57 protein-coding genes and 1 other RNA gene (2 of these 58 only partly in view) are annotated in these 56,166 nt (G+C 62.9%); 24 read left to right on the top strand and 34 right to left on the bottom strand.

The features are described from left to right. The 5 genes from L5849_RS07070 to L5849_RS07090 form a co-directional block, all read left to right on the top strand. A protein-coding gene (locus tag L5849_RS07070; RefSeq protein ID WP_236924980.1) for an acylase crosses the window boundary here: on the top strand, window positions 1-766 show its final stretch. It extends 1,433 nt beyond the left edge of the window; 766 of the gene's 2,199 nt are visible here — the last part of the coding sequence; its start codon lies off the left edge, out of view; the stop codon is at window positions 764-766. A gap of 26 nt (window positions 767-792) precedes the next feature. Beyond that, window positions 793-3,663, top strand: coding sequence for a pitrilysin family protein (locus tag L5849_RS07075; protein WP_236924981.1), 2,871 nt, complete (start codon window positions 793-795; stop codon window positions 3,661-3,663). Window positions 3,664-3,730: 67 nt separating this feature from the next. Further along, window positions 3,731-4,039, top strand: a complete 309-nt coding sequence (locus tag L5849_RS07080) for a hypothetical protein (protein ID WP_115416130.1) — start codon at window positions 3,731-3,733, stop codon at window positions 4,037-4,039. A 189-nt stretch (window positions 4,040-4,228) separates the two neighbouring features. After that, window positions 4,229-5,014 carry a hypothetical protein gene (locus L5849_RS07085; protein ID WP_236924982.1) on the top strand — a complete coding sequence of 262 codons (786 nt, stop codon included), beginning with the start codon at window positions 4,229-4,231 and terminating at the stop codon, window positions 5,012-5,014. Beyond that, complete coding sequence (locus L5849_RS07090) at window positions 5,005-5,685, top strand: hypothetical protein (RefSeq protein ID WP_236924983.1); 681 nt, start codon at window positions 5,005-5,007, stop codon at window positions 5,683-5,685. The genes L5849_RS07085 and L5849_RS07090 overlap by 10 nt, the downstream gene beginning before the upstream one ends. 64 nt (window positions 5,686-5,749) lie before the next feature. Here the strand turns inward: L5849_RS07090 and L5849_RS07095 are convergent, their stop codons facing one another. The 8 genes from L5849_RS07095 to rpsU all read right to left on the bottom strand — a co-directional run bounded on the left by L5849_RS07095 (window position 5,750) and on the right by rpsU (window position 14,250). Continuing rightward, a complete protein-coding gene (locus L5849_RS07095) occupies window positions 5,750-7,912 on the bottom strand; it encodes a S46 family peptidase (RefSeq protein WP_236924984.1) in 2,163 nt (720 codons plus the stop codon). Between the two features lie 150 nt (window positions 7,913-8,062). Continuing rightward, window positions 8,063-9,559 (bottom strand): Asp-tRNA(Asn)/Glu-tRNA(Gln) amidotransferase subunit GatB, encoded by a 1,497-nt coding sequence (gene gatB, locus L5849_RS07100; RefSeq protein ID WP_236924985.1) that lies wholly within the window; start codon window positions 9,557-9,559, stop codon window positions 8,063-8,065. Next, window positions 9,552-9,752: a hypothetical protein gene (locus L5849_RS07105; RefSeq protein WP_115416126.1), complete on the bottom strand. Its 201-nt coding sequence runs from the start codon at window positions 9,750-9,752 to the stop codon at window positions 9,552-9,554. The genes gatB and L5849_RS07105 overlap by 8 nt, the downstream gene beginning before the upstream one ends. Then, a complete protein-coding gene (gatA, locus tag L5849_RS07110; protein ID WP_236924986.1) occupies window positions 9,752-11,233 on the bottom strand; it encodes an Asp-tRNA(Asn)/Glu-tRNA(Gln) amidotransferase subunit GatA in 1,482 nt (493 codons plus the stop codon). The genes L5849_RS07105 and gatA overlap by 1 nt, the downstream gene beginning before the upstream one ends. Window positions 11,234-11,338: 105 nt before the next feature. Next, the gene (gene gatC / locus L5849_RS07115; RefSeq protein WP_115416124.1) at window positions 11,339-11,641 is read right to left on the bottom strand and encodes an Asp-tRNA(Asn)/Glu-tRNA(Gln) amidotransferase subunit GatC; all 303 of its coding nucleotides are present in this window, start codon (window positions 11,639-11,641) and stop codon (window positions 11,339-11,341) included. A 57-nt stretch (window positions 11,642-11,698) separates the two neighbouring features. Continuing rightward, window positions 11,699-13,384, bottom strand: a complete 1,686-nt coding sequence (locus L5849_RS07120) for a DUF4153 domain-containing protein (RefSeq protein ID WP_236924987.1) — start codon at window positions 13,382-13,384, stop codon at window positions 11,699-11,701. A 20-nt stretch (window positions 13,385-13,404) separates the two neighbouring features. After that, complete coding sequence (locus L5849_RS07125) at window positions 13,405-13,962, bottom strand: FKBP-type peptidyl-prolyl cis-trans isomerase (RefSeq protein WP_236924988.1); 558 nt, start codon at window positions 13,960-13,962, stop codon at window positions 13,405-13,407. Between the two features lie 81 nt (window positions 13,963-14,043). Continuing rightward, window positions 14,044-14,250, bottom strand: a complete 207-nt coding sequence (gene rpsU / locus L5849_RS07130) for a 30S ribosomal protein S21 (RefSeq protein ID WP_067677802.1) — start codon at window positions 14,248-14,250, stop codon at window positions 14,044-14,046. A 218-nt stretch (window positions 14,251-14,468) separates the two neighbouring features. Here rpsU and crcB point away from each other — a divergent pair, with 218 nt between their 5' ends. From crcB to L5849_RS07160, 6 genes are read left to right on the top strand one after another with little or no spacing between them, the layout of a single operon-like run. After that, window positions 14,469-14,879: a fluoride efflux transporter CrcB gene (crcB, locus tag L5849_RS07135; RefSeq protein ID WP_115416121.1), complete on the top strand. Its 411-nt coding sequence runs from the start codon at window positions 14,469-14,471 to the stop codon at window positions 14,877-14,879. Then, window positions 14,876-16,000, top strand: a complete 1,125-nt coding sequence (locus L5849_RS07140) for an RluA family pseudouridine synthase (protein WP_236924989.1) — start codon at window positions 14,876-14,878, stop codon at window positions 15,998-16,000. The genes crcB and L5849_RS07140 overlap by 4 nt, the downstream gene beginning before the upstream one ends. Then, on the top strand, window positions 16,000-16,605 hold the full coding sequence (locus tag L5849_RS07145) for an FMN-binding negative transcriptional regulator (protein ID WP_236924990.1): 606 nt from the start codon (window positions 16,000-16,002) through the stop codon (window positions 16,603-16,605). The genes L5849_RS07140 and L5849_RS07145 overlap by 1 nt, the downstream gene beginning before the upstream one ends. Next, window positions 16,602-17,261, top strand: coding sequence for an HAD-IA family hydrolase (locus L5849_RS07150; protein WP_236924991.1), 660 nt, complete (start codon window positions 16,602-16,604; stop codon window positions 17,259-17,261). The genes L5849_RS07145 and L5849_RS07150 overlap by 4 nt, the downstream gene beginning before the upstream one ends. Before the next feature lie 37 nt (window positions 17,262-17,298). Next, entirely contained in the window at window positions 17,299-17,472 is a 174-nt protein-coding gene (locus tag L5849_RS07155; RefSeq protein ID WP_236924992.1) for a hypothetical protein, read from the top strand. Next, complete coding sequence (locus L5849_RS07160) at window positions 17,469-18,164, top strand: ATP12 family protein (RefSeq protein ID WP_236924993.1); 696 nt, start codon at window positions 17,469-17,471, stop codon at window positions 18,162-18,164. The genes L5849_RS07155 and L5849_RS07160 overlap by 4 nt, the downstream gene beginning before the upstream one ends. A gap of 6 nt (window positions 18,165-18,170) precedes the next feature. Here the strand turns inward: L5849_RS07160 and L5849_RS07165 are convergent, their stop codons facing one another. The 6 genes from L5849_RS07165 to L5849_RS07190 all read right to left on the bottom strand — a co-directional run bounded on the left by L5849_RS07165 (window position 18,171) and on the right by L5849_RS07190 (window position 22,291). Beyond that, window positions 18,171-18,428 carry a hypothetical protein gene (locus L5849_RS07165; protein ID WP_236924994.1) on the bottom strand — a complete coding sequence of 86 codons (258 nt, stop codon included), beginning with the start codon at window positions 18,426-18,428 and terminating at the stop codon, window positions 18,171-18,173. A gap of 41 nt (window positions 18,429-18,469) precedes the next feature. Then, entirely contained in the window at window positions 18,470-18,658 is a 189-nt protein-coding gene (locus L5849_RS07170; RefSeq protein ID WP_236924995.1) for a hypothetical protein, read from the bottom strand. Window positions 18,659-18,719: 61 nt separating this feature from the next. Further along, window positions 18,720-19,304 carry an ABC-type transport auxiliary lipoprotein family protein gene (locus L5849_RS07175; RefSeq protein ID WP_236924996.1) on the bottom strand — a complete coding sequence of 195 codons (585 nt, stop codon included), beginning with the start codon at window positions 19,302-19,304 and terminating at the stop codon, window positions 18,720-18,722. A gap of 11 nt (window positions 19,305-19,315) precedes the next feature. After that, the gene (locus L5849_RS07180) at window positions 19,316-20,266 is read right to left on the bottom strand and encodes an MlaD family protein (RefSeq protein ID WP_115416114.1); all 951 of its coding nucleotides are present in this window, start codon (window positions 20,264-20,266) and stop codon (window positions 19,316-19,318) included. Window positions 20,267-20,270: 4 nt separating this feature from the next. Then, the gene (locus L5849_RS07185) at window positions 20,271-21,179 is read right to left on the bottom strand and encodes an ABC transporter ATP-binding protein (RefSeq protein WP_115416113.1); all 909 of its coding nucleotides are present in this window, start codon (window positions 21,177-21,179) and stop codon (window positions 20,271-20,273) included. Continuing rightward, window positions 21,179-22,291 (bottom strand): MlaE family lipid ABC transporter permease subunit, encoded by a 1,113-nt coding sequence (locus L5849_RS07190; RefSeq protein ID WP_236924997.1) that lies wholly within the window; start codon window positions 22,289-22,291, stop codon window positions 21,179-21,181. The genes L5849_RS07185 and L5849_RS07190 overlap by 1 nt, the downstream gene beginning before the upstream one ends. Window positions 22,292-22,507: 216 nt before the next feature. On the opposite strand from L5849_RS07190, the gene L5849_RS07195 reads away from it, so the two are divergent. After that, window positions 22,508-25,339, top strand: a complete 2,832-nt coding sequence (locus tag L5849_RS07195) for a valine--tRNA ligase (RefSeq protein ID WP_236924998.1) — start codon at window positions 22,508-22,510, stop codon at window positions 25,337-25,339. 322 nt (window positions 25,340-25,661) lie between these two features. Beyond that, window positions 25,662-26,393, top strand: a complete 732-nt coding sequence (locus tag L5849_RS07200; RefSeq protein WP_236925082.1) for a 7-carboxy-7-deazaguanine synthase QueE — start codon at window positions 25,662-25,664, stop codon at window positions 26,391-26,393. 250 nt (window positions 26,394-26,643) lie between these two features. On the opposite strand, the gene L5849_RS07205 is transcribed toward L5849_RS07200, so the two are convergent. The 5 genes from L5849_RS07205 to L5849_RS07225 form a co-directional block, all read right to left on the bottom strand. Further along, window positions 26,644-28,260: an ATP-binding protein gene (locus L5849_RS07205; protein WP_236925083.1), complete on the bottom strand. Its 1,617-nt coding sequence runs from the start codon at window positions 28,258-28,260 to the stop codon at window positions 26,644-26,646. 461 nt (window positions 28,261-28,721) lie between these two features. After that, window positions 28,722-29,435 (bottom strand): TIGR02186 family protein, encoded by a 714-nt coding sequence (locus tag L5849_RS07210; RefSeq protein WP_236925084.1) that lies wholly within the window; start codon window positions 29,433-29,435, stop codon window positions 28,722-28,724. Window positions 29,436-29,470: 35 nt separating this feature from the next. Then, window positions 29,471-30,376 (bottom strand): sulfite exporter TauE/SafE family protein, encoded by a 906-nt coding sequence (locus L5849_RS07215; protein WP_115416108.1) that lies wholly within the window; start codon window positions 30,374-30,376, stop codon window positions 29,471-29,473. 46 nt (window positions 30,377-30,422) lie between these two features. Then, entirely contained in the window at window positions 30,423-31,559 is a 1,137-nt protein-coding gene (locus L5849_RS07220) for a hypothetical protein (RefSeq protein ID WP_236924999.1), read from the bottom strand. Further along, window positions 31,556-32,959 carry a glycosyl transferase family protein gene (locus L5849_RS07225; protein WP_236925000.1) on the bottom strand — a complete coding sequence of 468 codons (1,404 nt, stop codon included), beginning with the start codon at window positions 32,957-32,959 and terminating at the stop codon, window positions 31,556-31,558. The genes L5849_RS07220 and L5849_RS07225 overlap by 4 nt, the downstream gene beginning before the upstream one ends. 83 nt (window positions 32,960-33,042) lie before the next feature. On the opposite strand from L5849_RS07225, the gene nhaA reads away from it, so the two are divergent. After that, the gene (gene nhaA / locus L5849_RS07230; protein ID WP_115416105.1) at window positions 33,043-34,260 is read left to right on the top strand and encodes a Na+/H+ antiporter NhaA; all 1,218 of its coding nucleotides are present in this window, start codon (window positions 33,043-33,045) and stop codon (window positions 34,258-34,260) included. Here nhaA and L5849_RS07235 read toward each other — a convergent pair whose 3' ends face one another. After that, on the bottom strand, window positions 34,261-34,698 hold the full coding sequence (locus tag L5849_RS07235; protein ID WP_236925001.1) for a VOC family protein: 438 nt from the start codon (window positions 34,696-34,698) through the stop codon (window positions 34,261-34,263). 146 nt (window positions 34,699-34,844) lie between these two features. Here L5849_RS07235 and L5849_RS07240 point away from each other — a divergent pair, with 146 nt between their 5' ends. Further along, complete coding sequence (locus L5849_RS07240) at window positions 34,845-35,540, top strand: SIMPL domain-containing protein (protein ID WP_236925085.1); 696 nt, start codon at window positions 34,845-34,847, stop codon at window positions 35,538-35,540. Window positions 35,541-35,605: 65 nt separating this feature from the next. On the opposite strand, the gene L5849_RS07245 is transcribed toward L5849_RS07240, so the two are convergent. After that, window positions 35,606-36,358: a TorF family putative porin gene (locus L5849_RS07245; protein WP_236925002.1), complete on the bottom strand. Its 753-nt coding sequence runs from the start codon at window positions 36,356-36,358 to the stop codon at window positions 35,606-35,608. 267 nt (window positions 36,359-36,625) lie between these two features. On the opposite strand from L5849_RS07245, the gene L5849_RS07250 reads away from it, so the two are divergent. Then, window positions 36,626-37,426, top strand: a complete 801-nt coding sequence (locus tag L5849_RS07250; protein WP_236925003.1) for a metallophosphoesterase family protein — start codon at window positions 36,626-36,628, stop codon at window positions 37,424-37,426. A gap of 55 nt (window positions 37,427-37,481) precedes the next feature. On the opposite strand, the gene rnpB is transcribed toward L5849_RS07250, so the two are convergent. Further along, window positions 37,482-37,882: RNase P RNA component class A (gene rnpB / locus L5849_RS07255), an RNA gene on the bottom strand. Window positions 37,883-38,105: 223 nt separating this feature from the next. Here rnpB and L5849_RS07260 point away from each other — a divergent pair. After that, entirely contained in the window at window positions 38,106-38,537 is a 432-nt protein-coding gene (locus L5849_RS07260) for a hypothetical protein (RefSeq protein WP_236925004.1), read from the top strand. Here L5849_RS07260 and L5849_RS07265 read toward each other — a convergent pair. From L5849_RS07265 to L5849_RS07300, 8 genes are all read right to left on the bottom strand, one after another. After that, the gene (locus L5849_RS07265; RefSeq protein ID WP_236925005.1) at window positions 38,534-39,100 is read right to left on the bottom strand and encodes a hypothetical protein; all 567 of its coding nucleotides are present in this window, start codon (window positions 39,098-39,100) and stop codon (window positions 38,534-38,536) included. The genes L5849_RS07260 and L5849_RS07265 overlap by 4 nt on opposite strands. Beyond that, window positions 39,100-39,672 carry a RadC family protein gene (locus L5849_RS07270; protein ID WP_236925006.1) on the bottom strand — a complete coding sequence of 191 codons (573 nt, stop codon included), beginning with the start codon at window positions 39,670-39,672 and terminating at the stop codon, window positions 39,100-39,102. The genes L5849_RS07265 and L5849_RS07270 overlap by 1 nt, the downstream gene beginning before the upstream one ends. 5 nt (window positions 39,673-39,677) lie before the next feature. Next, complete coding sequence (locus L5849_RS07275; protein ID WP_236925007.1) at window positions 39,678-40,115, bottom strand: hypothetical protein; 438 nt, start codon at window positions 40,113-40,115, stop codon at window positions 39,678-39,680. A gap of 38 nt (window positions 40,116-40,153) precedes the next feature. Further along, on the bottom strand, window positions 40,154-40,489 hold the full coding sequence (locus L5849_RS07280; protein WP_236925008.1) for a hypothetical protein: 336 nt from the start codon (window positions 40,487-40,489) through the stop codon (window positions 40,154-40,156). 43 nt (window positions 40,490-40,532) lie between these two features. Next, entirely contained in the window at window positions 40,533-41,045 is a 513-nt protein-coding gene (locus L5849_RS07285) for a sigma factor-like helix-turn-helix DNA-binding protein (protein WP_236925009.1), read from the bottom strand. Window positions 41,046-41,225: 180 nt separating this feature from the next. Further along, window positions 41,226-41,927 carry an N-acetylmuramoyl-L-alanine amidase gene (locus tag L5849_RS07290; protein WP_236925086.1) on the bottom strand — a complete coding sequence of 234 codons (702 nt, stop codon included), beginning with the start codon at window positions 41,925-41,927 and terminating at the stop codon, window positions 41,226-41,228. A 17-nt stretch (window positions 41,928-41,944) separates the two neighbouring features. Beyond that, window positions 41,945-42,604, bottom strand: coding sequence for a histidine phosphotransferase family protein (locus L5849_RS07295; RefSeq protein ID WP_236925010.1), 660 nt, complete (start codon window positions 42,602-42,604; stop codon window positions 41,945-41,947). A gap of 34 nt (window positions 42,605-42,638) precedes the next feature. Then, entirely contained in the window at window positions 42,639-43,034 is a 396-nt protein-coding gene (locus L5849_RS07300; protein ID WP_236925011.1) for a M67 family metallopeptidase, read from the bottom strand. Between the two features lie 16 nt (window positions 43,035-43,050). On the opposite strand from L5849_RS07300, the gene L5849_RS07305 reads away from it, so the two are divergent. Both L5849_RS07305 and rpoH read left to right on the top strand, forming a co-directional pair. Continuing rightward, on the top strand, window positions 43,051-43,995 hold the full coding sequence (locus L5849_RS07305; protein ID WP_236925012.1) for an RluA family pseudouridine synthase: 945 nt from the start codon (window positions 43,051-43,053) through the stop codon (window positions 43,993-43,995). 122 nt (window positions 43,996-44,117) lie between these two features. Then, window positions 44,118-45,023: an RNA polymerase sigma factor RpoH gene (rpoH, locus tag L5849_RS07310; RefSeq protein ID WP_174223727.1), complete on the top strand. Its 906-nt coding sequence runs from the start codon at window positions 44,118-44,120 to the stop codon at window positions 45,021-45,023. Between the two features lie 78 nt (window positions 45,024-45,101). Here the strand turns inward: rpoH and L5849_RS07315 are convergent, their stop codons facing one another. Continuing rightward, window positions 45,102-46,436: a M20 family metallopeptidase gene (locus L5849_RS07315; protein ID WP_236925013.1), complete on the bottom strand. Its 1,335-nt coding sequence runs from the start codon at window positions 46,434-46,436 to the stop codon at window positions 45,102-45,104. A gap of 109 nt (window positions 46,437-46,545) precedes the next feature. Here L5849_RS07315 and mtgA point away from each other — a divergent pair, with 109 nt between their 5' ends. Beyond that, the gene (gene mtgA, locus L5849_RS07320) at window positions 46,546-47,214 is read left to right on the top strand and encodes a monofunctional biosynthetic peptidoglycan transglycosylase (RefSeq protein WP_236925014.1); all 669 of its coding nucleotides are present in this window, start codon (window positions 46,546-46,548) and stop codon (window positions 47,212-47,214) included. Between the two features lie 5 nt (window positions 47,215-47,219). After that, window positions 47,220-48,140, top strand: coding sequence for a cation diffusion facilitator family transporter (locus L5849_RS07325; RefSeq protein WP_236925015.1), 921 nt, complete (start codon window positions 47,220-47,222; stop codon window positions 48,138-48,140). A 70-nt stretch (window positions 48,141-48,210) separates the two neighbouring features. On the opposite strand, the gene L5849_RS07330 is transcribed toward L5849_RS07325, so the two are convergent. The 3 genes from L5849_RS07330 to L5849_RS07340 form a co-directional block, all read right to left on the bottom strand. Beyond that, the gene (locus tag L5849_RS07330) at window positions 48,211-48,900 is read right to left on the bottom strand and encodes an aspartate/glutamate racemase family protein (RefSeq protein WP_236925016.1); all 690 of its coding nucleotides are present in this window, start codon (window positions 48,898-48,900) and stop codon (window positions 48,211-48,213) included. Window positions 48,901-48,986: 86 nt separating this feature from the next. Next, complete coding sequence (clpX, locus tag L5849_RS07335) at window positions 48,987-50,258, bottom strand: ATP-dependent Clp protease ATP-binding subunit ClpX (protein ID WP_115416090.1); 1,272 nt, start codon at window positions 50,256-50,258, stop codon at window positions 48,987-48,989. Window positions 50,259-50,447: 189 nt separating this feature from the next. Next, on the bottom strand, window positions 50,448-51,143 hold the full coding sequence (locus L5849_RS07340) for an ATP-dependent Clp protease proteolytic subunit (RefSeq protein WP_115416089.1): 696 nt from the start codon (window positions 51,141-51,143) through the stop codon (window positions 50,448-50,450). Window positions 51,144-51,457: 314 nt separating this feature from the next. Between L5849_RS07340 and L5849_RS07345 the strand changes: the two genes are divergently transcribed. The 3 genes in view from L5849_RS07345 to L5849_RS07355 are tightly spaced (at most 44 nt apart) and all read left to right on the top strand, a layout consistent with a single transcriptional unit that may run on beyond the window. Then, window positions 51,458-53,506, top strand: a complete 2,049-nt coding sequence (locus tag L5849_RS07345; protein ID WP_236925017.1) for a TonB-dependent receptor plug domain-containing protein — start codon at window positions 51,458-51,460, stop codon at window positions 53,504-53,506. A gap of 44 nt (window positions 53,507-53,550) precedes the next feature. After that, on the top strand, window positions 53,551-55,119 hold the full coding sequence (locus L5849_RS07350) for an amidase (protein ID WP_236925018.1): 1,569 nt from the start codon (window positions 53,551-53,553) through the stop codon (window positions 55,117-55,119). 6 nt (window positions 55,120-55,125) lie between these two features. Continuing rightward, on the top strand, window positions 55,126-56,166 hold the 5' portion of the coding sequence (locus L5849_RS07355; protein WP_236925019.1) for a sodium:proton antiporter. The gene runs 327 nt beyond the window's last position; the window shows 1,041 of its 1,368 coding nt (coding positions 1-1,041); its start codon is at window positions 55,126-55,128; the stop codon falls past the right edge of the window.

Genomic DNA, 56,166 nt, shown 5'->3' on the forward strand with positions numbered 1-56,166 from the left:
GGACACCGTCCCGCCCGAACTGGGGGTGGAGCTCAAACAGACCAACCGCTCGCGCCGGGCGTGGAAGCTGATGAGCGAGGATGGGCCGATAACGCTCGATCGGTTGAAGCAGATCAAATACGATACCGCCTACGAGCGCGAAGGATATGTCGCCGACCTGTGGGATGCGCTCGAACGGCTCGAACTCGATCCCGACAGCGAGCTCGGCCGTGCCCGCGCATTGCTGGTCGACTGGGACTTCACCGCCGACAATGTCGGCCCGGGCGATGCGTTGGCACTGCTGATGATCAAGGAATTCATGTCCGCCGAATATCAGAACAAGCCCTTGCCCGACGTTCGCGAGCAGCTCGAATGGTCGGTCGATCATCTCAACACATATTTCGGCCGGATCGATCCGCCCATGGGGGACTTGCTGCGCCTGCGGCAGGGGGATGTCGACCTGCCCCTGGATGGCGGTTCGGACACATTGCGCGCGTCGACCACCTGGGAGGTGGAGGAAGACGGTCGGCTATCGGTCAAACACGGGGACAGCTTCATTCAGTTCGTCGAATGGGCTCCGGGGAAACGCGTGCGGTCGCAATCGATCCAGCCCTTTGGCGCAGCCACCACGCGCCCGACATCGCCGCATTATGTCGATCAGGCTACGCTGTTCATCCAGCATCGCTTGAAGCCGGTCAATTTCTGGCGCGAAGATGCGATAGCGAATGCAGCGAGCCGGAAGACCGTGACGAACCGGCCCGGAAGCCGTAGCGTCAAACCCCATTGAAAAACCGAATCGAATATCGAGGTATCATGCGCAGACAGCATTTTCTGACCGCCAGCATTTTCGCCCTAGCCCTGGGCATGGGCACCACAACTCCTGGTCTGGGCATCGCCCCTGCCGCCCATGCGCAAACAACTGCCGCTGACGCGGAACCGGCCGCGCTGACCGAGCTGGTCGACGAAGTCGACATTCCCTACGAGAAATTCACGCTCGATAACGGGCTCGACGTCATCGTCCATACCGACCGCAAGGCGCCCGTCGTCGCGGTCGCCGTGTGGTACAATGTCGGTTCGAAGGACGAGCCCGAAGGCAAATCGGGTTTTGCGCATCTGTTCGAACATCTGATGTTCAACGGGTCGGAAAACGCGCCCAACGACTATTTCCAGTATCTCCAGGAAATGGGTGCCACCGATTATAACGGCACGACGAATTTCGACCGGACGAACTATTTCCAGACCGTGCCGACACCCGCGCTCGAACGCGCGCTGTGGCTCGAAAGCGACCGTATGGGCTATCTGCTCGGCGCGGTCACGCAAGCCAAGCTCGATAATCAGCGCGGCGTGGTTCAGAACGAGAAGCGTCAGGGCGATAACCAGCCCGGCGGCCTGATCTTCTATGAAATCGTCGAAACGCTTTTCCCCGCCCCGCACCCTTATGACCATACGCCGATCGGTTCGATGGCGGATCTCGACAGCGCCAGCATGGAAGACGTGCGGGACTGGTTCCGCGACAAGTACGGCCCGAACAACGCCACGGTGGTGCTCGCGGGTGATGTATCGGCAGCCGAAGCACGCCCGCTGGTCGAAAAATATTTCGGCCCCATCGCGCGCGGCCCGGTGAACAATCCCGCCCAGGCCAATGTTCCCGAGCTTGCCGAGGATGTCCGCACCGTTATGCGCGATCAGGTCGCAGCGACCAGCATCAACAAATACTGGACCGCGCCCGGCATTTCGGACCGCGAGTTGACGGCGCTCACCGTCGGGGCACAGATCCTCGGCGGCCTGTCGTCGAGCCGTCTCGACAATGCGCTGGTGCGCGACGAGAAGATCGCCGTGGGCGTTTCGGGCGGCAATTATGCCTTCCAGCGCGTCGGCATTCTCACCGTTTCCGCCACCGCCGCTCCCGATGCCGATCCGGCGCTGGTGGAACGGCGCCTCAACGAACTGGTCGATCAGTTCATCGCCGAAGGCCCGACCGAAGACGAAGTCCGCCGGGCAGCGACCAGTTCGGTGGCGGACACCATCCGCGGGCTCGAACAGGTCGGTGGCCGCGGCGGCAAAGCGGTTACGCTCGCTTCGGGCGAGGTGCTGGCCGACGACCCCGATTTCTACGCCCGTCAGTTCGAGATTCTGGCGACGCTCACTCCTGCCGAAGTGCAGGCCGCGATGCAGCGTTGGATGACGCGGCCGGCCATGACCTTGGTCCTCGAGCCGGGCGAGCGCGATGCGGACTATGAAGAAGCCGCCAGCGTTGCCGCAAGCGACGGGGGTTCCGCAAGCGAAGCCGCCGACGACGAGATAACCGTCACGCAGGTAAGGCCGGCCCCGCCGATCGCTTCTATCGCCGAACTCGACTTTCCCGATGTCGAGCACCGGACGCTCGCCAACGGCATGACGCTCCATTACGCGATGCGCGATGCCGTTCCGGCGACTTACGTCACCCTGTCCTTTGACGCCGGCAGCGCCGCCGATCCGCTGGACAAGCGCGGCTTGGAAAGCCTTACGCTGGGCCTGTTCGAAGAAGGCACGACCAGCCTGAGTTCACGCGAGATTGCCGAAACGGGCGAGCGCTTGGGAGCGGATGTTTCGTTAGGCGGAGGGGCCGATCGGTCCAGCTTCACGCTTTCCGCCCTGTCGGCCAACCTAGTGCCCTCGCTCGAGCTCTTGTCCGATATCGTGCGCAACCCGGCATTCGATTCCGCAGAGGTCGAGCGTGTGCGCGCCCAGCAGATCACCGGTGTCGAGCAGGAACTGCGCACACCCGCATCGATTGCGGCGCGTACGGCGGCTCCGCTGATTTATGGCGAGAACAGCCCTTATGCGGGGCCGGGCAATGGAACGGTGGCCTCGCTCCGCTCGATCACGCGGGACGACATCACCGGGTTCAAGAACCGCTGGATCCGGCCCGACAATGGCGAGGTGTTCGTGGTTTCCGATCGGCCGATCGACGAAATCGTGACCGCGCTCGATGCCGTGTTCGGCGATTGGCAGGCGCCGACGGTTGCCAAGGGTGAAAAAGCCTTCGCAACCCAACCGAAAGAAGCCGAAGCCAGCCGTATCGTCCTGGTCGACCGGCCCAATTCGCCGCAGAGCTACATCTATGGCGGTCAGATGACCCCGGCCGATGCGCGTGACGAAACCTATGTCGATTTCCTCAATGCCAACAATGCACTTGGCGGGAACTTCCTCGCCCGGCTCAATATGAACCTGCGCGAGGCGAAGGGGTGGAGCTATGGTGTCCGGGGCGCTCCGCTGACCAACGAGAAGGCCGTTGCCTACACCGTGCGCGCGCCGGTTCAAGCAGACCGTACCGGCGATGCACTGGCCGAACTCATTCGCGAAACGAGCGAGTTTCTGGGCACCAACGGTGTCAGCGACGAGGAACTGACCCGGATAGTGACCGCGGAGATCGGCGAATTGCCCGGCCAGTTCGAAACGTCCGGCGCGATCCTGCGGGCTATGCAGACCAATGCGCTCTACGGTCGTCCGGACGATCATTACGAACGTTTGGCGGACCGCTATCGTGCGCAGACGACCGAAAGCCTCGATGCCGCAGCTCGCGCGGCGATCGATCCCGATCGGTTCGTATGGGTCGTGGTGGGCGATGCGGAAATCGTCGCCCCGCAACTCGAACAGCTTGGGCTGCCGGTCGAACGCGTGGAAATGGGCGCGAGCGAGTAATTGACAATCGTGTAAGTAATCCCGATTGAAAGCCCACTCGCATTCTCAACCGAAGAAAGGAATATCCATGTCCGTAGCAGGTACTTATGACACCGTGGTCAAGAGCCCGATGGGTGACCAGAAGGGCACGCTGACCGTCGTGCCCGGCGATGATGGCAACAGCTTCACCGGCTCGATGGCCGGCGGCATGGGTTCGATGGACATCACCGATGGCACCATCGAAGGCGGCGACACGCTCAAGTGGAAGATGGACATGACCGTGCCGATGCCGATGACGCTCAACTGCACCGCCACTGTGAATGGCGATCAGATGACCGGCACCGTCAATGCCGGCGCGTTCGGCGACATGCCGCTGACCGGCCAGCGCCAGGGCTAAGCGGCTGTTACAGTCACGCGAAAGGGCGTCGGGAGCGGATCCCGGCGCCCTTTTTCGTGCCCGCCTGCGGCGAACCCTAACGCCCTTGCCAAGGCATCGCCTTCATGATTTCTTGAGCTTATAAACAGAATCGCACGGTCGCATTGGAACTCGCTGGCAGGGTTATTGCCAGCCGAGGAGGAGTACGACATGCGCAAATCACTGACGAAGCTCGTTGCCACCGCCGCCACAGCCGCGCTGGTTGCTACGCCCGTAATGGCCGAAAAGGCGAGCCAGCTGGTCGATATCAACGGATCCTACGGCCGAGACGGGGAACGCCAGCTCCGCGACCGCGGCTTCTCCCACGTCTCCACGCACAAGAACGACATGGGCTATGTCTACAGCTATTGGTGGGACGAAGCCGATGACGATTGCGTCAATGTCGAGGTTTACGATGGCCGCGTGATGACCATCAACGATGCTTCCGACCAGGATTGCGGGCATCACAAAGGCAACGCAGGAACGGCGGTGGCTGCGGTGGCCGGTGCTGCCATTCTCGGGGCACTGCTCAGTCACAAGTCGCACCACCACGACGATAACCGCCATCATGACAGCGTCGAAGACGAACAGCATTACGAGCGCGGCTATAACGACGGGCTCCACAATGCCCCGTATCACAATTATGACCGCTCGAACGCCTATTCGAATGGGTATTCAGCGGGCGTGCAGCAGCGCAGCGCGAATCTTTCGCACCACCACGGCCATGGCGGTTATCGCCCTGCGGCACGGTTCAAGGATTTGCGCAATGCCCGTGCAGCCGGCGGAATGAGCGAACTTGAGCGGCGCGGGTTCCGCCAAGTGGACAATTTCACCAGCGGAAATACGCGCTACTCGATCCAGTACGACCGGGCGGGCCGTCAATGCGTGCAGGTTACTATCGCCGATGGCCGGTTCTACGATCTCCGCGATATCGGTCGGCATCCGCAGTGTCGCTGATCGTGAGGCACGGCAGGCTGATTGTGGCGGGCGCTTCGGCGCTCGCCCTTGCCGCCTGTGGCGGCGCGGTTGATGGCAGCGAGGAGCTTGCGGTCATACCGGAAAGCCTGGCCCCCTTCGGCGATGGCTATCCCGGTCAAGGCGATCCCTGCCGCAATCTTGGCGAAAGCGCGGCCACTTCGAATTATCTCGACGACAGTGCCGTCCTCGTCGGTTGCCCAAGCGACGCTTCGGCCGAAGCACTCGGCGGCTCCATCGTCGGCAATGTCGATGGCGTACGCCTCGTCAGCGTACCCATGGGCGATGCCAATGCAGGGATGGTCCCCACGGTTGCCACTGGAGATGGGGATGCGATGGTCGCTGGCACCGATTACAACGCCACGACAGTCTTGCCGTGCGGGTTCGACAATGCCCCGCCGGACCAGAGCTGCGAAGCCGGCGTCAAGCGTAACTGGGGCGACGATGGCACGCATCTCGTGGAGGTCACCAAGCCCGATGGGAGCAAACGCGCGATCTTCTTCAACGGCACCACTCCATCCGGAGCGGACAGTGCGGAGGCGGACGGATCCGCCGGATGGGACTTTTCTTCATTGCGCGCCGATGACCGGATCACGATCTCCTTCGGACCCGAGACCTACGTCGTCGCCGATGCACTCATCGAGGGCGGCTAGGCACGAAGAAGGGCCGCCGAACTGATCCGACGGCCCTTATGCTGTAATGGAATGGGTGCTGGGTTTACCGCACCACGTCCATTTCCGCGATCAGGCCGTGTGCCCCGTCGACCTTGTCCATCACCCACAGCATGTAGCGCGTGTCGACATGGATCGTGCGCGTGGTGCGCGGATCGAAATCCCAATCCGAATTGACGCTTTCGAACGTGCCGTCGAACAGCAGGCCGACCAGTTCGGCGCGGCCATTCAATGTGGCCGAGCCGCTATTGCCGCCGGTGCTGTCGAGGTCCGACAGGAAGTTCACCGGCACCGAGCCGATGCTGTCGAGCGCGTAGCCGCCATAGTCCTTCTCGCGAATTTCCTTGAGCTGTGTCTCGGGCGCATTGAACGGGTCCACGCCGGTATCCTTTGCCAGAATGCCCTCCAGCGTGGTGAACGGCAGATAGGCCATGCCGTCCTTGGGCGAGCCGCCGAGGACCGTGCCGTAGGTCACGCGCAGCGTGCTGTTGGCGTCGGGATAGGTCGCCAGGCCCTGCTCGCGCTGCCACTGGGTAATCGCGCCCATGTATGCCGGACGCAGCGCCAGTGCGCGGCCCGAGCGCTCTTCGCTCTCGTCTTCCAGCTTGCGCTCGTAGGTGTAGAGCGCGATCGCCAGCTTCATGAATGGATCGTCGCTCGCCTCGAGCTCAGCAGCAGTGGCATCCATCAGCGCGAGCCGCGTGTCGCTCTCGTCGAGCGATGTGCCCGTGTAATAGCCATCGACGATGGCATCGATCTGTTTGGCATCGTCCACGCCGGTCAGGCCCAGCGCCTGGTCGAACGCTGCCACACGCTCCGCCTCGGGCTGTGCGAGATAGCCATTGAGGAACAGCAGCCATTCGGCCTTGTCGACCGATGCGTCATAGCGGCGGTCGAGCGCCTGCAGACCCTGGCGGAAGAACGCCATGTCGCGATCCTGATAGCCGCTTTCGCGCTGCGCGTTGGGCTTTTCCTTTTCCTTGGCAAGACGGTAGAGCCGCTGCGCCGCGCTCAGCAATTGCGGGCGGGTGGCGTTGTTGTACCAGAAATTGGTCCGTGCGGCAGTGGCGCTCTCTTCCGACAGGGCATCGAGCGCGGCGATCGCCGCGGCATAGGGCTGGCGCGACGCATCGGCGGCGATCCAGGCGTTGAGCGCATCCTCGCGCGCGCGGCGGCGATCGACCAGGCCGACACGGCGGGCGCCATCGATCTGGCCGCGCAGGTTTTTCTCGAAATTGTTGAGCCCGGCGAGGCGGGATTCGTATTTCACGCGCGCGTCCGACCCTTCGGGCGCAGCTGCTTCGATCGTGTCGATCCAGTCGTTCAGCAGCGTGACGAAGGTCGGATAGCTCCACTCGAAGGTGTTCTTCACCTCGCCCAGACGGGTATAGCGATTGGTCGAACCGGGATAGCCCGCAGCCATCACGAAATCGCCATCGTCGAGCCCGGCCGCGCTCACCTTGAGGTGGTGCTCGGGCGCGTAGGGGACGTTGTCCTCGGAGTATTCGGCCGAGGAACCGTCGGGCGCGACATAGGCGCGGTAGAAGGCGAAGTCGCCCGTGTGGCGCGGCCACATCCAGTTATCGATATCGCCGCCATATTTCCCGACCGCATCGGCGGGCGCATAGACCAGCCGCACATCCTTGACCTCGAGCCGCTTGATAAGCGTGTATTCCTTGCCGCCATAGAAGCTGGCGACGAGGCAGCGGAAGCCTGCGGCCTGCTCGCATTCGGCGGTGATGTCCTTCACCCGCTGGTCGACCGTATCGTAGCGTTCGGTGGGCGACATGGCGTCGATCCCGTCGCGCACGCGCGCGGTGACATCGCTGATTTCGGTCGTCACATAAACGCGCGAGCCGGGTGCGGCGGGCAATTCCTCGCCCTTGGTTTCGGCAAGGAAACCGTTTTCGAGATAATTGTTCTCGGCAGTGGAATTGAACTGCACCGATCCGCGCGCGCAGTGGTGGTTGGTGACCACCAGGCCTTCATCCGACACGAAGCTGCCCGAGCAACCCTGGAGTTGCACGATCGCCCCCATGGGGAAACCGGTGAGGTCCGACAGCGCCTCGGGCGATACCTCGAGCCCGGTCTTGCGCAGGTCCTCGGCGATTTCGGGAAGCTGGCCGGGGGTGAACATCCCCTCCTTGGCGGCGAGCGGTGCGGATGCGGCGCAGGCCATGAGCGCTGCGACAACGGCGGTTTTCTTCATTGGAATTTAGACCCCTTCCATCTGCGCGAAACGCGCAAGAATGTCCGTGAAGCTACCTCGCGCACGGGGCCGGGGCAAGCGCCCGCTCGGCCAGCGACATGACGACTCGATCAGGGACGCTGAGATGGCCCGTACCGGGCGACAATGGCGTCAGCCCAGCTTGTCCTTCAGGATCTGATTGACCACCGCCGGATTCGCCTTGCCCTGCATCGCTTTCATCGTCTGGCCGACGAAGAAGCCGAACAGCTTGTCCTTGCCGCCCTTATACTGCTCGACCTTGTCCTCGTTATTGGCGAGAATCTCGTCGATGGCGGCTTCGATGGCGCCGGTATCGCTGACCTGCTTGAGGCCCTCGGTCTCGGCGATTTCCTCGGGATCGCGACCGGTCTTGAGCACGATCTCGAAAATTTCCTTGGCCTGCCCGCCGGAAATTTCGCCCTTGGCCTGCATGTCGAGGATGCTCGCCTGCGCCTCTGCCGTGGCATGGGCGGGATTGGCTTCCTCGCCGAGCGACTTGATCACACCCGGCGCGACCGAGAGCGCCCAATTGGCAACCTGCGTCGCGACATCCCGTTCGGGTTTGCCGATGCCGTTCGCGGTGGCCGCCAGCAGCGTTTCGAAGCGGGCGAAAGTCTCGACCTCGGCGGTCAGCTCGCGCGCATTGTAGGGCGTGAGACCCAGCTCGGTCTCGTAGCGCGCGCGCTTGGCATCGGGCAGTTCGGGGAGGCTGGCGCGGCACTCTTCGAGGAAGTCGTCCTCCAGCTCCAGCGGCAGCAGATCGGGATCGGGGAAATAGCGATAGTCGTGCGCGTCTTCCTTCGAACGCATGGTCCGCGTGGTTCCAGTGTTCGGGTCGAACAGGCGCGTTTCCTGATCGACCGTGCCGCCATTTTCCAGCACATCGACCTGGCGGTTGGCCTCGTATTCGATGACCTGCATCACGAAGCGCACCGAATTGACATTCTTGGTCTCGGTCCGCGTGCCGAATTCCTCGCCCGGCTTGCGCACCGAAACGTTCACATCGGCGCGCATCGAACCTTCTTCCATATTCCCGTCGCACGATCCGACATAGCGCAGGATGCTGCGCAGCTTGCGGACATAGGCGCCGGCCTCTGCGGGTGAGCGCATGTCGGGTCGGGAAACGATCTCCATCAGCGCCACGCCGCTGCGATTGAGGTCGACATAGGACATGGTCGGATGCTGATCGTGCATCAGCTTGCCCGCATCCTGTTCTACGTGGATGCGCTCGATGCCGATCACCTTGTCTTGCGGGATACCGGCCTTTTCGTCGGCCTCGATATGCAGCGCGCCTTCGCCTACCAGCGGATGGTAGAGCTGCGAAATCTGGTAGCCCTGCGGCAAGTCGGCATAGAAGTAGTTCTTGCGGTCGAAGCGCGACCATTTGTTGATCTGCGCCTCGATCGCCATGCCTGTGCGAACCGCCTGGCGGATACACTCGCGATTGGGAACGGGCAGCATGCCCGGCATTGCCGCATCGACGAGGGAGACCTGCGTGTTCGGCTCCGCCCCGAAGGCGGTGGAAGCGCCGCTGAACAGCTTGGCGTTGGAAGTGACCTGCGCATGGACTTCGAGGCCGATCACGACCTCCCATTCGCCCGTTGCGCCCTGGATGCGGTACTTAGTCATCGATCTTCTCGCTCTGCGTGACGGTCACGCTCATGTCTTTGGTCTCGGGAGACGGCGGATGCTCGGGCAGTTGCTCGCCGCCGGGGCCGAACCGCGCTTCGCCATGCTCGACGTTGCGCGAAATGTAGAACGCAACCGCACCGGTCAGGAATATCGCCCCGACGATGACCAGAAGCATTCCGACCCCGGGCATTACCACCACTTCTCCGGTTGCGTGTCGAACCCGGCACGCTGCTGGATTGCCAGACCCGCATTCAGTACGCCCTGTTCGTCGAAAGGCTTGCCGACGATCTGCAGGCCGAGCGGCAGGCCGTCGCCGTTGAGCATGGCGGGCACGCTCATGGCGGGAAGGCCCGCAAGGCTGGCGGGAACCGCGAAGACGTCGTTCAGATACATCGTCAGCGGGTCGGCATCGAGGCTGCCGAGCGGGAAGCTCGCCGTCGGCGTGGTCGGCGCGAGGATCGCGTCGCACTGCGCCCAGGCCTTCTCGAAATCGCGCGCCACCAGCGTGCGGACCTTCTGCGCCTGTGTGTAATAGGCGTCGTAAAAGCCCGCGCTCAGCACATAGGTGCCGATCAGCACGCGGCGCTTCACCTCGTCGCCGAAACCGGCGGCGCGGGTGGCGGCATACATGTCCTGAAGGCCTGCTCCGTCGGGCAGGTCGCGCAACCCGTAACGCACGCCGTCATAGCGGGCGAGGTTGGACGAGGCTTCTGCGGGCGCGATGATGTAATAGGCAGGCAGCGCATATTTGGTGTGCGGCAGCGAGATATCGACGATCTCCGCGCCCGCATCGCGCAGCCATTCCTTGCCCTGTTCCCAGCTCTTGAGGATTTCCTCATCCGTGCCGTCCATCCGGTATTCCTTCGGGATACCGATTTTCTTGCCCTTGAGGTCCGCATTGAGGCCGGCCTCCCATGCGGGAACGTCCATCTGGAGGCTGGTAGCGTCCTTCGGATCGAAACCGGCCATGGCTTCGAGCATGATCGCGCAATCTTCGACGCTGCGCGCCATCGGCCCCGCCTGGTCGAGGCTGCTGGCAAAGGCGACCACGCCCCAGCGGCTGCAGCGGCCATAGGTCGGCTTGATCCCGCAAATGCCGGTGAAGGCGGCGGGCTGGCGGATCGAACCGCCCGTGTCGGTCCCGGTGGCGGCGGGCGCAATGCGCGCGGCCACGGCGCTGGACGAACCGCCCGACGACCCGCCCGGGCTCATCGCGGCATTGGTGCCGCCTTTCTTCCAGGGAGAAGCGACATTGCCGAAATAGCTGGTCTCGTTCGAGCTACCCATGGCGAACTGGTCGAGATTGAGCTTGCCCAGCATGCCCGCGCCCGCATCCCACAGATTCTGCGACACGGTGCTTTCGTACTGCGGCGTAAAGCCTTCGAGGATGTGGCTCGCCGCAGTGGTCTGCACGCCCTTGGTGGCAAACAGGTCCTTCATCCCGATGGGCACGCCGCCCATTGCGCCGAGGTGTTCGCCCTTCGCGCGCTTTGCGTCCACCGTATCGGCGGCGGCGAGCGCATGGTCGGGCGTGGTGACGATGAAGGCGTTGAGGTCTGCCGCTTCGGCGACTGCCGCGTTGAAGGCTTCGGCCACTTCGCGCGCGGTGAAATCGCCACCGGTCACGCCGTCGCGGATGGCCTTGACGCCAAGATTTGTGAGGTCGGTCATTCTAAACTTCCGTCATCCCAGCGAAAGCTGGGATCTCTATCGGGCTCGCGCCAAGCTGAGGCAGATCCCAGCTTTCGCTGGGATGACGATAAATAGCCCAAGCCATCATTCGATCACCTTGGGCACGCCGAAGAAACCGTGTTCGGCGGCGGGGGCATTGGCGAGCACATCGTCGCGCCTGCCGCCGCCCGTTTCGGGGATGGCATCGACCACGTCGTCGCGCAGGCGAAGGTGATTGGGAATGACTGCGGTCATCGGTTCGACGCCGCTGCAATCGACCTCGCCGAGCTGTTCGACCCAAGCGAGAATATTGTTGAGTTCGGGGACCATACGATCGAGCTCGGCATCGCCCATCCTTATGCGGGCGAGCGAGGCGATCTTGGCCACTTCTTCGCGTGTTACTGACATGGCTCGCGCGTTAGCCGCGCGGGGGCCGCGCTTCAAGCCGGGATACGGGTGTGCGCCCTATTCGAAAGGCGTGCCAGCGGGCTGACCGTCGATATAGATGCGGCGTCCCGACCATTCGCGGATTTCGACCTGCGAATCGGCATTCTGTTCGGGCTGCGGATTTTCGATCATATGCGCCGGTTCGGGTGCCCCTTCGGCTGGCAGGACCTCCCACTGGACATTCCCGTTTTCGACGAGTGCGATTCGGCGGCGGCCATCGTCGTCCTCGCCCAAATCGAGCGCGACGCAGGGCTTGTTACAGTGCCAGACGGCCACCCGGACGAGATCGGTAACATCCTCACGCAAATCGGGGGCATCGAAGCCAAACCGAAGGTTGGCGAGCCTCTGGTCCCGGTTGTGATCCCGTTGTGGCCGGTAGACACGCTTGTCCCGAGCCCGGGCCTTGGCGGCCAATCTGGCAGTTTCCGCATTGTCGTCGCTGGCCAGTGCCTCCAATACCTCTCTGCCTGCATCGCCGAAATCCCAGCGCAGCGCATCGAAATCGAACTTGTCCACCGCCACCTTGCCCGCTTCCAGCCGCGCGACCTGGTTGCGCGCCGAAATCGCGCCGAAATCGAACAGCGGCAGCGCGAGAATGAAGGCGATGGCGCAAGTGCCGACGGCCAGATGCATATTGGCGCTGCGCACGCGTTCCATCCACCCGGTCAGACCTCCACGGATCGGCGCGACGAAATAGGCAAGGCCATAAGCGACCGCCACGGCCACCGCGACGATGCCCCACAAACGCTCTGGGCTCAGGCCGTATTCGGAAATGCGGGTACCGGTGGAAATCGCCGCGAGCAGGGCTAGCGGCAAGATCGCCAGCGCCAGCACCAGTGCCGCCCAGCGCAATATGCGGTTCTCGCTCGCCTCCGCATCGCCATTGCGGACCACGGCATTGACCAGAATAAAGCTGGCCACCGCGACCGATAGCAACAGCGGAGTCGGGCTTTCGGTGGCGTTCCACAGGACCGATATCCCGCTTGCGAGCACCGCGACGATGAAAATCGCCAGCGCAATCGCCAAAGGCACGGCGATGATCGAAAACACCAGCATCACCACCGATTGCAGCGTGCCGATTATCTTGAGTTGATTGCGCAGCACGCCCAGCGCCGCGCCGAAAGCGGCGCCGGAGAAAGTCCAGCCGAACCACCCCTCGTTCACCAAATCCTTGAGCAGGTCGATCTCGATAGCGGAAAACAGCGTCGAAAGCAGGATCAGAAGTAGCCATGAAAGGCCTGTGAAAGCCACCGCGCCACCGGCGCTGATCGCATCGGCCCAGACGTGGAAATGCGTTTGCCGGTAGGGCGTGCGCCAGCGCAGGCGATGAAAACCGGCCTGGAACAGCGGCAGTGCCAGCGCGATGGCCACCACACCGGCAGCAAGCCAGAAGGGTTCGTCGGCATGGTGGTCGCCCGCACTGGCGACCCGCCATGCAATACCCGCCATGACCAGCGCGACGATCGCGGCAAAGGCCAGCGGCTGCTTCCAGCGATCGCGGTCCAGCGTGAAGGCGAAGGCCAACGCTCCGAACGCGACTGCGGCGGACAGCGCCGCGCGCCACGGCACCCAACTGTCCGATCCCCATTCGCCGATAAGGTGAATGCCCAGCCCGGCAAGGCCCAGCAGAGCCGCCAGCGCCCAAGGGCGCAGCGGCCAGTCGCTATGGGTTTCGGGCGCGTGATCCTCGATAGTGTCGTTCATGCGCCCTCCCCCGGTGGCGTCTATTCGGTTGGCGATGTCCCCGCTTCGCCTTCCTCACCTGAACCCATCATGGACTGAAGGGCGGCGGCCCTGGTCTGGAAATCCTCGCGGCTCATGAAATCGACCACGTCGACCTCGAACACCAGATCGGCATTGGGCGGGATCGGCGAACCCGGAGGCGGTGCGGCGCCATAGGCTTGCTCGGCCGGGATGGTGAGGACATAGCTGCCGCCCTTCTGCATCTGCTGAAGGCCTTCGATGAAACCGTCGATGATCGCGCCTTCTTCCAGCAATAGCGGGTTGCCTTCGGGAAACACACCCGGCGGGATCGGCATGGGCTGCGAACGGTCGAATTCGGTCCCGTCGGCCAGTTTGCCGACGTAATTGACGAAGACCACATCGCCCAGCTTGGGCGAATCGCCTGTGCCCGCGGTTACCGTTTCGACATCGAGCCCCTTGGGCACGGCGGCCCAGGCGAGGCCCGCGCCGAGCAGGACGGCCACGATGATACCGAGCCAGAGCTTGGTCAGTGAGCCCTTCTTGATGGGCTGGAGGGGAACGCGGGTAATCTCGGTCATGGATGTCTCTTCCGGATACGCAAAGGGCGCGGATTGCTCCGCGCCCTCATGGCTTAGCTTGGTTATAGCCGCAATAGCGACTTACTTCGCGCCGTCGCGCTCCATGCGCTTGCGCTCGAGCTTGCGGGCGCGGCGAACGGCGGCAGCCTTTTCGCGGGCGCGCTTTTCGCTCGGCTTCTCGTAGTGGCGGCGCAGCTTCATTTCGCGATACACACCTTCGCGCTGCAGCTTCTTCTTGAGCGCGCGCAGGGCCTGGTCGACATTGTTATCGCGAACGATGATCTGCATAAATTCAAACACCTCACTAAGCGGGCCAGAGCCCGCAGCAGCGGGTTTTGCCTCCTTGAAAAACGGTTTCGCCAAGAGAACGAAAAACGCGCCGAATCCGTTCCGGACCGGCTCGAACGCAGGCGCACATACGGATTCCCGCCGGCAATGGCAAGTCTTTGTCGCAACCGCGCGCATCGGGATGACGAATGGAGATTTGGCAGCTAAGGCGAGCCATAATGTCCTCATTCTCTCCTTTAGTTGCCGCATTGCACGTCTTCATCGGCGGCGGGGTCGGCGCGGTACTGCGATGGCAATTGGGTCGCGCTATGACCGGCTGGCTCGGCGCCCCCATCGTCACCGCTTTCCCCTTCGCCACGCTGGCCGCCAATGCCGCAGGCAGCCTGCTGATGGGGGTGCTCGCCGGATGGCTGGCCCGCAACGGCAGCGGCGACGGGGATCAATTGCGGCTATTGCTGGGTGTTGGCCTGCTGGGCGGTTTCACCACTTTCAGCGCCTTCAGTCTGGAAATGGTGATGCTGCTTCAGCGCGGGCAGTATCTCTTCGCCCTACTCTATGCGATTCTGTCGATCGCGCTCGGCATCACCGGCCTCATGGTCGGCCTGGGCGTGATGAGGATGGTGGGATGAAGACCTCCGACGAAGTACGCATCTTCACCGTGGCGGCGGACGATGACGGCATTCGCGTGGATCGCTGGTTCAAGCGCCACCTGCCGCAAATCGGCTTCGGCACGGTCAGCAAATGGGCGCGCACCGGCCAGGTCCGGGTCGATGGCAAGCGGGTGAAGCCCGACGACCGGCTTGCCCAAGGCCAGCAGATTCGCGTGCCTCCGGGGGGCGACGCACCGCATAAGCAAGCCAAGCCCAAGCGCGAGCTGACCAAGGCCGAGATCGAACAGGCCGAGGGCATGGTGATCCACCGGACCAAGGGCGCGCTGGTGCTGAACAAGCCGCCCGGCCTTGCGACGCAGGGCGGGACGAACACGTTCAATCATGTCGACGGCTTGCTCGATGCCTTTGCCCCGGGCGAGGAAGACGTGCGCCCGCGCCTCGTCCACCGGCTCGACAAGGATACTTCGGGCGTGTTGCTGGTCGCCCGCACGCCCGGCAGCGCGGCCTTCTTTTCCAAACGCTTTTCCGGGCGCAGCGCCAAGAAGATCTACTGGGCGCTGGTCATCGGCGTGCCCGACGTCAGGGAAGGCGTGATCGAGGCCCCGCTTGCCAAGCAGCCCGGCTCGGGCGGCGAAAAGATGCATGTCGATCACGAGGACGGCCAACCGGCCAAAACCAAGTACCGCGTGGTCGATAGCGTGGGCAAGAAAGCCGCCTGGCTCGAACTCCAGCCGCTGACCGGGCGGACCCACCAGCTGCGCGTGCATTGCGCGGCAATGGGGCATCCGATCGTCGGCGACGGCAAATATGGCGGCCGGGACGCCTTCCTGACCGGCGCGATCAGTCGCAAGATGCACCTCCATGCCCGGCGCCTGATTATCGACAGCCCCGATGGCGGCAAGCTCGACGTGACGGCCGATCTGCCCGAGCATTTCGCAGGCTCGATGGAGCATCTCGGTTTCGACGAAAGCACCAGCGACGCAACGCCAATGCGCGACGATCCGCCGCCCAAGAGCCGCGAGGAAAAGAAACAGCAGGCGCGCCAGCACGCCAAGAATTTCCGCAAGTCGCAGCGTTCGCCGCGTCGCGCCCGCGGCAGCGCTGGCGCAAAGCCCCGCAAGCCGGGAAGGAAGCGCTGATGCACCCGAATGCGGCGTTTCGCGGCGATCCGGGCGCGTTGCTCGATCGCCTGCTTGAAGGGTCGGCATTCGCCACCCTTTTCGCCCATTCGCCGGATGGCCCCCGCGCGGCGCATGTCCCTGTCCTGAGATCGGAGACCGGACGGCTCCTGTTTCACCTCGCGCGGCCGAACGCTCTGACGCGCCATTTGGATGGCGCGCAGGCGATGCTGGTGCTGCAAGGTCCCGACGCTTATGTTTCGGCGCGATGGTACGATGCAGCCGATCAGGTGCCGACCTGGAATTACGTCGCTCTGGAATGCGATGGCACGGTTTCGCGGCTCGGCGATGGCCGGACCGAACAACTGGTTTCCGACCTGTCGGACCGCCACGAGGCGCGGATTAGCACTGGCGGCGTGCCGTGGACGATGGCGAAAATGTCGGACCCCGCGCGCCGGGCTTTGCTGCGCGGTATCGTGGGCTTCGAATTCTCCATCACCGCGATGCGCGACGCGCTGAAACTGAGCCAGAACAAACCCGCCCCGGTGGCGCGGGCGCTCGCCGATCATATCGAAGCGGAAGGCAATCGGGACATGGACCGCTGGATGCGAGACCGGGCGGCATGACCCGCCTGGTCGTCTTCGATTGCGATGGCACGCTGGTCGACGGGCAGGCGGCGATTTGCGAGACGATGGAGCAGGCTTTTGCCAGCGCCGGTCTGGTCGCGCCCGACCGGCAGCAGGTGCGGCGCATGGTCGGTCTCAGCCTGCCCTACGCGCTGCGCGAACTGGCCCCCGACGCGAGCGACGACGAACGCCAGGCCGTGGTGGAAGCCTACAAGATCGGCTTTCGCGAGCTGCGCCTGTCGGGCGCCCTGCGAGAGCCGTTATTCGAAGGGATCGGCGCGCTGATCGAGGAGCTCGATGCCGAGAACCGGCTGCTCGCCGTGGCAACCGGCAAGAGCGACCGGGGCCTTCACGCCTGTCTCGACACACATGGCATCAGGCACCGCTTCGTGTCGCTGCAGACTGCCGACCGCCACCCCTCCAAACCGCACCCCGCCATGCTCGAAGCGGCGCTGGTCGAGGCCGGGGTTGCGCCGGGCGAGGCGGTGATGATCGGCGATACCAGTTTCGACATGGAAATGGCCGTTGCCGCCGGTGTCCGCGCCATCGGCGTGTCCTGGGGTTATCACGAACCCCAGGAACTGTTCGATACGGGGGCCAGCGCAGTGGCCGACACGGCCCGTCAATTGGGAGATATGATCCGTGGACCAGCATGATCCGGCGCCTCATGATCCGGCAAAAGCGCGGTTCTTCATGATTCAAGCGGTGCGACTCTCGGGCGTGGTGCTGGGCATACTCGGCGCGCTCGTCCTTGGCGAGATCCTGCCCTTGCCCGAACTGGTCGGCTATCTGTTGCTTGCATTCGGAGCGTTCGATGTCTTCATCCTGCCCACCATTCTGGCCAAACGGTGGAGCAGCCGCGCGTGAAGCGATTCTACAAGAGCGTGTCGGTCGAACAGTCCGGCCCGGCCTACCATGTCGCGCTCGACGGACGGCCGATCAAGACGCAGGGCGGCGATCCGCAGCTTGTCAGGTCGAAAGCCCTGGCCGAGGCACTGGCTGCGGAATGGGCCGGACAGGGCGACACGATCGACCCTGCGCGCTTCGCCCTGCGCGACATGACCGATTACGCGCTCGACGTCGTTCCGGCCACCCGTGCCGAGATCGTGGCCAAGCTGCTGCGTTATGCGGAAACCGATACGCTGTGCTACCGCGCCGATCCGGACGAGCCGTTGTGGCACCGCCAGCGTAAGGTCTGGGACCCGCTGGTCGAAACACTGGAATTGCGCGAAGGGGTGAAACTTGAGCGCGTGAGCGGTGTCGTCGCGCGGCCGCACACGCCCGAGACGATGGATCGCCTGAAGATGCGCCTCGACAGTCACGACCACTTCGCTCTCACGGCACTCGAACAGCTTACCTCGCTCGCCGCCTCGCTCTGCATCGGCCTCGCCGCGCTGGAAGACGATGCCGATGGCGAGCAGCTCTGGGCCGCCGCCAATCTGGAGGAAGACTGGCAGGTCGAGCAATGGGGCGAAGACGAGGAAGCCGCCGACCGCCGCGCGAGGCGGCTGGCGAGCTTCCTCAAGGCGATGGAATTCGCGCGGCTGGCGCGCGGTTGACCGAACTCAGGAAAATTCCAGACCAAACATCGATGCCAAACCCAATGCCGTAAAGATAAAACTAAGCAGAAGGGCCGGGCCGATGGTTCCGACATTGTTGCGCAGTGCCTCACCAAGCTCTGCGTTTGATTTGGTCTCTAATGCGTAAAGGGTTTTGAATAAAAGTAAGATCGCAGACATATTGAATGCCTGCATCGCCACAGCCATCAAACCACGCTCATCTCGCGGGGTCTCGCCAAAAAAGATGTAGGCAAGAGACGCCACAAAAGCGACTATCGCAGATTGAATGACCCCCCGAAACAACTCTATTCGGACGGCGTGTTGTTAATCATGGAATAGCCGATGATTCCGCCAACCCCAGCCAGAACGGCGGCAAGAGGGAGAACGCCTGTCGCAGCAAACGTTGCAACACCGGCGGTTCCCGCCATGACAGCCGAGTTTGCTGCCAAACCGGCAGAAGAAAATCGCCGCGCGCGACGATCGGGCTTCTTCAAATCGGGGCGTTCTGCGAGTGCCATAAGCGATAGGTAATACTGCGCCTCAAGATGGTCAAGTTCAGCCGATCCAGTCGGCGACCTGTCCGGCCACATCGTTGGCCGCCTCGTTGAGCGCCGGACCCACGAATGCCGTTTCCGGAGCGGCGACCGGCACCCGGGCTTCGAAGCGGCGGGTGCTCACGGTCGAGTCGCTGCGATTGCGGACCGCATCGAAAGTGACCACGGCTTCGCGCGTGCGGGCGTCGTAACCAAACGCACGCAGCGAGCCGTGCAACCGGTCGTTCGCGCTCACGCCGGGATCGTCACCATCGATGACAATGCGGTTCGACCGTGCCCGGACCGTTTCGGCGACCAGGCGCCCGAACAGGCGTGCCGGGCGTTCGACCCATACGGCGTCCTGGAGATAGGCCATCTGCGTATCTGTGACCTGCACCGGCACGCGCGTGACATCGAGCGCCTTGGGCACTTCGAATTCCGCGATGATCAGCGCCCCTACCTGCGCGTCCGCACCGCCGGACCCGGCAGGCGCCGAAGCGGTGGGGGTGAGCGTCAACAGGCTGTCGGGGACTTCGCCGCCGAGGCTGAGACAACCGCCCAGCAGCAGGGCTGGGGCCAGCGCGGCAAGTTTGATGGTGCTGTTCATGCTTTTGCCTCTCACGGCTTGTAATCGGGCAGCGGCTGGTTCGAAAGCAGCGCGCCGGCTCCCTGCTCGTCGAGCTTTTCGGTCACGCCCCGCAAGGCCTTGCTGGTGGCGCGCAGGTCCTTCAGCGTGGCTTCGGCTGCGGGCAGCGTGCTTTCGGTGAGCTGTTTGGTGGCCGGCCGCGCATCGTTCAACGTGTCCTCGAGCGCCTTGGCCGCGCCGCTCGCCGATTTGAGCGTTGCCCGCAGATCCTTGGCGATGGCCTCGCCTTCCTCGTTAAGGATACGATCGGTCGTGGCGGTGACCTGTTCGAACTGATCGAGTGCCTCGCTCGCCTCGCGCAGCGTCACCTGCAATTCGGCCATGGTCCGCTCCATCTGCGGGGCCGCCGCCGCGAAGCCCGCGCTCGCGGCATTGGTATTGGCGAGAATCTGCGAAATTTCTTCCTGATTGCGATCGCTCAGCAGCATGGTCAACCGCTCGGTCAGCGTGGCCAGGCGTTCGAGCAACAGGGGCGCACTGGCAAGCACGGCACCGAAACCGCCGCCCGTCGTCGGCGGGATGATCGGCACGCCTTCGGTGCAGGCGGTCGTTTCGCAGGAAATCGGCGGGGCACCGCTGCGCGCGCCATCGAGCGTGATCGTCGAAACGCCGGTAAAGCTGCCCTGGATTGTGGCCGTGGTGCCGACCAGAATGGGCACGCTTTCCTGCACCTTGATCCGCACGCGGACGAATTCGGGGTCCTTGTCCCACAGCACGATCTCGTTCACCTGCCCCACCGGAACGCCGGCGAAATCGACCGAGCTGCCATTGGCGAGCCCGGCGACCGATTGCTTGAAGAAGATGTCGTATTCGTTCTGCGCCCCGCCGCCGAGCCGCGCGAGCCAGACGATGAACAGCGCGAGCGCGCCGAGGATCAGCAGTGTCACCGCCCCCACCCAAACGTGATTTGCCCGCGTTTCCATTGAGCTACGCCTTATCCTTCTTCGAATCCGCTTTGTCCAACGCTTTGACCGCATGTGCCGCCACGGGCTCGTCCATATGCTTGCGCAATTCGTCGAGCGCCTGGGCGGTCAGCGCGGCGCGTCCGCGCGGACCGTTGAAATATTCCTGGATCCAGGGGTGATCGAGTTCCATCAGATTGGGGACCGTATCGACCGCGATAACTTTCTTGTCGGCGATCACCGCCACCCGGTCGCATATCTCGTGCAACGTATCGAGATCGTGCGTGATGAGGAACACGGTCAGGCCGAGCGTTTCCTTGAGTTCCAGCGTTAACCGGTCGAATGCCGCGGCGCCGATCGGGTCGAGCCCGGCGGTCGGTTCGTCCAGAAACAGCAATTCCGGATCGAGCGCCAGCGCCCGCGCGAGACCGGCACGCTTCTTCATGCCGCCCGACAGCTCGGAAGGGTATTTGCTAACCGCTTCTTCCGGCAGGCCCGAGAGCACCACTTTATAACGCGCGATTTCGTGACGCAGTTCGGGTTCGATGTCGGGATAGAACTGCTTCAGGGGCACTTCGACATTTTCGCCCACCGTCAGCGTGCTGAACAGCGCCCCGCCCTGGAAGAGGACGCCCCAGCGATTGCGAATGCCGATCTCCTGCTGCGGATCGCTCCCGGCGATCGAGCGCCCGAACACGCTGACTTCGCCTTCGGTGGGGCGCTGCAATCCTATGATCGCGCGCATCAGCACCGATTTGCCCGTACCCGAACCGCCGACCACGCCGAGAATTTCGCCGCGTCTGACCTTGAGATCGAGGTCCTGATGGACGACCTGCGGGCCGAAAGCCGTCTTCAGCCCTTCCACAACGATCGGATATTCGCCGCGATAGCGCTCATGGCGGCCCAGTTCGCGCCCGGTTTCATCCTGCGCCATCAGCCCCACCCGATCTCGGTAAAGAACACTGCGAAGAAGGCATCGATCACGATCACCGCGAAGATGCCGGTGACCACCGCCATGGTGGTGCGCAGGCCGACGTCTTCGGAATTCCCCTTGACGTTCATGCCGTGATAGCAGCCCGCCAGGGCGACGATCAGGCCGAATACCGGCGCCTTGATCAGGCCGACCCACAGATCGTAAATCGGCACCACGTCCTGAATGCGGGAAAGAAACGTCCAGAACGGTATTCCCAGCATGAACTGGCCCACGAACGCGCCGCCCACGATCGCGACGCCGGCGGAATAGAAGCCCAACAGCGGCATCATCAGGATCGCGGCGAGAATGCGCGGGACGACCAGCGCCTCCATCGGCGAAATGCCGATAGTCTGCATCGCATCGACTTCCTCGGTCAGCCGCATGGTCCCGATCTGGGCGGCGAAGGCGCTGCCGGAACGGCCCGCGACCATGATCGCGGTCATCAACACGCCAAGTTCGCGCAAGGTGATCCGGCCGACCAGATTGACGGTCAGCGTCTCCGCCCCGAACTGGGCAAGCTGCACTGCCCCCTGCTGCGCGATGACGATGCCGATCAGGAAGCTCATCAGGCCGATGATCGGCAGCGCCGACACGCCGACCAGTTCGAGCTGACGGACGAGCGCGAGCCAGCGGAACCGGCTCGGGTGACGCATCAGGCTGGCGAAAGCCACCAGCAATGCACCGAGAAAGCCGACAACGCCGTACACGCCCTTGCGCGCATCGAACATCTTTTCGCCCATGGCCTGCGGCACGCGTTCCCATACCGGCAGGCGCGGCGCGGCGATTTCCTCTTCCGCGCGCACATTCTTCAAGGCCTCGATCAGGCGTTCGGCGCGCTCGCTCGCACCCGAAATCTCCGCCTTATGCGCACTGGCCAATCGGGTCGCCGTCCACGCCCCTACCGTGTCGATTTCGCTCACGGCGGCCAGATCGATGCTGGAGATCGGCCCTTCGAGACCGCGCAATTCGTGGTCGATCGCACCGATGGTGGACACCAGATAGGGTCCCGACAAGGCCAGCACTGTGCCCCCGTCGTCCCCCTCGACCAATTCGTATTCGGCAATACCACCCATCGCGGCGCGGTATGCGGGGAAATCAGGCGCTTGCCAAGCGGTGATCGATCCGGATCACCTGCAACGTTGCATCGCAGCATGGGCGCTGGCATGGGCTTGCTATCGAATTTTCGGCACCGGCCCGCTCCCCCTCCCGGCCACCCAACAGGATAATGCCATGGGTGGCCGGGAGGGGGAGCGGGCCGGTGCCGCCAGTGAGCGCGAGCGAACCCAGCAATGACCACCGAGCTACCGAAGACTTTCGACCCCGCCCACATCGAGGCGCGCTGGTACGCGCATTGGGAGGAGAACGGCCTGTTCCGGCCCGAGCGCCCCGACGCGCAGCCCTATACGATCGTCAACCCGCCGCCCAACGTCACCGGCAGCCTGCATATCGGCCATGCGCTCGACAACACGCTGCAGGACGTGATGATCCGTTACGAACGGCTGCGCGGCAAGGATGCGCTGTGGGTGGTCGGCACCGACCATGCGGGCATTGCGACGCAGATGGTCGTCGAACGCAACCTCAATTCCCAAGGCCTGAAACGCACCGACATGAGCCGGGAGGCCTTTCTCGAACATGTCTGGGAATGGAAAGAGCAATCGGGTGGCACGATCACCCGCCAACTGCGCCGCCTCGGCTGTTCGATGGACTGGCCGCGCGAACAGTTCACCATGGACGAGCACTTTTCGAAAGCCGTGCTCAAGACCTTCGTCGATCTCTACAATGACGGGCTGATCTACCGCGACAAGCGGCTGGTGAACTGGGACCCCAAGCTGAAAACCGCGATCTCCGACCTCGAGGTCGAGACGCAGGATGTGAAGGGCCACTTCTGGCACTTCAAATATCCGCTCGAAGAGGGCGTCACGCTGGATGACGGGCGCGACTATATCGAGGTTGCGACCACGCGGCCCGAAACCATGCTCGCCGATATGGCGGTGGCGGTGCATCCCGATGACGCGCGCTACAAGAGCGTGGTCGGCAAGCATGTCGTCCTGCCGATCACCGGCCGCCGCGTGCCGATCGTCGCCGACGAACACGCCGATCCCGAATTGGGCAGCGGCGCGGTGAAGATCACGCCGGGTCACGACTTCAACGATTTCGACGTGGGTAAGCGCGCAGGCTTCGCTCCCGCCGAAATGCTCAACATGCTCGATGCCGAAGCCAATGTCTGCCAGACCGCCGACGGCCTGGTGCCCGAGGAATTCCTCGGCCTGCACCGCTTCAAGCGTGACGGCGTGGACGGTGCGCGCGAGCTGGTGGTGCAGCGGCTCAAGGAACAGGGCTACCTCATCCCGCATATCGCCAAGACCAAGAAGGGCGAGGAGCAGGAGCTCGACGCCGAGCCGCGCACCATCGCCACCCCCTTCGGCGATCGCGGCGGCGTGGTGATCGAACCCTGGCTGACCGACCAGTGGTATGTCGACGCGGAAAAGCTCGCGGTGAAGCCCATCGACGCGGTCAAGAGCGGCGAGATCGAGATCGTCCCCAAGAGCTGGGAGAAGACCTTCTTCAACTGGATGGAGAACATCCAGCCCTGGTGCGTCAGCCGCCAGCTATGGTGGGGGCACCGGATTCCGGCGTGGTACGATGCCGAGGGGAAGCCCTATGTCGCCATGACCGAGGAAGAAGCGCAGGCCCAAGCAGGCGAAGGCGCCACGCTGACCCGCGACGAAGACGTGCTCGACACCTGGTTCTCCTCCGCCCTGTGGCCCTTCGCCACGCTCGGCTGGCCGGAGAACACCCCCTCTCCCCTTGCGGGAGAGGGAGGAGCGCCGTCAGGCGCGGAGGGAGAGGGGACGGCGACGATGGTCGCCGCTGACGCGACGAACCCCTCTCCCAACCCTCTCCCGCAGGGGGAGAGGGCTTCGCTGTTCGACAAACATTACCCCAACAATCTGCTCATTTCGGGCTTCGACATCCTGTTCTTCTGGGATGCGCGGATGATGATGATGGGGCAGTACAACACGGGTAAGAACCCATGGCCCAAGCTCTATCTCCACGGCCTGGTGCGCGCGGCCGACGGGCAGAAAATGTCCAAGTCCAAGGGCAATGTCGTCGATCCGCTGGGCCTGATCGACCAGTATGGCGCCGATGCGCTCAGGTTCTTCATGGCCGCGATGGAAAGCCAGGGCCGCGACATCAAGATGGATGACAAGCGGATCGAGGGCTATCGCAATTTTGCGACCAAGCTGTGGAATGCGACGCGTTTCTGCCAGGCGAACGGCATCGGCGCGAGCACGTCCATCGCCGCGCCCAAGGCCAGCCACGCGGTCAATCGCTGGATCATCGGCGAAGTGGTCGAGACCAAGCAAGCGCTCGACGCCGCGCTGGCGGACCTGCGTTTCGATGCCGCCGCCAACACGATCTACCACTTCGTATGGGACCGCTTCTGCGACTGGTATATCGAACTGGTCAAAGGCAATTTCGACGAGGAAACCAGGGCCGTCGCCGGTTGGGCGCTCGACCAGATCCTCGTCATGTTGCACCCCTTCATGCCCTTCATCACCGAAGAGCTGTGGTCGAAGCAGGGGGATCGCGCGGACTATCCGCTGATCACCGCCCAATGGCCCGACCCGCAGGCGGAAGTGGACGCGGAGGCCAAGGCCGAGATCGACTGGCTGATCGCGCTCACATCGGCCACGCGCACCGCTAAGAACGAGCTCGGCATCGCGCCGGGCGCGAAGCTGCAGGCCTTTTGCGCATCGCCCAGCCCGCTGGCGAAATCGGTGGTCGAGGCGAATGCCGGCGCGATCGAACGGCTGGCGCGCCTGACCCCGGTCACCTTCGGCGAAGCGCCTTCGGGGGCGGCGATGCAGATCGCGGCGGGCGAGGACGAATTCGTCATCCCGCTGGAAGGTGTGATCGATATCGAAGCCGAAAAGGCCCGCCTCGAAAAGGCGCTCGCGGCCAGTGCCAAGGAAGCCAAATCGCTCGAAGGCCGCCTTGGCAATGCGAACTTCGTCGAACGCGCCAAGCCCGAAGCGGTCGAAAAGGCCCATGCGGACCATGCGCATCACGTGGCCGAAGTGGCCCGGCTCGAAGCGGCGCTCGCGCGGTTGGGCTAGCCGCCGCACTCGCTGTCTCCTCCGGAATGGGCGCGTGCCTGGCCCTTTCGGCCACCGCCCAAAGCCCCTCCCCCCTCAAGGGGGAGGCCGGGAGGGGGTGTGCCAGCACCGATGGCGATCAACCGATTGCGGAGTTTCCTACTCCGGCCGAACTGTGGCAGGGACATGCTGAAATGGTGAAGCGCTGCACCCTGCCAGGAACACCCCCCCTCCCCGGGAAACCGAGAATGTGTCATCCTGCACGGAGGAAAGGCATATTTTTCAGGGTACTAAGCTGTAGGACTTGGGTGACACCGGTGTCACCCTGTGTCACCTACACGCCATGCTGACGCTCGCCACCGATGACGGCGGCGGGCCGGAAATCTTCGCCTCGGTCCAGGGCGAGGGTCCGAGCATGGGGATGCCGGTCTCCTTTATGCGCCTGTCGCGCTGCAATCTCGCCTGCGTATGGTGCGACACCGCCTATACCTGGCGGTTCGAGGGCGACAATCGCCCGCATCGCGATGGCCAGACCTATGACCGCAAGGCCAATCAGGTTACGCTCGGCGAGGACGAGGTTGCCGCGCGCATCATGGCATTGGGCCAAAACCGCCTGGTGATTACCGGGGGCGAGCCGCTCTTGCAGGCGCCCGCGCTCGCCAAACTGCTCGATCTGCTGCCCGACATCGGCGTCGAGATCGAGACCAACGGCACCATCAAGGCCCCGCCCCGGCTCGACATCCGCATCGACCAGTTCAATGTCAGCCCCAAGCTGGCGCATAGCGGCAATCCCGCCGAACTCGCCCTGATCCCCGAACGGCTCGACGCCTATGCCACCGATCCACGCGCCTGGTTCAAATTCGTCATCGCCGAACCCTCCGACCTCGACGAGGTGCTGGCGCTGCGCGAACGCTATCGCTTCCGCCCGGGCCACGTCTTCCTGATGCCCGAAGGCACCGACAGCGAGACGCTGCGCGCGCGCGAGAAATGGCTCGCCCCGCTATGCGTCGAGCATGGTTTCCGGATGAGCGACCGGCTGCATATCCATCTGTTCGGCGATACTAGGGGGACGTGAATGCTTTTCGCAGCCACCTCCGTGGCTGCGTCCTCGCTAGATGTGCAGCAAGCTGCACCCGCTGCGGGCGGGCGGTCGCCCTTGCCTCGCCTGCGGCTCGTAAATCATCGCCACCTTCCAGGCGCGTGCCAGATCCGGCCCGGCGGAGGGCCGGCAAGCGCGACCGCGCGCCCGCAGGAGCCCGTAGCGCAGCGGAGGAACATCTCCGAGGATGCACCGACGGAGGTCGGTGCGTAATACAAGGCTACCTCTATCCCTGGCTCCGCCACCGCCGCACGGTTCGTTCGACGATCTCCTCTTCCCCACCGGTCTCGTTCCACAGCTCGATGAAGCTCGGATCTTCCGACGCCGGACGCTTGGATTCCTCGAGATTGTCGAAACTGGCGCGGACGGGGATTGCCACGCCCTCGCCGCAGATGATGCATTCGCGATTGCGCAGCGCCGGAATCGCGTCGAGGAAGCCGCGAGCGCCTTCGGGCATCGCCGCGCGCACGAATTCCTGGTCGCGGTCGTTGTTGAGGCGCATCGAGATGATCGTGCCGCATTGCGACAGCACGCCTTCGGCCAGGTCGGAAGGGCGCTGCGTGACGAGGCCGAGACCGATGCCGTATTTACGGCCCTCCTTGGCGATCCGGCTGAGGATCTTGCCGACCGAATTGCCATCGGCGTGCTTCTCGCTCGGAACGTAACGATGGGCCTCCTCGCAGACCAGCAGGATCGGATTGGTGCGCTCCTCGCGCCCCCAGATGGCGAAATCGAAGACCAACCGGCTGAGCACGGCGACCACGGTGGCGGTAATGTCCGACGGCACGCCCGAGACGTCGATGATCGAGATCGGCTTGCCGTTCGACGGCATGCGGAAAATCTTCGAGATGAAGTCGGCCATGGTGTCGGCCACCAGCATTCCGGAAAACATGAACTGGTATCGCGGATCGGCCTTCAACTCGTCGAGCTTGTTCTTGATCCGCATGTAGGGGGCCGAATTGGTCGACTTGTCGAGCCTGCCCATCGCGTCCTGGATCTCGTTCGACAGGTCCGACAGCAGATAGGGAATGGGCGAATCCACCGTGATCTTGCCCATGTTTTCCGCCAGCCGACTTTTCTGGCGCGCCTTGAGCAGACACTTCGCCAGAATATCGGCATCGATCTGCCGCTCGCTGCCATTGCTGGTCAGCAGAACCTCGCAGTGCTCCTCGAAATTCATGATCCAGTAGGGCATCTGCAGGTTGGAGACATCCAGGATAACGCCGATATTCTGGAAGGCGGCCGAATATTCGCCATGCGGGTCGATCATGACGATATGGCCTTCCGGCGCGACCTCGCAAATCCGGTGCAGAATCAGGGCTGCGCCGGTCGACTTGCCCGTACCCGTCGATCCCAGCAGGGCGAAGTGCTTGCCCAGCATGGCATCGACATAGAGCCCGGCGCGGATGTCTCTGGTGGGATAGACTTTTCCGATGCCGACCGAGCTGCGACCGTCGCTGGCATAGACCTGCCGCAGATCCTGCGTCGTGGCGGGATAGACCGGGGCACCCGGTATCGGATAACGCGTCACGCCGCGGCGAAAGCCGTGCAGCTTGCCGGTGAGCTTTTCTTCCAGCCCCTCGCCGAGAAAGTCGATATTGGCGAGGATCGAACCCGCGTCGCGGTCCTGCCGCTGATTGCGGATACTGGCGAGCAGCCAGCTATTGCCGACACGGACTTTGATCTGCGAGCCGACCTGGCCGGCCATCGCGATCGCCGGGTCGGCATCGTCGGCGCATTCGCCGAGCCGGCGGCGGTCGATCGCGACCTGCGATCCGGAACCGGCGATTTCGAGCACCACCCCGATAGCCTGTGTCGCATTATCGCCCATGTCCTCGCCCATGTCGCCGGGTTCGTCCGGTGCGGCGGGCGTGGTCTCCATATGCGTGCCTGCGGTCGAGTCTGCTGCCTGCGGTCCGGCTTGGTCGACCGTCGCGGAGGGCCGCTGTTCGGACGGGACCGTGGCCGGTCTCTCGGGGATCGGTTTCGGATTCGTCGGCGGCTCGGGCCGGACTTCTGTCGAGGATTTTTCGGCAACAGGCTGATGAACGTAGCCGGACGGCGATGCGGGGGGGGTGTGGGGGGCCGTCTCCGCGCTGCGCCGAATCCGGTCGCGTAGGGATATCCTGCGGAACTGCGATGATTCCGCGCCCTCTTCTCCCGGCGGGTCGAAGGTGCGGTCGTTCGGATTGCCCATGTCGTTCATCGGTCTGATTATGTCCCACGTAGCGTGCATGCCGAGCGCACCGCACCCGCCTGCCCGAAACTGCTTAAAATGTCGTCAATAGCGCGGTGTCGCCGGGGTCAGATCAGCGCGAAAAGGCGCCCCGCGAGCCAGCCCATCCCAACCGAGAGAAACACGGCGAGCAGACCGTAAACCAGGGCAAGGTCTTGCGAATATTCCTCGACCTTGCGTTCGAACCCGACCTTCTGCACCTCGACCTCGGTCATCGCCGATGCGATTACGCGCCCACCGCGCACGGCGAAAGTTTCTGCGGTGTAGGTACCGGTCGTCACGTTAGATGGCAGGGTGATCCGAGCCTGGTAGAGAACCTGCTCGCTTATCTGCACGCCGCCGAAGTCCTGGTTATAGAGCTGCTCGCGTGTCTTGAGGTCGACCAGCCCGTCCTTGAAACGCGCCCGTTCCTCGGGGTCGATCGCGCCGCTCGGCGAAAGCTGGATATAGTCGGTGCCAAACTCGTAGATCGCGGCGGTCTTCTCGTCGACGATCTGCGGAATCGGGCGCGAGGACGCAACGGCGAAGAAGGACGGCACAGACCGGAAATCGCTGCTCGCCGCATTGATCCATACGCCGACGAAGCGTTCTTTTTCACGCAGGCGGACCGGCCGCGACGGGCCTTTGAGTACGACCACGATATCGTAGTCGCTCCCTGCGGCCCGCCCCCGTGGATCGAGCACCGCGCCGAAGAGCAGCAATTCGGTTCCGGTAAATCCCTGGCGCACCTCGACATCGTGCTGGCTCACCTCGGGAACCAGGATCGGGTCGCGCTGCCCCATCAGCGCAAACGCGAAGACGATGAGCAGCAGCGCTCTCACAGCGGGTATACCGTATAAATTTCGTCGGGCTGATAAAACAGGCCCAGAAACATCCGGAAGGCGACCAGCAGGACGACGGTGGCAAGGATCAGGCGGAGGTATTCCGGCTTGGCCTTGACGGCGATTTGCGACCCAAGCTGCGCCCCCGTCACCGAACCGATCAACAACAGAAACACCAATACGATATCGACCGCCTTGGTGGTCAAGGAATGCATGATCGTGGTCGCCATCGTCACGAACAGAATATTGTAGAGCGAGGTCCCCACGACGACATTCGCGCTCATGCCGAGAATATACAGCATCGCGGGTACGAGGATGAACCCGCCGCCCACGCCCATCAGCATGGTCAGGATGCCGACCGCGACTCCTACGATGAGCGGCGCGAGCGGCGAGATATAGAGACCCGAGCGATAGAAGCGCCAGCGCATCGGCAGGCTGGCGACCAGCGGATGGTGTCTGCGCCGCGCCGCCTGCCTGCTGCCGGTGCCGCGCAACGTCTGGACCGCCTCGCGCGCCATCAGCATGCCGATGGTGCCCAGCAGAATCACATACAGCGCGCTGATGACCACGTCGATTTGTCCGATCGCCCGGAAAAAACGGAACAGCAGCGCACCGAACCCCGACCCGATGACCCCGCCCGCGACCATCACCATGCCCATGCGGTAATCGACCCCGCCGCGATTGCCATGGGCAAGCACGCCGGTGACACTGGCGCCCGTGACCTGCGTCGATGCCGAAGCGGCGGCCACCGTCGGCGGGATTCCATAAAAGATCAGCAGCGGCGTGGTCAGGAACCCACCGCCGACCCCGAAAAGGCCCGACAAAACCCCCGTGAGCGCGCCAAGCGCGACGATCCACAGCCCGTTCACCGACAGGTTCGCGATAGGGAGGTAGACGTCCATAGCTGCGCCCTATCGCAGGGGCGTCACGGATAAAAGCTGAACCGTGTCAGAAGCCCGTCGAAAGCGTGAGAACGCCCCCATTGCCAGGCTCCGCATGGCCTGCGAGGCGCCAGCGGTAATCCGCCTCCAGCCTGGTATCCGCCTGGCCCAGTCGCAGATCGAGAGATAGGGACGGTCCTATATCGAGGCGGCTCGAATCCTTCTGCGCACCGCCCCAGGCCCCCGCGCCCACGTTTAGCCGCCCCAGATCGAATCGTGCGACTTCGCGCGTGGCGACAGCTTTCCCATCGATGAAGGCGGTAGCGAAACGACCGTGCACGTAGCCCGCCTGAACATAACCGCGCGCATCCAGTCCGCCTGGCAAGGCGACTTCGTCGAAACCACCGGCGAGAAAGGCGGCGGGTCGAATTTCCGTCGAACCGGGCCGATCGGTGGCACGGGCTTCCAGATGCAGATCGATCGGAATGCGCGCGACCGGACGAATACGAAAACCGACGGCCATTTCGCTTTCGCCGGCCCTCACGAGCGCTCCGCTCGCGCGCACGAACGCGGCCGGGGCATGCCTGCTTGCCGGTGCCAGGCGAAACGTCAGGACTGCGCCCGCCTGGCTGTTTCCGTAGGCAGGCGGCCGCCCCCCGGACCCGATTGAGCCACTGCCTGCCGGGCGAAGCATGAGCCAACTATCCGCCCGCCAGCCGGGACGCGGGATGCCGACGCGCTCATGCCGCGCCGGAAGTGCTTCGCGCCGCCGATCGAGCATGTCGGACACGCTGCGCGGCATTGGCAGATTTGCCATGCTCGCGGCGAAGAGGAGATTATGGCCGACCGCGCGGCGATGCCTGTCGAAATGTTCGTCGAAAGTGCCCAATGGATTCGGCTCGCCGACCTCTGGCCTAACCACCGGATCGAAAGCCGAAGGCAATGGGGCCATGCGCCCCCGATCTCCCTGATCGCCAACGTCCTGCGCAATTCGCGAGACGGTGCCAAGCGATCTGGCGCTGTGCGCACTATCCTGGCGCTCCCCCACGAGATCGGGGTTGGTCAGCCGGAAAGGCTCGGACAAGACGCTGTTCAGGGGCCAGGGATTTTCCCAGGTCACTATTCTGAGCAGACACCATCCTGCGAGCAGGAGTGCGAGAAAGAGGACCGGCTGGCCCTGCCGCCGGGCGACCGCATCCCTCATAGGCGGTTTTCACCGAACAGGCTGAGTGCCGGATGTTCCCGATGTTCGGTTTTGTCCCACATCAGCGGCGCGCCGCGCAACGTGCCGATATAGGCGGAGAGCGCCCGACGCCCTGCCATGACTGCGACGATATTCGACACCAGCGTACGAGGAATGGCGAGAAGCCCCTGACGCCAGCCATATTCACGTGCGGTGAAACACGCCCGAAGGCAAAGGCGCAGCAGCAATCCCGCGAAATTGATTGCGAGCAGCATGAGGAGCAGCGGCGAAAGCGGCGGGAGCTCGATTATGTTCATCATCTGCACCCCCAGATTGAGCGTGACGAGCCCCACCAGCGCATAAGCCACGACGAGAAGGATGGCGGCCACGGGGCCGCGCCGGTCGCGCAAAAGCATCCACAGGTCGACCGGCGTGTGCCCCCACCCCAACCGGTCCCAGCCCTGCAAGGCGATACCGTGCATCCAACGCGTTTTCTGCCGAATTGCCGCGTCGAGCCGGGACGGGAAAAAAGCGCGGGTCGCGATGAGGCGCCCGTCCTCATCCCGGACTCTGAGGAAGCGCCCTTTTCCTCCAGCCTGCGCGATCCGGAGCCCGAGCTCGTAATCTTCGGTCAGCGATTCTGCCGCGAAAGGGTGCCCCCCTTCCTCGTGAGCCAGCGCAGCCAGCGAACCGCGCGCAACCGCGCAGCCGACACCGGCTCCCGGAATCGCCGCGCCCAGAGCGTCGCGCACGACCAGGACCTTTGCGTGCGATTCCGCGAATTCGTCGGAATAGTGCGAGCCGATCCAGGGGGAATGCCGCTGGGGCAGCGCGAGAACCGGGAGCTGGACGAAATGCGCATGCCACAAGGCCCGGTCCAGCAGCGAAAGCGCCGCCGGATCGACCATATCCTCCGCATCGTGGAGAATGACCATCCGCGCCTCGAAACCCGAGCGCTTTTCATCCTCGACCAGCGCTGCGTACAGGCGATTGAGGCAATCCGCTTTGGAAGTCGGGCCGTCCGCTCCGTGAATGACGAGCCGCACCCGGCGATCGCCACGCACCGCAGCGAGAACCGAAGCCATCGTCGCTTCGTCGTTCCGGTAGCATCCCACGTAAACGGTGAGTTCTTCCTGCCGCCAGGCACCGAGCATGTGGGCCAGCGTCGGACCGATGACATCGGCTTCCTGCCATGTGGGAATGAAGACTGCCGCCCGGCCGGCAAGGCTGGAAATGTCGTCGCCATGCCCGTGGCGCAATCGCGGGGTCCGGATACGGCCCGTGATCCGGCACCAAAAATAGGTGCAGTCGAGCGCCAGTTCATCGACGAGGCCGAACAGAAAGAATGCCGCCGCAAACAGCAGCAATTCGTGCTGCACCAGCACGAGCCATTCTGCGATCGTAAACGACCCTAGTACCAAACGGCACCCCCCTGCCTTTCTGGATAGCTTCGAGTTTCAGGACTTGCAACGTGGGCCGCTTTGCGAAAGAGAGCGTGCCCACAATGACCGAACGTCCTTCTGCCTTCCGCCTGGTATTCGCCCCTGTCCGCGCCCTTTTCGTCAGCGACGCGTCTGCCGGCATTCTGCTGATCCTGGTTGCCGCGGCCGCGATGATCGCGGCCAACTCGCCGTTCGCCGGCGAATACGAGCAACTGTTTTACGGCAAACTGCCATGGACGCCGATCCCCAAGCTTTATGATCTGCACCTATGGATCAACGATGGTCTGATGGCGGTATTCTTCTTTGTCGTCGGGCTCGAAGTGAAGCGCGAATGGATCGAAGGGCAGCTCTCCACGCCGCAATCGCGCAGGCTCCCGATCCTGGCGGCGGTGGCAGGCATGGCCATTCCCGCGCTGTTTTATGTCGGCGTTGTCGGGGACGATGCGGAATTGCTACGCGGCTGGGCCATCCCCGCCGCCACGGACATCGCCTTCGCGATGGGAGTGCTGGGGCTGCTCGGCAATCGCTGCCCCGCTTCGCTCCGCCTGTTCCTGCTGACCGTGGCGATCGTCGACGATATCGGCGCGGTGATGGTCATCGCCTTGTTTTACACGGCCAACATCAAGCTGGGCTGGTTGGCGGCGGCTGGGGGCGTGGTCGTGTTGATGATGGTCCTGAACCGTATGCGGGTTTCGTCGTACTGGCCTTTCGTCCTGCTGGCACTGGTGCTGTGGTATTTCGTGCTCAACACCGGCATCCACGCGACCATCGCCGGGGTTGTGGCGGCGCTGTGCATCCCGATGGTCGGTCCCGACGACCAGACAATGGTGGAGCGCATGGAACACGGTCTCGCCCCGTGGAGCGCCTATCTGGTCGTGCCCGTCTTCGGGTTCGCCAATGCCGGCGTTCCGCTGGCCGGAATGGGCGTGGAGCATTTGCTCGCCCCGCTGCCTCTGGCGATCGCCGCGGGCCTTTTCCTCGGCAAGCAGGTGGGTATTTTCGCGGCCATCTTTGCCGCCGACAAGATCGGTTTCGCCCCGCGCCCGGACCAGGCGAGCTGGACTGAAATCTGGGGTGTGTCGATCCTGTGCGGCATCGGCTTCACCATGTCCCTGTTCATTAGCGGCCTTGCCTTCGCAGGCCAGCAATTGCTGATAAACGAGGCGAAGATCGGCATCCTGCTGGGCTCGCTGATATCCGCAATCGCGGGTTATGCGATCCTGCGCATGTCTGCGAAGCACCCGGACGATGCCGTATCTCCTTATATCGACCAGCCGTAGTTACCAGCTTCCGCTGTTTTCCATGCTCGCCCACGGTTCCTTCGGTTCGAGATAGCCGTCCTGCAGCAGTTCCACCGAGATGCCATCGGGTGTCTTGACGAAAGCCATGTGCCCGTCGCGCGGCGGGCGGTGGATCGTGTGGCCCGCATCCATGATCTTCTGGCAGGTCTCGTAGATATCCGCGACCCGGTAAGCGAGATGGCCGAAATTGCGCCCGCCGTCATAACGTTCGGGCGGGCTGCCGTCCTCCGCTGGCCAGTTATAGGTCAGCTCCACCTCGGCCACGCCTTCCTGACCCGGTGCGGCAAGGAAAATCAGCGTGAAGCGCCCAGCCTCGACATCGAAGCGGCGAACTTCCTCGAGGCCGATCAACCTGAAGAAATCGATCGTGGCATCCGGGTCCGTCACCCGGATCATGGTGTGCAGATATTCGGTCAATTCGAACTCCATTTGTCGACATTAAAGCACGGTTCATCGGCCGATGACTAGCAAACCACGGGCGGGGAAACCCAATAAGGAGCGCGATCATGACCGACGAAGCCGAGATTACCGACACTGGTGCCACGCCGCGGGCGGACAAGACAATGCTCGTGCGATGGCTCGCCAGTGCCGGTATCGTTGCGGTTGGGCTGATCGTGGGCGGTTTCGTCTTGGGTGACGGGCTGGTCCGGATGAAAGCCGCCGAGCGAAGCGTTACCGTGCGCGGCCTAGCCGAGCGGGAGGTTACGGCCGACCTGGCGACGTGGACCGTGTCTTTCGCCTCGACCGCAACCGATCTGAGAACCGCGCAGGCGAGCACCGATCAAGACGCCACGGCGGTAAGGGAGTTCTTCGACGATCTCGGCTTTCCCGAAAACGAACTCACGCCGGCCGGTGTCAACGTGTCCAATTACACCGACGACGGTATCGTTTTCTACACCGTACGCCAGCGCATCGTTCTTCGGACCAAGGATATCGAACGGGCGCAGCGGGCTGTTCGCAGGCAGGCCGAACTGGTTCGCAAAGGTGTGGTGCTGGAAGACGGGTCGGGCATTACCTACACCTTCACGGGGCTCAATGCCATCAAGCCGGAAATGGTGGCGGAGGCCACGCGCGATGCGCGCATGGCGGCCGAGCAGTTCGCCGAGGATTCGGGCGCCGATGTCGGCAGCATCCGCAAGGCGACCCAAGGCTATTTCTCGATCGACGCACGCGATGGCGAAGCCGGTGGCTGGGGTATCGGAGACACACCCTTCAAAAAGGTGCGGGTCGTGACCACAGTCGATTTCGCGCTCGACTGATCGAGTGACGTGTAGGGGGGCGCCCCAATGCGGCGCCCCCTACCCTCAAATTCGCCGCTGCATGGTCAGAAGCTGGCAGAAATGGTGCCGACGATCGCATCGTCGGTGAAGCCATCGATGGCAGGTCCTTCCACGCCGATATAGGCGACGCCGACCTCGAAATTCCCCTGCGCAACGCTGGCACCGAGGGACCAGTCCAGACCGGTGTCATCGGTCGTGCCCGCAAGCAGCGGCGGCGCCAGCGATCCATCGGTATAGCCCAGATGGCCCGTGACCGTCAGCGGCGTGCCGGGCAGGCCGAAACCGACATCGGTATAGAGGTAGAGATTGTCGTCCCCGCCAAGCGAATCCTGTTCCGGAGCGTAGGCGACGCCGAAAGTCGCTTCCGCTGGGCCGAAGTTCACTCCGACCGACGCATAGGGTTCGATATAGTCGGTATCGAGCCCGAGATCCTCGGTCGGATAAATGTAATAGAGCACCCCGATGTCGACGCTGACCGCATCGCTCAGGTTTCCGCTCCAACCCGCGTAGATATCGAGTTCGAGATCGCCGTAAGCAGCACCGCCGTCGATCGACGATGCCCAGGTGCCGATGTAGAATCCGCTGTCATGCGCGACATCGAAGCCCCCCTGGAGGGCCGGATCGCCGCCCGAAAGCGACACACCGCGGAAACGATAGTCGGTCGTCAGTGCCACATTGGCCGAAACCGTGAAGTCGCTGGCGACTTCGTCATCCGACTGCGCCATGGCTGGGGTTGCAAGGGAAAGGCCCGCCGCAGCGAGCGATACGGCCACCAGACCGCGAAAGGACGTGAGCATTACAGACTCCTATACGAGTGTCGCTTCGTCCCACCTGCGAATCCGCCGGGGCCATTTTGTTAGGCTCCTCGATCGGATACGGTCATAAATGTGCACACCCGAACCGCCATGCGCAAGATCCGCTCGGATGGTTTTCGCATTCGCAACATAAGCTGTGCTTTTTTCGCAACTGCGTAAACACAAGCGAAGGCGCCTTTATTGCCCCTGCCGCGCCATGCGCCTATCTGGACGGCCTCCGGAACCACTGCCGAAGTCCTACAGCTGTTCATGATCAAGTTCGCACAATTTCTGAAAAAAAGGGGCAAAACGAAGCCCCGTCCCAGCGTGCCGCAGGGCGAGCGCTATTACGTTGTGGGCGATATCCACGGCCGCTGCGATCTGTTCGACCAATTGATCCTGGCAATCGAGAAGGACGACGAGCGGGCAGCCTACGCCCAGAGCACGGTGGTCCTGCTGGGCGATCTGGTCGATCGCGGCCCGGAAAGCGCACGCGTAATCGAAACCGCCCGTCAGTGGGGCAAACGCCGCAAGGTACGTTACATTGCGGGAAATCACGAAGAGATGTTTCTCGAAAGCTTCGAGGACAAGGAGATGCTGCGGCACTTCCTCAAGCATGGCGGCAAGGAAACCGTCCTCAGCTACGGCATCAAGAAGCGGCGCTACAACGAACTCACGATGAAGGAGCTCCAGCGCGAACTGCACGATCTGGTACCGGCAAAGCACCGCAAGTTCCTGGAAGCGATGGAGGACATCGTCATCGCCGGGGACTATGTCTTCGTCCACGCCGGCATCAATCCCAAGCACAGCATCGAGGATCAGAAAAGGTCGGACCTGCGCTGGATCCGCGATCGATTCCTCAAACACCGCGAGCCATTCAGCCACGTGGTCGTGCACGGCCACACCATTTTCGAAAACCTCGAGCACACGCCCTATCGTATCGGAATCGATACCGGCGCCTTCCGCACCGGCAATCTGACGGCCCTGGTATTGGAAGGGGACCAACGTCGCATCATCCAGGCGCGCGAGCGCGACGGATCGATCACCGTCGAACATGGCGAATTCGCCTGATGGCCACGCGGTCGCGGTAATCGCCGGAACTGCGCGAAACCGGAACCGCGCGAAAATTGCCAGGGGGCCTGTAAGCCGGGTTCTGTCCCGCGCACGGTATGCTTGCACACCAGCTACGCGGAGGCAGCCATTCGTCTAGGCTCTGGATTGCTCCAGAGCTCCAGCAGCCAACCCGGGCGGTCGATGCGAAACGCACCTGCCCGCTTGCGCGAGCGTGCCGCCCCTATTCGGCCTTGCTCCGGGTGGGGTTTGCCATGCGGGCTGCGTTGCCGAAGCCCCGGTGCGCTCTTACCGCACCCTTTCACCCTTGCCTGATCCCCCGAGGGGGCCATCGGCGGTATGCTCTCTGTGGCACTTTCCCTGGACTCGCGTCCGGCGGGCGTTACCCGCCACCCTTGTTTCGTGGAGCCCGGACTTTCCTCGTGACCGAAGTCACGCGGCTGCCCGGCCCCCTGGCGCCGCGGCAGATAGGCGATAACCGTTCCCTCGCCAAGGGCCGATAGGTTGCACCTCCCAATCGGTCGAAGGGAAGCGTGACTTGCCCTATCCTAAATCGGAAGCACCACAAGAGATCTGTATATCTTTCCGGGCAAAAAATTGACTTGAGTAGAAGCGCGGTAGTATACAACCATGACTTGGATATTTCGGAATTGTTTTAAGTACGGGCAGGAGACGGAGCTTGAACAATTCTACCGGCACGCCGTGGCACAGGGTGTTGAGCGAGTTTCTCGACCACTGCGAACGAATACGGGCGCCAAACCGTGAAGATGTCTCGGCGCTGGCACATCGGCTCTGCCAAATTCTTGACGAAGCCCCGGACGCGGTGAGAGAGCACTTCGAGCCACCCCCGAGCAGCACTGTCGCGCGGCTTGTCGAGCGCGGTTGGACGGAGCAAATATTGCTGCTGACGACCGAGAGGGTGGGCCTGATGGCATCGCGAGCGGCATCGGGCGATGCCATCGCCACCATCGCGGTGCCAAGTCTGGATATAGAAAGAAGTTTTTCCAGTCCGGATTCGCTGGCCCACGCCATGACCGGGGCCATCGCCGCGACCGCGCTCGGGATCGTGGCCAGCGATCTGGGACCTGCTGACCTCGACGATATTGCCTAACCCGTCGGAATACGCTTCGCCGTCACATTGGCGCGATGCAACTCGACCGATTCCAGGTTGATTTTCAGTTCGTGCGCTATGCGTTGATCGAACGGAGTCTCGCCAACGGTATTTCGCGCAGCATCCACTCTCTGCGCCAGTCCGTCCATCACGAACCCCTGCATGCCCTCTTCGGCCACTCGAAATCCGTGAGGCGATAGCCGTACCTCCATTTCCCGAGTGTCCGTCCGGCTGCGGTTCAAAATCACCAACCGGTCGGCGGCGAGCTTATCTATGCGGCGAGAGGTTATCTCCTTTGCGAGACCGGCCGCCCTGGAGGAGCCCGAGAGGCTTCCTGCTCGCCCGTTGGCGTGGAGGACGAATAGATAGAGCAGGATGTCCCACACGGACTGTTCGAACATGTCGACCGCCGGGATCCCGCCATTCTCTTCCGGCGTTTCGCCTTCCCCTCGCCCGTGATCGGCTCGGCGCCCATGCGAAATTGCGTGCAGCGCTCTTTTCCAATCGGCGAACGAAAAGAGCCGTTCCTCCAACCCGCGTAAAACCGCGATGACGCTCGGCATCACAGAAGCCCCCTCTCACGCATGCTGACAACTGTGCGCCTGCCGATCACGAGATGATCGTACACGCGGACACCCAGCCTATCGGCTTGCGACACCAGTTGCCTGGTCTGGCGAATGTCGGTCTCGCTGGGCTCGGCACACCCCGAGGGATGATTGTGGGCGATGAGCATACTCCGCGCATCGAGCGCGAGAGCCCGACCGAACAAGATGCGCGGAGACACTTGAATCTCGCCTTCCGCCCCATCCGCCACGATTTCTTCCGAGATCACGAAACCGGCGCCATCGGCCATGATCGCTATCATTCGTTCACGGCGCAATCCGCCCATAGTGTCCACGAGATAGCGGTCGAGCGCGCTGCGATCGTCGCCCAGAGGCGTCTGAACCATCTGTTCTCGCGAGCCGTCATGCAGCAATTGCCGGATAGCAAGAAACGCCTCGACCCAGTGTTCGCCGTGGAAAGCACACTGACGCAGGTCCGCTTCGCTGGCGTAGGTCAGGGCGCTGATCGATCCGAACCGTTTCAGCAGGCGTTCCGCAAGCTCCCGGGGATCCGCGCTGAGCGGCGCGAGCAAACCGGTCAGATGGTGCGATCGATCCGCGACCGGCGATAATGCGCCAGGGTGCCGAGACCGGTAATGATCAGCGCCAGCCAGACCGGCCACCGTTCCATTATCGCATAGACGATCGGCTCGAGAGGCATGCCTGCCGCGCGCAGCAGGTGCGAAACGACTGCGATGAATTGTGCCGAACTTACCCATAGGGGCCACCACCGGTCATAGGAAAGCGCGACAGCCGTGACCGCGAACAGCGCGGCGGCATCGACCACGAAACGGAAGGTATGCACCGAGGTATAGCCTTCCTCGCTCCAATGACCGACGACCAGCCAGCGCGCGATCCCCGAGAAGACCAGCGCGAAATAGATTGTTGCGACATAGCGTTCCGGCTTTCCGCCCTTGCTCCAGGCGAGGACGAGGACCGCTAGGGTAAGTGCTACCTGGATCAGAAACCGGGTCATGGCACATGCCCTTGAAGCCTCGCCTTCGCTTAGACAAGTCAGGCTGCGATGGTGGTCAACTGCTCGGCGGAGGTGAAGCCGTTGTCGGGACAGGCCGGTTCTTCGCCAGCCCCCGTTTCGACCGCTATGTCGCGCAACTGTCCGTGCACCCGGCCGGTCTCACCGCGTACATCGATCAGACTGCGGACGATTTTCTCGAGCCGCAGAAGGGCGCGCTGACCTTCCAGCTCCGGGGCGCCACCGAGATCGCGACCGGCAAGGGCAGCACTGTGCAGGAGAGCCGTCGCCTTTGCCAACGCGTCGGCGATGGCGGTTTCGGATTCCGTCAATTCCCGGGCGATACGGGCGGTAGCGGTAGGCAGATCAAGCGACATCGGCATTCTCCTCTGGCAGACGAGCCGAGGAGTGGCTGCGGACCTAGAACATGGTTCCCAGCGCATGGGCGAAGGCCATGGAGAGGACGGCAACGATCATGATCGCAACCGCCCCCGCGAGTATGAGCAACAGCCGGCTGCCCACTCCCAGGTCCGAAAGTCTTATCCTCGGCGGCAGCCATTGCGAATTCCGGTCCCAGGACGCTCTCGTATCGAAAGCGAAAGAGTCCTCGAAGACGTAGGAACTCTCGCGTGGCTGCCGGGGCCGCCGTGCATCATCCTGCCGGGGGGTCGCCAGTATGGTCGGGTCATCTATGGTTCGATCATACCCTTCCGCCCAGGCTCTATAGTGTCGCAAAACATCGGTACGGGGCATGTGGCCGAGCTTGACCCGGACCGCATCGATACGCTTGTCGATCGTCACCGGGGCGACATTCAGCTTCTGCGCGATTTGCTTGGACGTCAGATGCTGGCAGGCCAGCCGCAGGGCTTCATCCTGCTTTTCGGTAAGCGCGTCGAAGACGGAATGGATATCGTGCCGATCCATGGCGCTCATCTACGGTATCGCGCCGAGGGGAGCAATTCCAAGTGCCGAGGTGGCATCACATAAGCAATTTCTCCAAGAAGGAGACGAAGAAAACCGTGCGATTTGGTAATGATATGACGCGTTCGTTCGGCCATGAGTCGCGTTCCGTGCGCAGCCCCGGACGCCAGCCCCCGCTTCTGGAGATCTGACCTAGCGGGCTTTCCCCCGATCGCGCTCGATCAGGAGCTGGAACAGGATCGCACGGACTTCACCATCGATTTCCCCATCGATCTTGCGCGGACGCCAGCGACGTTGAAAGGCCTCGACCGCCTTATGCCCGTCGGTGACGTCGTAGCCGAAGCGTTCCAGCGCGAGATAAAAGGCGCCATCATTGTCGAAGGGATCGCCCAGCTCGATCTTCGGGGCGGGGAGGCAAAGGCCGTATTCGGCGAGCCGCTCCCACGGAAAGAGTTCGCCGGGGTCGATCTTGCGCTGCGGGGCAACGTCGGAATGGCCGAGCACATTGGCGCGGGGAATGTCGTGCCGCTTCATAATCGAGGATAGCAGCGGCACCAGCGCTTCGAACTGCGGCTCGCTGAAATCGCGATAACCATGCAGGTGCCCCGGATGGTCGAGCTCGATCCCGATGCTTACCGAGTTGATGTCCTTGTGGCCGCGCCAATAGGACACGCCGGCGTGCCAGGCACGCTTGTCTTCGGGCACCAGCCTCGTCACCGTGCCGTCCTCGGCGATCAGGTAATGCGCGGAAACCTTGGCCTGCGGGTCGCACATCCGCTCGATCGCCACATCGGGACCGAGCATTTCGGTGTAGTGAAGAACGACGATCTCCACCGGCGCATTGCGCTCGTCAAAATTGGGGGAGAGCCGTTCCTGGTGGACGAGTTCGTCCATCTCGCCCGAAGAGCCGGTCAACCGATCAGCCCCCCGCCCTGCGGCAGGACCGCACCGAGCACGAGCATATCGGCGCCCTTGTGGTATTGCAGCCCGCCGCCGCTCTCGCTCGCCAGCAGGTTGATCATATGCGCGGCAGCCGTGCGGCTGGTCAGTTCACTCCGGTCGAGTGAACCATCGAGCGCCTTGCCGATCGTTTCGTCGAAAGCGATCTTGGGTCCACCTGCGCGAACCACGATCTCGCAGGCGCCATCCCTGACTTCGGCGCCGATATCCAGCGTTCCACCCCGAACCAGCGCGTCGATTGCGATCTGGGCGAAGTTCAGCAGCACCTTCACCGCCGGTTTCCCAAGGGTTGGCTCCGCCAGTGCCCAATTGATGGTGATATTGCCCTTATCCGCAATAAGCGCCTCGATCAGGGCCTGAGGCTCTGCCACTTCAACGCGCTCGCCGAAGCCGCCAGCCGCCCCGAATGCGAGACGGAAGAACTTGAGCTTGTTGGTGCTGATCAGCGCGCTCTGTTCCAGCAATTGCATAACATTGGCGCGCATTTCGGGATCGGTTTCCATCGCGAGCAGCTCGAGCCCGTTCGAAAGAGCCCCGACCGGGCTGAGCATGTCATGGCACAGGCGCGAGCACAGCATCGCGGCAAGATCGATCGATTGGCGGTCGTCCATTGGGGTTCCGGTAGATGAATAATTGGTAAGCGTCTTAGCGAGGGGCGACCACATAGGGAAGCGCTGCGAACCCCGCATCCCCGGAACGCCATAGCGTGATTCGCCCCGCCGCGATTATCGCCCAGATCGCCCCGTCGGGCGCTGCCATGGCCCGATCGGTGGCGGATGGTTCGGCGGCGCCATTGGGATGCGAATGATAATAGCCAACCACTTGTCGGCCGCCGCCGCGCGCAGCGCGGTGGGCGTCGAGGAGCGCCCGAGGATCGATTTCGAAATGCCTGGAGGGTTCGGGATGTACGTTTGCGGTAGGCTTGGCAGAGATAATCTCGTCACCCTTGCCGAACAGGAGCCCGCAGCATTCGTGCGGATATGCGCGCGCTGCTTCGCCAAGAAGCGTTTCGATGACTTCGCTTGAGACTTCGATTGGCATCGCGCATGGCCCTACCATGGATGACGGCGAAATCATCACCGGAACGCTCTTCGACACCGGCCGTCTCGACAAGGCGCTGGCTGCGGCAAGCGGATTGTCACGCGAGCGGGTGAAAGGGCTGATTGCCGATGGCGCGGTCGAAATCGGCGGAAAGCCTGCCAAGAGCGGGTCGGCAAAGGCCGAAGCGGGAACCGCCTTTACCATCGCGCTGCCCCCACCCGAACCGCTGGCCGCGCAGCCACAGAACATCCCGCTGGATGTCGTGTTCGAAGACGAACATCTGATTGTGGTGAACAAACCCGCTGGCATGGTCGTCCATCCGGCAGTCGGCAATCGGGATGGTACGCTGGTCAACGCGTTGCTGCATCATTGCAAGGGGCAACTGTCGGGCATTAACGGCGTAGCCCGGCCCGGTATCGTGCACCGGATCGACAAGGATACGTCGGGTCTGCTCGTGGTGGCCAAGTCCGATGCCGCACATGAGGGGCTGGCCAGGCAGTTCGCCGATCATTCCATCGCCCGCCGATATCTGGCCGTCTGCGCCGGACACCCCAATCCGTCATCGGGCACGATCGCTGGCCGGATCGGACGATCGGATCGCGACCGCAAGAAGATGGCGGTACTGCCGGACGATGCGACGCGCGGAAAACACGCGGTGACGCATTACGAAACCATCGGCCGCCTGGACCATGCCGCGCTTATCGAATGTCGGCTCGAAACCGGGCGTACGCACCAGGTCCGTGTTCACTGTGCGTCAATAGGTCATGCGCTATTGGGGGACCCAGTATATGGACGCACGCCCAAGGCCCTCAGGCCGCTTCTCGACGAGCTTGGTTTCGACCGTCAGGCGCTCCACGCCGCGCGGCTCGGATTCAGACATCCTATCAGCGCTGAAACCTTGGATTTCCGCGCCGAACTGCCTGCCGATATGCGGGAACTCATCGACCAAACCGCTCGTTGAAATCGACGAAAGCCATGTGCAATTTCGCACGCATCCGGTATACGTAACCGCAGTGGCCCGAGAGTCGGATGCCCAGCAGGGGTCCGGCGAAAGAGGTCGACGCTAGAAAGGTCAGGGTACAAGTGAGTAACACCAAAACTTTGAGCGTCCCGGCGCTCGGCGGTGAGCAGAGCCTCAATCGCTATCTTTCCGAAATCAAGAAGTTCCCCGTGCTGACGCAAGAGCAGGAATACATGCTTGCCAAGCGTTACGAGGAACATGACGATCCCGAAGCTGCGGCGCAGCTCGTTACCTCGCACCTGCGACTGGTGGCGAAGATCGCCATGGGCTATCGCGGCTACGGACTGCCGGTGTCCGACCTCATTTCCGAAGGCAATGTCGGCCTGATGCAGGGCGTCAAGAAGTTCGAAGCCGATCGCGGTTTCCGCCTGGCGACCTATGCCATGTGGTGGATCAAGGCGAGCATTCAGGAATACATCCTGCGTTCGTGGAGCCTCGTGAAGATGGGGACCACCGCCGCGCAGAAGAAGCTGTTCTTCAACCTGCGCCGGATGAAGAAAAACCTCGACGCTTACGAGGACACCGATCTTCATCCCGACGACGTAAAAAAGATCGCGACGGACCTCGGCGTGCCCGAGCAGGAAGTGATCAACATGAACCGCCGCATGCTGATGGGCGGCGATGGTTCCTTGAACGTGCCGATGCGCAATGGCGAAGAAGGCTCGGGCGAATGGATGGACTGGCTCAAGGACGATGGTCCGCTGCAGGACGAGCTGGTCGCCGACGCGCAGGAATCGAACGTGCGTCATGACATGCTCGTCGAGGCGATGGACAGCCTCAACGAGCGTGAAAAGCACATTCTCACCGAACGCCGCCTGACGGAGAATCCGCAGACGCTGGAGGAGCTGAGCCAGGTGTATAATGTCAGCCGCGAACGCATCCGCCAGATCGAGGTGCGCGCGTTCGAGAAACTTCAGAAGGCGATGAAGGCGATCGCCGGCGAAAGGCTACTGCCGGGCGTCGCCTGATCAGTCGCGCATAGCGCAAACGCGAAAAGGTCGCCGATACCCAGCCGGGATCGGCGACCTTTTCGTTTTATCCGCCACTCACTCCGCTGGGGCGAGATCGAGGACCGCTGCGACCATCGCTTCGGTCCCCAGCGTCACGCTTTCCCGCGGCGCGACCTTGAACAGCGGCGAATGATGCGAGGGCACAGGCGGGCCGCCAGCCTCCGCCGCATCGAAAGCTGCTTGCGGCGTTCCGCCAACCGCGAAGTAATAGCCCGGCACGCCATATTCCTCGGCCACGAAATAAGCGAAATCCTCTGCCCCCATGCCGCGCTGCTGCCATGGGATCAGCACGTCCTCGCCAAGATCGCGCCGCATCACCGAATTCAGCCGACGCGCAAGCTTCGCGTCGTTATTCGTCACCGGCGTGCCCTCCGAAACGGTCACCTGAACGGGAAGCTCGTCGGGCAACCCGTGGGCCTTGCCGATATTCACTGCGACACGCTCGATCGCCGCGAGCAGTTGCGCGCGCGTATCCTCGTCATTGGCGCGGACCGTCAGCTGCAATTCGGCCCGATCCGATATGATGTTGTGTTTGGTGCCCGAATGGAATGCGCCCACGGTAATTACCGCAGGCGAAAGCGGCTCGATTTCCCGGCTGACGATCGATTGCATCGCCGTGACGATCTGCGAGGCGATATAGACCGGGTCGCGGCCCATATGCGGGCTTGCCCCATGCGCGCCGACACCGGGCACGACGATGTCGACCGAATCCGCGCTGGAATACTGGATCCCTTCCGAGGCGGAAATCTTCCCTGTCGGCAAGATCGACGCGACGTGGAAAGCCAGCGCGTAATCGGGCGTGCCGAACCGGTCGTACAGGCCGTCCTCCAGCATGGCCGCCGCACCGCCAACGCGTTCTTCGGCAGGCTGCACCACGAACATCAGCGTGCCTGCCCAATCATCCTTCATCTCCATCAGGCGGCGCGCGGTGCCGACCATCGAGGTGATGTGAACGTCGTGACCGCAGGCATGCATGACCGGATATTCCTTGCCGTCCAACCCGATCTGCGTCGCCGTGGAGGCATAATCGAGGCCGGTCTTTTCCGGCATCGGCAACCCGTCCATATCCGCGCGCAGCAGGATCAACGGCCCATCGCCATTGCGTGCCATGCCCACGACGCCAGTGCCGCCTACGCCTTCGGTCACTTCCAGCCCGGCATCGCGGAGTTCCGCCGCCATCCGTTTGGCGGTCTCGGTTTCCAGAAAGGACAGTTCCGGGTTTGCATGAAAATGCAGGAACAGCTTTTCAAGATGGCGATCGTAATCCGCCGCCACTGCCTGCTTCACTGCGGCCGGATCTGCCGAAGCGGGCGTTGCGCCCAGTGATAGAGCCATGGCCGATACGGCCAATCCGATAAGTGCCTTGCGCATGAATTCTCCCTCGTGGCGCCCCTTGTTTCTGGCGCAGGGTAAGCATGCGATACGGCATAGGGCAAGCTGGCAGATTGCGCAGGGACATTTGCAAGGTTAGAGGCGCACTATGCGTTGGCTGGTCCGTTTCCTGTTCAAGGCCGTGATCGGCTTCATCGGCCTGAGCCTGCTGCTCGTTCTGTTGTTCCGCTTCGTGCCCGTGCCCGTCACGGCGACCATGCTGATGGATGGCAACGGAACAACCAAGGACTGGACGTCGCTGTCGAACATCGACCGCAACATGGTACGCGCGGCCATCGCTGCGGAAGACGGGAAGTTCTGCAATCACGACGGTTTCGACCGCGAGGCGATCGAGAAAGCCATCGAGGACAACGCCCGGGGCGGGCGTATCCGCGGCGGCTCGACCATAAGCCAGCAGACGGCAAAGAACGTCTTCCTGTGGCAGGGCGGCGGCTATGTCCGCAAAGGGTTCGAAGCCTGGTTCACCGTGTTGATCGAACAGATCTGGGGCAAACGGCGGATCATGGAGGTTTATCTCAACGTCGCGGAAACCGGCATCGGCACTTATGGCGTGGAGGCAGGTGCCCGCCGCTATTACGGCAAATCGGCCGCCTCGCTCACCCCGATCGAAGCTGCGCGCATGGCCGCCGCGCTTCCCCTGCCCAAGGAACGCTCGGTGACGAATCCGCGCGGCTGGCTCGCCCGTCACGGCAATACGATCGCCGCGCGAATTGGCTCGGTAGCCCGTGACGGGCTCGATTCCTGCGTATATCGGTAAATCCCATGGGTTCGGGTCACAGCCATTCGCACGATCACGGGCATGGGCACGGGCACGGGCATGCCCATGCCCCTGCCGATTTCGGCAACGCCTTCCTGATCGGCATCATACTCAATACCGGCTTCGTCATCGTCGAGGCGGTTTATGGCTGGATATCCGGCTCGATGGCGCTGCTCGCCGATGCCGGACACAATCTATCGGACGTGCTTGCCTTGGCGCTCGCCTGGACGGCGAGTATTGCGGCCAAGCGCCCCCCTTCGGAACGCTTCACCTACGGTTTCAAAAGCTCGACCATTCTCGCCGCGCTGGCCAATGCGGGCCTTTTGCTGGTGGCTATCGGCGCGATTCTGTTCGAAACCCTGCATCGTATTGCAGAGCCTGCTCCGGTCCAGGGCGACACCATGGCCATCGTCGCCGGGATCGGCATCCTCATCAATGCCGGCACTGCCGCGTTGTTCATGCGCGGGCAGCACGACATCAATATCCGCGGTGCTTTTTTGCATATGGCAGCCGATGCCCTGGTCAGCCTGGGGGTCGTCATCGCCGGTCTCGCCATCATCTGGACCGGCGAACGGTGGATCGATCCGGTCGTGAGCCTGGTGATCGTGCTGGTCATCGCCTGGGGCACCTGGGGCCTATTGAAGGATAGCGTGGCGATGAGCCTGCTCGCAGTCCCCAAGGGCATTTCGGAAGCGGGAGTGCGCGCCTACCTATCGGCACGGCCCGGAGTGGAAGCGGTTCACAGCCTCCATATCTGGCCGATGAGCACGACAGAAACCGCGCTGACCGCGCATCTGGTCATGCCCGGCGGCCATCCGGGCGATGACGTGCTGCGCGAAATCCAGCGCGATCTGGACCATCACCACCGGATCGGCCACGCGACCATCCAGATCGAGCGAAGCCATCCGGACAAGGCGTGCTGCTGATGTGTCCCGCCTGCCGCGGCACGGCATCCGCCCTGTGTCGAGTCGGCTGGTAGCGGATTGGCGGGTGCTCTTACGACAACACGAAATCGACCGCCGCAGCGGCGTGAAGCGCAGTCGTATCGAAGGAGGGCAGCATACTGTCATCCGGTTCGACAAGCAGCATGATCTCCGTACAGGCCAAGGCGACACAGTCCGCTCCGTTCGCTGCCATGCGCGAGATGCTATCGATATATGTCGCGCGCGAGGAATCGTTGACCCGCCCCGCGCATAATTCCTCGAAAATGATCCGGTTGAGCTCGTCACGCTCCTCCACCGGCGGCGAGACCGTCTGGAGGCCGCGCGCCCGAAGACGTTCGTGATAAAATGGTTCGTTCATCGTGAAACGCGTGCCCAGCAAGCCGACGCTCGAATGTCCGGCCGAAATGACCGCATCGGCCAGCGGATCGGCGATATGAATCAGCGCCGCAGGCGATGCGTCGTCCACTGCCTGGGCCACCTTGTGCATGGTGTTGGTGCAAATGAGGACCGCTTCGGCCCCCGCCGCGTGGAGACCCTGCGCCGCCGCGGCCAAGCGATCTGCCAGCGCGCCCCACTCTCCAGCCGCCTGCATGGCCGCGATCTCCGCGAAATCGAAGCTGTGAAGCAGCAGGGGTGCGGATGCGATGCCGCCGCGAGCGGCGCGCACGCCTTGATTGATAAGGCGATAGTAGTGAAGCGAGCTTTCCCAGCTCATTCCGCCGATCAGGCCGATGGTTTTCATGCCCCGACCCTATAAGGAAAAACGCGCCACAGGACCATCATCCCGCAGCGCGTCACCCCTATTTCACAGCGAATTCGACTTGGCGATCAGGCCGCTTCTTCCTTGTCCTGTTCCTTCTTGCCGCCGTGCACCTGAATGGGCTCCTTCTTGCCCTCGACGACATCCTTGTCGATCACGATTTCGGACACGCCATCCATGTCGGGAAGATCGAACATGGTATCGAGCAGGATCGCCTCGACGATCGAACGCAGGCCGCGAGCACCGGTCTTGCGCTTGATCGCCCGCTCGGCAATGGCGCGCAATGCCTCGTCGGTGAAGGTAAGCTCGACATCCTCGAGCTCGAACAGCTTGTGATACTGTTTGACGATGGCGTTCTTCGGCTCCTGCAGAATCGTCACCAGCGCATCCACATCGAGATCGTGCAGAGTGGCAATGACCGGCAGACGGCCGACGAATTCGGGGATCAGACCGAATTTGAGCAGGTCTTCCGGCTCGCTCTTTTCCAGCAATTCGCCGATGCGGCGCTTGTCAGGATCGGCAACATGCGCTCCAAAACCGATCGAACGCTTCTGCAGACGGTCGGCAATGATCTTGTCGAGACCGGCAAAAGCGCCGCCGCAGATGAACAGGATGTTCGTGGTGTCGACCTGAAGGAATTCCTGCTGCGGATGCTTGCGGCCGCCCTGTGGCGGTACGCTGGCGGTGGTGCCTTCCATCAGTTTGAGCAGCGCTTGCTGTACGCCCTCGCCCGAAACATCGCGCGTGATCGAAGGGTTTTCCGCCTTGCGCGTGATCTTGTCGATCTCGTCGATATAGACGATGCCGTGCTGCGCCTTCTCGACATTGTAGTCGCTGGCCTGAAGCAGCTTGAGGATGATGTTCTCGACATCCTCGCCCACGTAACCGGCTTCGGTCAGCGTGGTGGCGTCGGCCATGGTGAAGGGAACATCGAAGGTGCGCGCCAGCGTCTGCGCCAGCAGCGTCTTCCCGGAACCGGTTGGGCCGACCAGCAGGATGTTCGATTTCGCAAGTTCGACATCGCCAGCCTTCGCGCCGTGCTTCAGGCGTTTGTAGTGGTTGTGCACTGCAACGGAAAGAACGCGCTTGGCGCGATCCTGCCCGATCACGTAATCCGCCAGCGTGGCGCAGATTTCGGCAGGTGTGGGAACGTCCCCTTCTTTCTTGCCGACCAGTCCCGCCTTGGTTTCCTCGCGGATGATATCATTGCACAGTTCGACGCATTCATCGCAGATGAACACGGTCGGACCCGCGATGAGCTTCCTCACCTCGTGCTGCGACTTGCCGCAAAAGCTGCAATATAGGGTCGATTTGCTGTCGGTACCGCTCAACTTGGTCATATCCTAAACGTCTTCCCCGCGTGCCCGTCGGAAGAATCCCGACTGTAGGGTACGCAGGTCATGGGTCAATATCCTAGGTAGCGCGCACCCCTTGCCGCAAGCTGAAGCGGCAAGGTTGCTCAATTCCTACGACATTCTTGCAACAGTCCCGTACGGGAACAGATGTCATGCGCGCATACAGGGCGCGGATTACTCGGGCGCGCCGCCCGAACCGTCGGCGCTGGCACCCTCGTTTTCGGGGCGGGTTTCGAAAACCTTGTCGACGATGCCGAACTTCATGGCCTCGTCCGCCTCGAGGAAGGTGTCTCGGTCCATCGCCTTCTCGATCTCATCCAGGCTCTGCCCGGTATATTTGACATAGAGGTCGTTCATCCGCTTTTTGATGCGCAGGATTTCCCGGGCCTGGATCTCGATATCCGACGCCATGCCGCGCGCGCCGCCCGAAGGCTGGTGAACCATGATACGGGCGTTGGGCAGCGCGATCCGCATACCGGGTTCTCCCGCGGCGAGGAGGAAGCTGCCCATGCTGGCGGCCTGCCCCATGCATACGGTCGAAACCCTTGGCTTGATGTATTGCATTGTGTCGTGGATCGCCATGCCCGCCGTCACCACGCCGCCGGGCGAGTTGATATACATGCTGATCGGCTTGGACGGATTTTCGCTTTCAAGGAACAATAGCTGCGCGGTGATGAGCGAGGCCATGCCGTCCTCGACCTGGCCCGTGACGAACACGATGCGTTCGCGCAACAGGCGGCTGAAGATGTCGAAGCTGCGCTCGCCACGGCTGGTCTGTTCCACGACGACGGGCACGAGCGCGCCGGTGGCTGGGTCGGTGGTGAACTGGCCCTGGGCGCCGTGGGCGTCGCTGCCGAACAGGTCGATCATGAATAGTCCTCTTGTCGGGTCAATTGGCCGCCTATGTCGCCATGCCCCGCAAGATGTTCAAGAGGCTTTACCCATGAAAGCGGCGGATATGTAGCGCACGGCGCCGATCGAGTGGTCTCGGCAAGCTGTTCGGCGGTGTTCGGGCAACCGATCCAGCAGGTAAATCCGTTTGTCGGATGACAAATGTCATCGGTCGAGGCGGAATTGGTGTGGACGCCTACAGGTGTAGACACGGCAGGAGGGAAACGAGGGACGACCGCTATTTCATGACTTTACGCCCGCTTCTATGCTCGACAGCGACGTTGACGCTTGCCATGTCTGTCAATGCTGCAGCGCATGCGCAGGATACGGATGCGCTCGATGTGGCAGCACCCGTCGCACCGGCCCCTACGCCCGGCGCGCAGGCTTTCGACCCCGACTATTTCATCCAATTCGCCCCGCGCAATGCGCTCGACATGGTTGAACGCATTCCCGGCTTCACCATCAGTGGTGGCAACAATCAGGGCCAAAGGGGGCTCGGACAGGCGACGCAGAACGTCATCGTCAACGGCGATCGCTTGTCGAGCAAGTCGGAAAGCGTACACGATCAGCTACGACGTATTCCGGCTTCCGACGTGCTTCGGATCGAAATCGTCGATGGAAATGCGACAGGGATTCCCGGCCTCACCGGGCAGGTCGCGAACGTTGTTTACACCAGCAGCGGCGCGTCCGGACAGTTCCGCTGGACCACCGGCTTTCGCCCGCACAATACCGAAGCGCAGCTATTGCGCGGCGAGGCTTCGCTGAGTGGAAGCAGCGGCGCGCTCGACTACACAGTCTCGCTGACCAACGACAATGATCGCTTCGGCGCCGACGGGCCGATCATCATCTCGGATGCTACCGGGGACCTGATCGAAAGACAGGACACCAAGTTTTCGGGCAAGTTCGACAACCCTAAGCTGGCCACGATCTTCGCCTATGATTTCGGAAGCGGTGTGGTTGCGAACCTCAATCTCAGCTACCGCGAGGATTATTTCAAAAGGCGCGAAAGCGAAATCGCAACGCCGGTAAGCGGGCCGATTCGCACGCGCGATGCCCGCCGTGAGGAAGATGGCCCGGAATATGAAATCGGTGCCGATATCCAGTTCCCGGTCGGCCCGGGTACGCTCAAACTCATCGGGCTGGAACGCTATGAACGCGACAATTTCCAGTCCACGGTGGTCGATAGCTTTTCGGACGCTCGCCCTTCCACCGGCTTTCATTTCGAACAAGTGAATGGCGCTGGCGAGCGGATCGGTCGCTTCGAATATGGCTGGAAGCTGTGGAATGCCGATTGGCAATTATCCGGTGAAGCGGCCTTCAACCGGCTCGACCGGGCCTCGAAACTGTTCGAACTGTCTCCCGGCGGAGAATTCGTCCAACTTGCCTTCCCGCAAGGCACTGGCGGAGTAACCGAGGACCGCTACGAAACCAGTCTGAGCCTGTCCCGCACATTGTCCGAAACGCTTTCGCTCCAACTGATCGGCGCGATGGAGTTTTCCAAAATCGAGCAGACCGGCGCCGCTGCCAATTCGCGCAGCTTCAAGCGGCCCAAGGGATCTTTTGCCGCCACCTGGAAGCCGACTAACGATTTCGACGTCTCGGTCACAATCGCCCGACGTGTCAGTCAGCTATCCTTCGGCGATTTTCTCGCCAGCGTGAACCTCAACAACGACAACGCAAATGGCGGCAATAACGAGCTCGTCCCCTATCAGAGCTGGAACGTCGAAATCGAGGCGAACAAGACGCTTGGCCCATGGGGATCGATCCAATTGCAGGCGCGCCAGGCTTGGTTCGAAGATTTCATCGACTGGTTTCCGCTGCCTGGCGGCGGGGAGGCGCGCGGTAATATCGGCGACGCCGACCGTTTGCATCTGCAGGCCAATGCGACGATCAATTTCGACCCGGTCGGCTTCAAAGGCGCACGGCTCGACATCGAGGCGGTCAAACGCTGGATGAGCGTTACCGACCCCTTCACAGGGCTCGACCGCCCCTTCTCCTACGACCAGGAGGGTATGTTCGAGATCGACTTCCGGCACGATATACCTTCAACCGACTGGGCTTGGGGCGCCAACCTCGAGCACTACGATCAAGCACCCTATTCGCGCCGTTTTGAAGAAGGTCGCGATTGGGAAGGACCGGTTTGGGGCTCGCTGTATATCGAGCATAAGGACGTGCTCGGTCTCACGGTTCAAGCGCGCGCCAACAACTTGCTGGGCGCTCGCAACTTCTTCCGCCGAACGGTCTATGACGGGCCACGCCCGGACGGCGCCATATTGTTCAGGGAGTATCAGGATCGCCGCATCGGGCCGATCTTTCGGCTGACGATCAGTGGGGATTTCTAGCTAGCGCCTTTGCTTTCGGGTGGCCGGGTGGCAGAACCCTGCTCATGCGCACGATACTGCTCCTGGCCGCCTCGCTCTGTTCCCTCGCAGCTCCGCTTGCAGCCCAGGACACGGGGCGTCCCGTCGCAACGATCGAAATTCCGAAGATGGAACCGCCCGAAGGCCTGGAACCCGCAACCACCGCAGCGGAAGGGGCGGCTGTCGGTCAGGCCTACCGGATCGCGCGTTACGACAGCGGCCCCGATGGCCTGAACGCCGTCATCGCGCTCGCTCCCGATATCACGGCGCAGATTCGAAGCGCGCGCAGCCGACACACGGCGTTGAAAGGCCGCACCGTGCTGGTGAAGGACAACATCGAAACACGCGAGCTGCCGACCACTGCGGGCAGCCTCGCCCTGGCCGAAAATTGGACCCGGCGCGACGCACCGCTGATCGCCAATCTTCGCCGGGCCGGCGGGGTGATGATGGGCAAAACCAACCTTTCCGAATGGGCGAATATACGGGACGGCAATTCGACCAGCGGATGGAGCGCCGTGGGCGGGTTGACCCGTAATCCGCATGCAATCGATCGCAACACCTGCGGTTCGTCCTCGGGCAGCGGAGCAGCAGTTGCTGCAGGGTTCGCTTGGGCCGCGATCGGGACGGAAACCGACGGCTCGATCACTTGCCCTGCCAGTGTCAACGGCGTGGTGGGGTTCAAGCCGACAGTCGGCATGGTCAGCAGGACGCATGTCGTTCCCATCAGCCACTCGCAGGACACGGCCGGGCCGATGACGCGTACCGTCTTCGATGCCGCCCTGCTGCTGGGCGCGATCGCGGGAAGCGATCCCGCCGATCCCGCGACGGCTGAGGCGGACGCGTATGTCGCCGATTTCACTGCGGGTCTGGCCGATGCCTCTCTCGAAGGCGTGCGCATCGGCGTGCTCGTCAACCAGATCGGCAATCGGCAGGACGTCCGCGAGGTGTTCGAAACCGCACTGGCCGACATGGAACGCGCCGGAGCCGAGCTGGTCGAAATCGAATATGAAGCGCCAGACGAGATGTTCGGGGCCGAATTCACCGTCCTGCTGTACGAGCTGCGCACCGGCATGGCAGCCTATCTCGCCTCAATCCCGGGCAAAAACATGCCTCGCGACCTCGCCGGTCTGATTGCCTTCAACGTCGAAAACGCACGCAGCGAATTGCGCTGGTTCGGCCAGTCGCTTTTCGAACAGGCTCTCGAAACCACCGACGAAGCCGCCTACGGCGAAGCAAGAGCCACATCATTGCGGCTGGCGGGCGAAGAGGGGATCGACCGGTTGATGCGCGAGCATAAGGTCGATGCGCTCGTCGCCCCGACCCGCGGTCCGGCGTGGACAAGCGACCTCGTCAATGGCGACAACTTCAATGGCAGCATCGGTGCCGGATCGCTCGCCGCAATCGCAGGCTATCCGCATCTCACGGTGCCAATGGGCGCGGTTGAACGTCTGCCGATCGGCATCAGCTTCATGGGCGGCGCCTGGCAGGATGCCTCTATCCTCGCAATCGGTGCTGCCTATGAACGGGGCCGAAGCGCCACGATACCCCAACCTTCCTTCGAGCGCTGGGAACCCGATTTGGCGCCCGTGGACTGACACCCCATGGAACTCGACCCGCGCATCTTGATGTTCGTCGTGTTCGGCGCGGGCCTGACCCTGGCCGTCACGCTGGAACGTTGGCTGGCGCGCTTCTGGCTCTCACTGCCAATCCTCTATGTCGCTGCCGGATATGTCATCTGGTCGCTGCCGCTGGGCCTGCCCCACTTCAACCCGACAGTAGATGGTTTCGATGCTCTCACGCTCGAATATGCGACGGAATTCATCGTTATCGCCTCGCTCATGGCGGCCGGAATTGCGATCGACCGCCCCGTGAGCTGGGCCAATTGGCGCCAGATCTGGCCACTACTCGTCATCGCCATGCCGCTGACGATCACAGCAGTAGCTTTGCTAGGGTGGTGGGCGCTGGGCCTGGCCCCGGCCAGCGCCATCCTGCTCGGCGCGGCGCTGGCTCCGACCGATCCGGTGCTCGCACGCAGTGTGCAGGTCGGCCCTCCTGGCGAAGACCAACGCCACGATGTGCGTTTCAGCCTGACAGTGGAAGCCGGACTGAATGATGGACTGGCCTTCCCCTTCACCTATCTCGCCATCGCCGCCGTGGGAATGACCGCGCTGGGAGGCTGGACGCTGGAATGGGCCGCGCTCGATCTCGGCTGGCGGATCGTGGCAGGCTGCCTTGTCGGTTGGCTCGTGGGCCGGATCGGCTCGTGGTACGTCTTCGAGCGAGAGGCCGACGCGCCGATGGAGGATATCGACGAGGCAAGCGAAGGCGCTGACCGCCCTGTATACTCGACCAGCGAAGGGCTGATCGTACTCGGTACGTTGCTACTGGCATACGGGCTGGCGGAACTGACCGAGGGTTATGGTTTTCTCGCGGTGTTCGTCGGTGCGGTAACGATGAGACAACGCGAGAATCGCAGCCGCTATCACAAGATCAGCCACCACTTCATCGACCAGATCGAACAGATCGTGCTGGTGGCCGTCCTGTTCGGGTTCGGCGCTATGCTCGCCAGCGATGTGCTCGAAGCGCTGACTTGGCCCGCTGCATTGGTAGGCATCGCACTGGTCTTCGTTATCCGGCCGCTC

The organism is Erythrobacter sp. SN021 (genome assembly GCF_021864455.1).

Bases quoted from the DNA above. Each gene is read 5' to 3' on its own strand.
- gatA (WP_236924986.1), bottom strand. From the start codon at position 11,233: ATGACCGACCTCACAAATCTTGGCGTCAAGGCCATCCGCGACGGCGTG.
- gatC (WP_115416124.1), bottom strand. From the start codon at position 11,641: ATGTCAGTAACACGCGAAGAAGTGGCCAAGATCGCCTCGCTCGCCCGC.
- L5849_RS07285 (WP_236925009.1), bottom strand. From the start codon at position 41,045: ATGAGCGCCATGGATCGGCACGATATCCATTCCGTCTTCGACGCGCTT.
- L5849_RS07075 (WP_236924981.1), top strand. From the start codon at position 793: ATGCGCAGACAGCATTTTCTGACCGCCAGCATTTTCGCCCTAGCCCTG.
- L5849_RS07215 (WP_115416108.1), bottom strand. From the start codon at position 30,376: ATGGACGTCTACCTCCCTATCGCGAACCTGTCGGTGAACGGGCTGTGG.
- crcB (WP_115416121.1), top strand. From the start codon at position 14,469: ATGTCCTCATTCTCTCCTTTAGTTGCCGCATTGCACGTCTTCATCGGC.
- L5849_RS07290 (WP_236925086.1), bottom strand. From the start codon at position 41,927: ATGGACGAACTCGTCCACCAGGAACGGCTCTCCCCCAATTTTGACGAG.
- L5849_RS07205 (WP_236925083.1), bottom strand. From the start codon at position 28,260: ATGGGCGAGGACATGGGCGATAATGCGACACAGGCTATCGGGGTGGTG.
- L5849_RS07340 (WP_115416089.1), bottom strand. From the start codon at position 51,143: ATGATCGACCTGTTCGGCAGCGACGCCCACGGCGCCCAGGGCCAGTTC.
- L5849_RS07200 (WP_236925082.1), top strand. From the start codon at position 25,662: ATGCTGACGCTCGCCACCGATGACGGCGGCGGGCCGGAAATCTTCGCC.
- L5849_RS07280 (WP_236925008.1), bottom strand. From the start codon at position 40,489: ATGTCGCTTGATCTGCCTACCGCTACCGCCCGTATCGCCCGGGAATTG.
- nhaA (WP_115416105.1), top strand. From the start codon at position 33,043: ATGACCGAACGTCCTTCTGCCTTCCGCCTGGTATTCGCCCCTGTCCGC.
- L5849_RS07330 (WP_236925016.1), bottom strand. From the start codon at position 48,900: ATGAAAACCATCGGCCTGATCGGCGGAATGAGCTGGGAAAGCTCGCTT.
- L5849_RS07180 (WP_115416114.1), bottom strand. From the start codon at position 20,266: ATGGAAACGCGGGCAAATCACGTTTGGGTGGGGGCGGTGACACTGCTG.
- L5849_RS07220 (WP_236924999.1), bottom strand. From the start codon at position 31,559: ATGAGGGATGCGGTCGCCCGGCGGCAGGGCCAGCCGGTCCTCTTTCTC.
- L5849_RS07345 (WP_236925017.1), top strand. From the start codon at position 51,458: ATGTCTGTCAATGCTGCAGCGCATGCGCAGGATACGGATGCGCTCGAT.
- clpX (WP_115416090.1), bottom strand. From the start codon at position 50,258: ATGACCAAGTTGAGCGGTACCGACAGCAAATCGACCCTATATTGCAGC.
- L5849_RS07120 (WP_236924987.1), bottom strand. From the start codon at position 13,384: ATGAACGACACTATCGAGGATCACGCGCCCGAAACCCATAGCGACTGG.
- gatB (WP_236924985.1), bottom strand. From the start codon at position 9,559: ATGACTAAGTACCGCATCCAGGGCGCAACGGGCGAATGGGAGGTCGTG.
- L5849_RS07085 (WP_236924982.1), top strand. From the start codon at position 4,229: ATGCGCAAATCACTGACGAAGCTCGTTGCCACCGCCGCCACAGCCGCG.
- L5849_RS07295 (WP_236925010.1), bottom strand. From the start codon at position 42,604: ATGGACGACCGCCAATCGATCGATCTTGCCGCGATGCTGTGCTCGCGC.
- L5849_RS07190 (WP_236924997.1), bottom strand. From the start codon at position 22,291: ATGGGTGGTATTGCCGAATACGAATTGGTCGAGGGGGACGACGGGGGC.
- L5849_RS07185 (WP_115416113.1), bottom strand. From the start codon at position 21,179: ATGGCGCAGGATGAAACCGGGCGCGAACTGGGCCGCCATGAGCGCTAT.
- rpsU (WP_067677802.1), bottom strand. From the start codon at position 14,250: ATGCAGATCATCGTTCGCGATAACAATGTCGACCAGGCCCTGCGCGCG.
- L5849_RS07095 (WP_236924984.1), bottom strand. From the start codon at position 7,912: ATGAAGAAAACCGCCGTTGTCGCAGCGCTCATGGCCTGCGCCGCATCC.
- L5849_RS07105 (WP_115416126.1), bottom strand. From the start codon at position 9,752: ATGCCCGGGGTCGGAATGCTTCTGGTCATCGTCGGGGCGATATTCCTG.
- L5849_RS07155 (WP_236924992.1), top strand. From the start codon at position 17,299: ATGATTCAAGCGGTGCGACTCTCGGGCGTGGTGCTGGGCATACTCGGC.
- L5849_RS07300 (WP_236925011.1), bottom strand. From the start codon at position 43,034: ATGCCAATCGAAGTCTCAAGCGAAGTCATCGAAACGCTTCTTGGCGAA.
- L5849_RS07275 (WP_236925007.1), bottom strand. From the start codon at position 40,115: ATGACCCGGTTTCTGATCCAGGTAGCACTTACCCTAGCGGTCCTCGTC.
- L5849_RS07305 (WP_236925012.1), top strand. From the start codon at position 43,051: ATGGATGACGGCGAAATCATCACCGGAACGCTCTTCGACACCGGCCGT.
- L5849_RS07350 (WP_236925018.1), top strand. From the start codon at position 53,551: ATGCGCACGATACTGCTCCTGGCCGCCTCGCTCTGTTCCCTCGCAGCT.
- L5849_RS07140 (WP_236924989.1), top strand. From the start codon at position 14,876: ATGAAGACCTCCGACGAAGTACGCATCTTCACCGTGGCGGCGGACGAT.
- L5849_RS07125 (WP_236924988.1), bottom strand. From the start codon at position 13,962: ATGACCGAGATTACCCGCGTTCCCCTCCAGCCCATCAAGAAGGGCTCA.
- L5849_RS07325 (WP_236925015.1), top strand. From the start codon at position 47,220: ATGGGTTCGGGTCACAGCCATTCGCACGATCACGGGCATGGGCACGGG.
- L5849_RS07145 (WP_236924990.1), top strand. From the start codon at position 16,000: ATGCACCCGAATGCGGCGTTTCGCGGCGATCCGGGCGCGTTGCTCGAT.
- L5849_RS07210 (WP_236925084.1), bottom strand. From the start codon at position 29,435: ATGGGGCAGCGCGACCCGATCCTGGTTCCCGAGGTGAGCCAGCACGAT.
- L5849_RS07315 (WP_236925013.1), bottom strand. From the start codon at position 46,436: ATGCGCAAGGCACTTATCGGATTGGCCGTATCGGCCATGGCTCTATCA.
- L5849_RS07150 (WP_236924991.1), top strand. From the start codon at position 16,602: ATGACCCGCCTGGTCGTCTTCGATTGCGATGGCACGCTGGTCGACGGG.
- L5849_RS07080 (WP_115416130.1), top strand. From the start codon at position 3,731: ATGTCCGTAGCAGGTACTTATGACACCGTGGTCAAGAGCCCGATGGGT.
- L5849_RS07240 (WP_236925085.1), top strand. From the start codon at position 34,845: ATGCTCGTGCGATGGCTCGCCAGTGCCGGTATCGTTGCGGTTGGGCTG.
- L5849_RS07265 (WP_236925005.1), bottom strand. From the start codon at position 39,100: ATGCCGAGCGTCATCGCGGTTTTACGCGGGTTGGAGGAACGGCTCTTT.
- L5849_RS07250 (WP_236925003.1), top strand. From the start codon at position 36,626: ATGATCAAGTTCGCACAATTTCTGAAAAAAAGGGGCAAAACGAAGCCC.
- L5849_RS07175 (WP_236924996.1), bottom strand. From the start codon at position 19,304: ATGAACAGCACCATCAAACTTGCCGCGCTGGCCCCAGCCCTGCTGCTG.
- L5849_RS07195 (WP_236924998.1), top strand. From the start codon at position 22,508: ATGACCACCGAGCTACCGAAGACTTTCGACCCCGCCCACATCGAGGCG.
- L5849_RS07245 (WP_236925002.1), bottom strand. From the start codon at position 36,358: ATGCTCACGTCCTTTCGCGGTCTGGTGGCCGTATCGCTCGCTGCGGCG.
- mtgA (WP_236925014.1), top strand. From the start codon at position 46,546: ATGCGTTGGCTGGTCCGTTTCCTGTTCAAGGCCGTGATCGGCTTCATC.